Source organism: Parafrankia sp. Ea1.12 (assembly GCF_900465275.1).
GTDB lineage: Bacteria > Actinomycetota > Actinomycetes > Frankiales > Frankiaceae > Parafrankia > Parafrankia soli.
In genome coordinates this window covers 1-57,671 of record NZ_UBIZ01000613.1, presented here as the reverse complement: position 1 = coordinate 57,671, position 57,671 = coordinate 1, and the positions used below count along the sequence as shown (strand labels likewise).

Annotated in this window: 44 protein-coding genes and 1 pseudogene; 22 read left to right on the top strand and 23 right to left on the bottom strand. The window is 71.8% G+C overall.

All coding sequences use genetic code 11. The features are described from left to right. Positions 1-361: 361 nt before the first annotated feature. Positions 362-598: a hypothetical protein gene (locus FMEAI12_RS33195; protein ID WP_112109078.1), complete on the top strand. Its 237-nt coding sequence runs from the start codon at positions 362-364 to the stop codon at positions 596-598. Positions 599-1,039: 441 nt separating this feature from the next. On the opposite strand, the gene FMEAI12_RS33190 is transcribed toward FMEAI12_RS33195, so the two are convergent. Then, complete coding sequence (locus FMEAI12_RS33190) at positions 1,040-1,378, bottom strand: hypothetical protein (RefSeq protein WP_020464221.1); 339 nt, start codon at positions 1,376-1,378, stop codon at positions 1,040-1,042. A 451-nt stretch (positions 1,379-1,829) separates the two neighbouring features. Between FMEAI12_RS33190 and FMEAI12_RS33185 the strand changes: the two genes are divergently transcribed. Beyond that, positions 1,830-3,008: an ABC transporter substrate-binding protein gene (locus FMEAI12_RS33185; protein ID WP_112109077.1), complete on the top strand. Its 1,179-nt coding sequence runs from the start codon at positions 1,830-1,832 to the stop codon at positions 3,006-3,008. A 109-nt stretch (positions 3,009-3,117) separates the two neighbouring features. Here FMEAI12_RS33185 and FMEAI12_RS33180 read toward each other — a convergent pair whose 3' ends face one another. Next, a complete protein-coding gene (locus FMEAI12_RS33180; RefSeq protein WP_112109076.1) occupies positions 3,118-5,091 on the bottom strand; it encodes a long-chain fatty acid--CoA ligase in 1,974 nt (657 codons plus the stop codon). A gap of 891 nt (positions 5,092-5,982) precedes the next feature. Here FMEAI12_RS33180 and FMEAI12_RS33175 point away from each other — a divergent pair. The 3 genes from FMEAI12_RS33175 (at position 5,983) to FMEAI12_RS40370 (ending at position 7,536) form a co-directional block, all read left to right on the top strand. Continuing rightward, the gene (locus FMEAI12_RS33175) at positions 5,983-6,294 is read left to right on the top strand and encodes a nuclear transport factor 2 family protein (protein ID WP_112109075.1); all 312 of its coding nucleotides are present in this window, start codon (positions 5,983-5,985) and stop codon (positions 6,292-6,294) included. 271 nt (positions 6,295-6,565) lie between these two features. Next, positions 6,566-7,126, top strand: coding sequence for a TetR/AcrR family transcriptional regulator (locus FMEAI12_RS33170; RefSeq protein WP_112109074.1), 561 nt, complete (start codon positions 6,566-6,568; stop codon positions 7,124-7,126). Positions 7,127-7,242: 116 nt separating this feature from the next. Further along, positions 7,243-7,536, top strand: coding sequence for a CocE/NonD family hydrolase C-terminal non-catalytic domain-containing protein (locus tag FMEAI12_RS40370; protein ID WP_368672134.1), 294 nt, complete (start codon positions 7,243-7,245; stop codon positions 7,534-7,536). 279 nt (positions 7,537-7,815) lie between these two features. Here FMEAI12_RS40370 and FMEAI12_RS33165 read toward each other — a convergent pair. The 3 genes and pseudogenes from FMEAI12_RS33165 to FMEAI12_RS33155 form a co-directional block, all read right to left on the bottom strand. Further along, positions 7,816-9,060, bottom strand: a pseudogene (locus tag FMEAI12_RS33165) (DHA2 family efflux MFS transporter permease subunit); the annotation flags it as partial. Between the two features lie 174 nt (positions 9,061-9,234). Further along, complete coding sequence (locus FMEAI12_RS33160; RefSeq protein WP_112109073.1) at positions 9,235-10,440, bottom strand: ABC transporter substrate-binding protein; 1,206 nt, start codon at positions 10,438-10,440, stop codon at positions 9,235-9,237. A gap of 423 nt (positions 10,441-10,863) precedes the next feature. After that, positions 10,864-12,282 (bottom strand): carboxylesterase/lipase family protein, encoded by a 1,419-nt coding sequence (locus tag FMEAI12_RS33155; protein WP_112109072.1) that lies wholly within the window; start codon positions 12,280-12,282, stop codon positions 10,864-10,866. Positions 12,283-12,563: 281 nt separating this feature from the next. Between FMEAI12_RS33155 and FMEAI12_RS33150 the strand changes: the two genes are divergently transcribed. The 4 genes from FMEAI12_RS33150 (at position 12,564) to FMEAI12_RS33135 (ending at position 18,929) form a co-directional block, all read left to right on the top strand. Further along, a complete protein-coding gene (locus tag FMEAI12_RS33150; RefSeq protein WP_112109071.1) occupies positions 12,564-14,156 on the top strand; it encodes an MFS transporter in 1,593 nt (530 codons plus the stop codon). 739 nt (positions 14,157-14,895) lie between these two features. After that, positions 14,896-16,344, top strand: a complete 1,449-nt coding sequence (locus FMEAI12_RS33145) for an LCP family protein (protein WP_306769280.1) — start codon at positions 14,896-14,898, stop codon at positions 16,342-16,344. Between the two features lie 297 nt (positions 16,345-16,641). Next, on the top strand, positions 16,642-17,886 hold the full coding sequence (locus FMEAI12_RS33140; RefSeq protein WP_112109070.1) for a CoA transferase: 1,245 nt from the start codon (positions 16,642-16,644) through the stop codon (positions 17,884-17,886). Continuing rightward, positions 17,883-18,929 (top strand): MaoC family dehydratase, encoded by a 1,047-nt coding sequence (locus FMEAI12_RS33135; protein ID WP_112109069.1) that lies wholly within the window; start codon positions 17,883-17,885, stop codon positions 18,927-18,929. The genes FMEAI12_RS33140 and FMEAI12_RS33135 overlap by 4 nt, the downstream gene beginning before the upstream one ends. Positions 18,930-18,955: 26 nt before the next feature. Here the strand turns inward: FMEAI12_RS33135 and FMEAI12_RS33130 are convergent, their stop codons facing one another. Continuing rightward, entirely contained in the window at positions 18,956-20,089 is a 1,134-nt protein-coding gene (locus FMEAI12_RS33130; RefSeq protein WP_112109068.1) for a hypothetical protein, read from the bottom strand. Further along, positions 20,086-20,670 carry a SigE family RNA polymerase sigma factor gene (locus tag FMEAI12_RS33125; protein ID WP_306769279.1) on the bottom strand — a complete coding sequence of 195 codons (585 nt, stop codon included), beginning with the start codon at positions 20,668-20,670 and terminating at the stop codon, positions 20,086-20,088. The genes FMEAI12_RS33130 and FMEAI12_RS33125 overlap by 4 nt, the downstream gene beginning before the upstream one ends. A gap of 236 nt (positions 20,671-20,906) precedes the next feature. Between FMEAI12_RS33125 and FMEAI12_RS33120 the strand changes: the two genes are divergently transcribed. Then, positions 20,907-21,572: a cutinase family protein gene (locus FMEAI12_RS33120; protein WP_112109067.1), complete on the top strand. Its 666-nt coding sequence runs from the start codon at positions 20,907-20,909 to the stop codon at positions 21,570-21,572. 119 nt (positions 21,573-21,691) lie between these two features. Here the strand turns inward: FMEAI12_RS33120 and FMEAI12_RS33115 are convergent, their stop codons facing one another. The 3 genes from FMEAI12_RS33115 to FMEAI12_RS33105 are packed head-to-tail and all read right to left on the bottom strand — an operon-like array spanning position 21,692 to position 24,171. Further along, positions 21,692-22,525: an SDR family NAD(P)-dependent oxidoreductase gene (locus FMEAI12_RS33115; RefSeq protein ID WP_112109066.1), complete on the bottom strand. Its 834-nt coding sequence runs from the start codon at positions 22,523-22,525 to the stop codon at positions 21,692-21,694. 15 nt (positions 22,526-22,540) lie between these two features. After that, positions 22,541-23,731, bottom strand: coding sequence for a thiolase family protein (locus tag FMEAI12_RS33110; protein WP_071059555.1), 1,191 nt, complete (start codon positions 23,729-23,731; stop codon positions 22,541-22,543). Beyond that, positions 23,728-24,171: a Zn-ribbon domain-containing OB-fold protein gene (locus FMEAI12_RS33105; RefSeq protein WP_112109065.1), complete on the bottom strand. Its 444-nt coding sequence runs from the start codon at positions 24,169-24,171 to the stop codon at positions 23,728-23,730. Before FMEAI12_RS33105 ends, FMEAI12_RS33110 begins: the two co-directional genes overlap by 4 nt. Positions 24,172-24,384: 213 nt before the next feature. On the opposite strand from FMEAI12_RS33105, the gene FMEAI12_RS33100 reads away from it, so the two are divergent. The 4 genes from FMEAI12_RS33100 to FMEAI12_RS33090 all read left to right on the top strand — a co-directional run bounded on the left by FMEAI12_RS33100 (position 24,385) and on the right by FMEAI12_RS33090 (position 29,427). After that, a complete protein-coding gene (locus tag FMEAI12_RS33100; protein ID WP_112109064.1) occupies positions 24,385-25,398 on the top strand; it encodes an LLM class flavin-dependent oxidoreductase in 1,014 nt (337 codons plus the stop codon). Beyond that, positions 25,395-27,743, top strand: coding sequence for a CoA transferase (locus FMEAI12_RS33095; protein ID WP_112109063.1), 2,349 nt, complete (start codon positions 25,395-25,397; stop codon positions 27,741-27,743). The genes FMEAI12_RS33100 and FMEAI12_RS33095 overlap by 4 nt, the downstream gene beginning before the upstream one ends. Before the next feature lie 338 nt (positions 27,744-28,081). After that, positions 28,082-28,243, top strand: coding sequence for a hypothetical protein (locus FMEAI12_RS36830; RefSeq protein ID WP_157904194.1), 162 nt, complete (start codon positions 28,082-28,084; stop codon positions 28,241-28,243). Further along, positions 28,228-29,427, top strand: coding sequence for an amidohydrolase family protein (locus tag FMEAI12_RS33090; protein ID WP_112109062.1), 1,200 nt, complete (start codon positions 28,228-28,230; stop codon positions 29,425-29,427). The genes FMEAI12_RS36830 and FMEAI12_RS33090 overlap by 16 nt, the downstream gene beginning before the upstream one ends. 179 nt (positions 29,428-29,606) lie before the next feature. On the opposite strand, the gene FMEAI12_RS33085 is transcribed toward FMEAI12_RS33090, so the two are convergent. The 4 genes from FMEAI12_RS33085 to FMEAI12_RS33070 form a co-directional block, all read right to left on the bottom strand. Then, a complete protein-coding gene (locus FMEAI12_RS33085; RefSeq protein WP_071059551.1) occupies positions 29,607-31,277 on the bottom strand; it encodes an amidohydrolase family protein in 1,671 nt (556 codons plus the stop codon). 628 nt (positions 31,278-31,905) lie between these two features. Continuing rightward, positions 31,906-35,655 carry an indolepyruvate ferredoxin oxidoreductase family protein gene (locus tag FMEAI12_RS33080; RefSeq protein WP_112109061.1) on the bottom strand — a complete coding sequence of 1,250 codons (3,750 nt, stop codon included), beginning with the start codon at positions 35,653-35,655 and terminating at the stop codon, positions 31,906-31,908. Further along, positions 35,652-36,914: an amidohydrolase family protein gene (locus FMEAI12_RS33075; protein WP_112109110.1), complete on the bottom strand. Its 1,263-nt coding sequence runs from the start codon at positions 36,912-36,914 to the stop codon at positions 35,652-35,654. The genes FMEAI12_RS33080 and FMEAI12_RS33075 overlap by 4 nt, the downstream gene beginning before the upstream one ends. A 111-nt stretch (positions 36,915-37,025) precedes the next feature. Next, a complete protein-coding gene (locus FMEAI12_RS33070; RefSeq protein WP_112109060.1) occupies positions 37,026-38,102 on the bottom strand; it encodes a Zn-dependent alcohol dehydrogenase in 1,077 nt (358 codons plus the stop codon). Between the two features lie 236 nt (positions 38,103-38,338). Here FMEAI12_RS33070 and FMEAI12_RS33065 point away from each other — a divergent pair, with 236 nt between their 5' ends. Together FMEAI12_RS33065 and FMEAI12_RS33060 are read left to right on the top strand one after the other, a co-directional pair. After that, complete coding sequence (locus FMEAI12_RS33065; RefSeq protein WP_112109109.1) at positions 38,339-39,154, top strand: SDR family NAD(P)-dependent oxidoreductase; 816 nt, start codon at positions 38,339-38,341, stop codon at positions 39,152-39,154. Between the two features lie 106 nt (positions 39,155-39,260). Then, positions 39,261-39,452 (top strand): ferredoxin, encoded by a 192-nt coding sequence (locus FMEAI12_RS33060; RefSeq protein ID WP_020464245.1) that lies wholly within the window; start codon positions 39,261-39,263, stop codon positions 39,450-39,452. A gap of 90 nt (positions 39,453-39,542) precedes the next feature. Here FMEAI12_RS33060 and FMEAI12_RS33055 read toward each other — a convergent pair whose 3' ends face one another. The 7 genes from FMEAI12_RS33055 to FMEAI12_RS33025 form a co-directional block, all read right to left on the bottom strand. Beyond that, positions 39,543-39,968: a nuclear transport factor 2 family protein gene (locus FMEAI12_RS33055; protein WP_112109108.1), complete on the bottom strand. Its 426-nt coding sequence runs from the start codon at positions 39,966-39,968 to the stop codon at positions 39,543-39,545. Between the two features lie 22 nt (positions 39,969-39,990). Next, positions 39,991-41,187, bottom strand: coding sequence for an SRPBCC family protein (locus FMEAI12_RS33050; RefSeq protein WP_071067145.1), 1,197 nt, complete (start codon positions 41,185-41,187; stop codon positions 39,991-39,993). Between the two features lie 143 nt (positions 41,188-41,330). Then, positions 41,331-42,536 (bottom strand): amidohydrolase family protein, encoded by a 1,206-nt coding sequence (locus tag FMEAI12_RS33045; protein WP_112109059.1) that lies wholly within the window; start codon positions 42,534-42,536, stop codon positions 41,331-41,333. 216 nt (positions 42,537-42,752) lie between these two features. Further along, on the bottom strand, positions 42,753-43,964 hold the full coding sequence (locus tag FMEAI12_RS33040) for an acyl-CoA dehydrogenase family protein (protein ID WP_112109058.1): 1,212 nt from the start codon (positions 43,962-43,964) through the stop codon (positions 42,753-42,755). Then, positions 43,961-45,166 (bottom strand): acyl-CoA dehydrogenase family protein, encoded by a 1,206-nt coding sequence (locus tag FMEAI12_RS33035; protein ID WP_020464250.1) that lies wholly within the window; start codon positions 45,164-45,166, stop codon positions 43,961-43,963. The genes FMEAI12_RS33040 and FMEAI12_RS33035 overlap by 4 nt, the downstream gene beginning before the upstream one ends. Further along, positions 45,163-46,263 (bottom strand): acyl-CoA dehydrogenase family protein, encoded by a 1,101-nt coding sequence (locus FMEAI12_RS33030; RefSeq protein WP_112109057.1) that lies wholly within the window; start codon positions 46,261-46,263, stop codon positions 45,163-45,165. Before FMEAI12_RS33030 ends, FMEAI12_RS33035 begins: the two co-directional genes overlap by 4 nt. Beyond that, a complete protein-coding gene (locus tag FMEAI12_RS33025) occupies positions 46,260-47,408 on the bottom strand; it encodes an acyl-CoA dehydrogenase family protein (protein WP_112109056.1) in 1,149 nt (382 codons plus the stop codon). Before FMEAI12_RS33025 ends, FMEAI12_RS33030 begins: the two co-directional genes overlap by 4 nt. 71 nt (positions 47,409-47,479) lie before the next feature. Between FMEAI12_RS33025 and FMEAI12_RS33020 the strand changes: the two genes are divergently transcribed. Then, positions 47,480-48,295, top strand: a complete 816-nt coding sequence (locus FMEAI12_RS33020; protein ID WP_112109055.1) for a FadR/GntR family transcriptional regulator — start codon at positions 47,480-47,482, stop codon at positions 48,293-48,295. A gap of 46 nt (positions 48,296-48,341) precedes the next feature. On the opposite strand, the gene FMEAI12_RS33015 is transcribed toward FMEAI12_RS33020, so the two are convergent. Together FMEAI12_RS33015 and FMEAI12_RS33010 are read right to left on the bottom strand one after the other, a co-directional pair. After that, positions 48,342-49,124, bottom strand: coding sequence for an SDR family NAD(P)-dependent oxidoreductase (locus tag FMEAI12_RS33015; RefSeq protein WP_112109054.1), 783 nt, complete (start codon positions 49,122-49,124; stop codon positions 48,342-48,344). Further along, positions 49,121-50,824, bottom strand: coding sequence for an amidohydrolase family protein (locus FMEAI12_RS33010; RefSeq protein WP_112109053.1), 1,704 nt, complete (start codon positions 50,822-50,824; stop codon positions 49,121-49,123). The genes FMEAI12_RS33015 and FMEAI12_RS33010 overlap by 4 nt, the downstream gene beginning before the upstream one ends. A 344-nt stretch (positions 50,825-51,168) precedes the next feature. Between FMEAI12_RS33010 and FMEAI12_RS33005 the strand changes: the two genes are divergently transcribed. From FMEAI12_RS33005 to FMEAI12_RS32985, 5 genes are all read left to right on the top strand, one after another. Continuing rightward, a complete protein-coding gene (locus tag FMEAI12_RS33005) occupies positions 51,169-51,843 on the top strand; it encodes a TetR/AcrR family transcriptional regulator (protein ID WP_112109052.1) in 675 nt (224 codons plus the stop codon). Positions 51,844-52,257: 414 nt separating this feature from the next. Continuing rightward, complete coding sequence (locus tag FMEAI12_RS33000; RefSeq protein ID WP_112109051.1) at positions 52,258-53,739, top strand: aldehyde dehydrogenase; 1,482 nt, start codon at positions 52,258-52,260, stop codon at positions 53,737-53,739. Positions 53,740-53,865: 126 nt separating this feature from the next. Further along, on the top strand, positions 53,866-54,198 hold the full coding sequence (locus FMEAI12_RS32995) for a DUF4286 family protein (protein ID WP_071067129.1): 333 nt from the start codon (positions 53,866-53,868) through the stop codon (positions 54,196-54,198). Positions 54,199-54,296: 98 nt separating this feature from the next. Next, on the top strand, positions 54,297-55,805 hold the full coding sequence (locus FMEAI12_RS32990; RefSeq protein WP_112109050.1) for an aldehyde dehydrogenase family protein: 1,509 nt from the start codon (positions 54,297-54,299) through the stop codon (positions 55,803-55,805). 78 nt (positions 55,806-55,883) lie between these two features. Beyond that, on the top strand, positions 55,884-57,107 hold the full coding sequence (locus FMEAI12_RS32985) for a cytochrome P450 (RefSeq protein ID WP_112109049.1): 1,224 nt from the start codon (positions 55,884-55,886) through the stop codon (positions 57,105-57,107). Positions 57,108-57,671: the final 564 nt, after the last annotated feature.

Here is a 57,671-nt window from a genome sequence, read left to right as displayed (position 1 = left end):
CCGCTGCCCGCCTGCGCCCGCCCGCTGCCCGCCGGCTGTCCTGGTCCGCGCCCGTCGGCGGCGCCCGTTCCACCGGAGATCCCGCCGAAATTCACATTCCCGCCATTGGTGACACACGTCACCGATGGCCGGCCCGAATGTGAGCGGCGCAACCCTGCAGTCGCGATCTCGCGACACTTTTCGGCCGCATTGTGTTCCAGGACACGGGCGTCGGTCACATTTTTCACGGTTCCCTGCCGAGTGCGTCCGAGGTCACGTCGATCGGGCCCACAAGAACTCCGTGGTGCATGCACTATTAATTAGGGCGGCTGAGATTCGACCGCCTCATCACCTGCCCCTTCTCTGCACCCGGGAGCCCGCCGTGCTGAACGCCATCCATGCCGCCACTCACTCCAGCGGGTACGAGAAGCCGGCCACCCGTCGCTCGGACAACCCCTGGCACTTCGGTTCCGAGGAGACCTTCCTGTCCCTTGGCGCCACCACCGCGCAGCCGGAGCGGCGGACGGTCCGCACCCGCCTCGACCTGGCCGGCGAGGCTGTCGGGCAGCGGCGTCCCATCCGTCGCCGGGTCCTGCGCTGGGCGCACTCGCACAGCTGATCGAGGCCGTACCCATCGGCACCAGATCACCGCTGTGTGCCCCACGGCCCCCTGGCTGTGGGCATGAGGAGCGGCGGGAGAAACCATCAGCCGGGCATGTCGATAAACGGCCGGCGATGTAAGAAAGCGCTGGAGGAAGTCCTCCACAGAGGACAGCTGTTCATCCGGGAACTCATCGTGCAGCGTCCGAGAGTTCCCGGCGGCGTGACGCACCGGAACAGCGTTACGTAGGCAACCTACGATCGCCGACATCACCGCTCGTGCCTGAACACCTGGCCGGCGAAGAGACCCGGATACCGACGGGCATCAAGCAGAACAACCGGCCGCGGCTACGACGGCAGTGACGAGGCTGCCGCCCGCGATGGCGGCGGACTGATCTTCACGGTGGACAGCGTCAGCTGCGGATCCGTCAGGCCAGGACCGTCACCGCGGGCTGACGCGTCAACCGTGCCGGGCTGGCCGAGCGAGCTCGGGGCGATGCCGGTCGACCCGCTGCCGGCGGCGGGCGAGGAGCACGTCCGCGAGAGCGTCCGCGCGCTCCATGTCGTCGAGGGTCGCCCGTGATCGCCCGTCGACGGTGAGGATGGCGGCGAGCAGTTCGGCGGACAGTCTCGTCCGCGCCGCGACCCGGGCCACGCTCGGCGGCAGGCCGCTCGACGCCCGAGCGGACAGCGGGCGGGAATCATCGGCTACTCGCTGTGACGGAAACTGCTCGCCCGGCGCGACGGAGTCATCCTGGACGGTGCGAGGGCGTGGCCGGACTCCGAGGAGATCGAACATACATTCGATCCTGGCCGCGATAGATCATCCTGTCAAGTGCCGCGGCGCCGATCGGCCCGAATCGGTGCCGGCGCGGACGCTCGCCCCGACGACACGCCCGACACGTCACCCATCACCCACCGTCGGCACCACCTCGATGGCCGCCGACCACGGTTGGCGCAGCGGGCGCGAGGCCGCGGTAGGCCCGCCGCACGGTGGCGCGGCCCGCGTCGGCCGGTTGGCGATGGCACACGCCCGCCACCAGAGAGAACAGGCGGACTCAGGCCGGTTTACGGCGGTCGCTACCATCCTGACCTGTCCAGAGCGATCGCCACTGAAAGCGGGTTCCTGGTGGGCCGGCGGCTCCGCGAGCTGTTCATCCGGTTTACCGCTCACCGGACCCCGCCATCGCTCCCGTTTACCGCTGATAGGGACGTTTGTGTTTCGGGGTAGTTTGACACGAAAGTTAGGGATGGCGGCCACGATCCTTGTGGTCGCCGCGACCAGTTGCTCGGCCGGCGGGGGCGGGTCCAGTGCATCCAGTGCCTGCGGCGCTCCCGGCGTCACGCCTGATCAGGTCGAGATCGGATTCCTCGTCTCCGATTCGGGTGCGGGTAGCGCCGCGTATGCTTCGGCCCGGGCCGGGATCGACGCCAGGATCGGCCTCGCCAATGACGAAGGCGGAATACACGGCCGCCTGATCACCTACGACTGGCGTGACGACCAGAACTCCCCGTCGCAGAACGCTCATGTCACCGATGACCTGCTCCGGAGTAAGCCCGTCTTCGGCCTCGTGGCGGCCACCTCCGCGATCAGTGGTTCGCTGGAAAACCTTTCCCAGCAGGGGATCCCCGTCGTCGGCCTCGGCCGGACGGACTGGGCCAAGTACCAGAACTTCTTCTCCTACCAGTACGAGCCGTCGCGGGAGACCATCGGTCGCTACATCCAGAGCGGCGGCGGCTCGAAGGTCGCCTTCGTGACCTCGGGGGCGACCACCTTCACGTTGGATATCCTCGCGCGCTACAAGGCCTCCTTCGAGGCACTCGGGCTCGCCACTACCGAGCCGATCTCCTACTCGCGCAGCACGGACAGCCCGGCCGCCGTGGCCCAGAAGCTGGCCGCGACAGGGGCCAACGCCCTGGTCGGCTTCACCGCCCCGCAGGATCTCGCCGCCATCATGCAGGCCGTGCGCGCCGCGCAGCTGAGTTTCGCCACGAGCGTCTCGCTCACGGGGTACGACCGGACCATCCTGCCGACTCTGGGCCAGAGCCTGGCGGGAGTCTCGTTCACCGTGTACTTTCGGCCCTTCGAGGCGGGCGGGCCGGCGATCGAACGCTACCGCAGCGCGATGACACGCTTCGCCCCGCAGACCACCATTCCAGAACAGCAGTTCGCGATGTACGCCTATATCTATACCGACCTGTTCCTGCGTGGGCTTGAGCTGGCCGGTGACTGCCCCACCCGCGAGGGCTTCATCAGCGCCCTGCGCGGCGTGACCGACTATGACGCGGGCGGGCTGATCCAGCCGGTCGACATCGGAAATAACGCCAGCCAGCCGCTCGACTGCTACGCGTTCGTCCAGATGAACCCGGCGGGTAACGCGTTCCAGGTCGTCCGAGAGCATCTCTGTGCCGACGGAACAGGCACCTGACAAGGACGGCACCGCTCCGGGCCGGCCCGTGGGCGTGAGCGGGCCGGCCACCAGCAGCGCGGGCCGGCGGTCAGCGGCCGGGTGGGAAAGCCGGTGGGTGCCCCGAGAATCACGAGGAATGGTTCGCGGCCACCGCACGCGGCATGACCTCGACATTGGCGGGCGCCGCGAACATCGCCGCGATCTCGGCCTGGTATTTCGCCGCGATCTGATCGCGGCGGAGTTTCGCGGTGGGCGTGAGCTCGTCGGAGTCGAGCGGCCACTCGTGGCGCAGCACGTGAAACCGCCGGACCTTCTCCTGGCGCACGAGCAGGTCGTTGGCCCGGGCGATCTGCCGCCCGACCTCGGCCAGCACCCGCGGATCGGCCGCGAGCTCGTCGACGTGCGTGAACGGGATCCCGTTCACGCCGGCCCAGACCGCGGCGGCCTGGGGGTCCAGGACGACGAGAGCACCCAGCGCCGGCTGGCCGTCGCCGAGCACGCACACCTGCCCCACCAGCAGCTGCGCCGCGAGCGCGAACTCGACCGCCACAGGTGAGACGTTCTCGCCTCCGGCGGTGATGATGAGCTCCTTCTTACGTCCCCGCAGCCGGACGTAGCCGTCGTCGATGGTGGCCAGGTCACCGGTGCGCACCCAGCCCTCCGCGTCGACGGCGGCGGCGGTCTGCTCGGGGTCGTCCAGGTAACTTCGGAAGGCGCTGCCGGCGCGGAAGTGCAGCTCGCCGTCCGGCGCGACGCGCAGCTCGACGCCGGGCATCGGGCGGCCGACGCTGCCGAGGCGGTAGGCGAACGGGTCGACCGTGAGCATGCCGGTCGACTCGCTCAGCCCGTAGCCCTCGAACATCGGCACGCCGAGGCCGATCCACGCCGCGGTGAGCTGGGGGTTCGCGGGCGCGGCCCCGATCGCCCCGGTCAGCAGGTCGCCGAGCCCGAGGCGGGCGCGCAGCTCCCGGGTGGCGGGCCGCAGCTCCTCCCGTTCCCGGGCGAGCCGGGGTGGCACATCCCCGCCGGTGAGCTCGAGCAGCGCCGCCTCCTCGCCGACCCGCATGGCGCGGGTGAGCCGCGTCGCGCGGGCCGGGTCGTCCATGGCGCCGATCCACTCCCGCAGGGAGATCAGGTATTTCTCCCACAGCCGCGGCGGCGCGAAGAAGAGGTGCGGCGGCCGGTCGATCAGCACCGATTCGACGTCCGCCGGGTTCGGGCAGGTGATGTCCTCCAGGCCCGCGTAGACGTGGAAGTACTGCGCGTAGAACCGGGTCGCGATGTGTGCCACCGGCAGGTAACTGACCCAGCGGGCACCGGTCAGGTCACGGTCGAGCCGGCGCAGATAGCTCTCACACTGCCAGATCACCGCCCTGTGATCCAGCATGACGCCCTTTGGGACGCCGATCGTCCCCGAGGTGTAGATCACGGTGCACGGGTCGTCGGGGCCGGCGGTCGCGGCCCGCGCCTCGAGGTCGACCGGGTCGGCCGCGAGCAGGTCGTCCCAGCGGAGCACACCCGGCGGCACGTCACCGGCGGCCCCGCCGCCGAGGTTCTCGCCGCCGGCGGCCTCACTGCCGGTACCGCCGCCGGTATCGCCGCTGCCGGTGGGAGCCGGGTCGATGACGACGACGTGCCGCAGGTCGGGCAGCTCGGCGCGCACGGCCAGCACCCGGGCAAGCAGCTCGCGTCCCTCGACGACGACGAGGCTGGCCCGGCAGTGCGCGGCGAGGTAACGCACCCGCTCCGCCGGCGACGAATTGTAGATCGAGATCGGGCAGCCGCCGAGCAGGAGCACGGCGGAGTCGATGACGTGGAACTCCGGCCGCGGGTGCGTCATCAGCAGCGCCCGGTCACCGCGGCCGAACCCGAGACGCTCCAGCGCGCCGGCCATCCGCGCGACCTGCGCGCCGTACTGGCGCCACGTCCACGCCTGCCACTCGCCGTCGCGCATCCAGTGGATGCTCACCGCGTCCGGGCGGGAGCGGCACTGGCGGGCCAACAGCGTGGGGACGGTCAGGCCGGCGACCGCGGCCCGGATGTCCGCCGCCTCGTCTGCCGAGCCGACCACCTCGAAGGATGTCGTCGTGTCAGCCGCCATGTGGCACCCGCTCCCCTCGGTATGCACCCTTGCTCATGGCCCCGGTGACATCGTCAGGTCGCCGTTCGGCCGACCATTGTTCGCGCCGCTGCCGGCGACCGCACGTTCGACGAAGAGCCACCCGCCGCCAGCAGTAGCAGGAGTGCCGGGGCCGACCAGAGCCCTGCCCGCTTCAACCCCGTGTTCCTCCTGGACGTCGACGCCCAACCGCCCGAAGGAAAACAGATCTCCCCACCCTTGTCAATGAACGCTCACAAACCTGGAACGCCAATTTGATGCAGTCAGGGTTATTCTGGCGGTACGCCCGGATTACGATGCTTTCTTCCCCTCAATCCGATAGGCTGCGCGGGTCTCCGCCCTGCCGGCCGGCGCCACCGAACAGCATGCCGGTCCCGGCCGGGGCAGCACGACCGGAGGCCGGGCCGCCCCGGCCCTCCGTCCGACGACAGGGCCCTGGACCAGGGCACGAAGCGCCGCCGGCGCCGGCGGACACCCCTTGACGAGCCGCCCGGTCCGGTAGGTGACTTCTTCTCCCCGCCGCCGCGCACACCGATACCGAAACCGATTCCCGGCGGTCACCGCGGCGGGGAACGTCAGCGCGACAGCCATCGTCGGACGCATTTCGCAACCGCACTGTTCGGCTGCATTTCGCGACCGCATGACGGAATTTCTCGACCGCCTTGAACGGCAGGTCTCACCGATTCATCGGCAGCCATCCGGAAACGTGTCCCTCCCGCTTCTCGACCGTTCCTCCCCTCGCAAGGATGTCAGCGTGACATCATCCACGGATCATTCGGACGCAGACCCGCTCCGGCCCGTCGAGAGCTTCTTCCGGGCCATCAGCACAAAGGACGTCGACGGGCTCAGGGCCTGCCTCGACCCGCCTTCGAGATGATCGTCCCGCAACAGCCGGCCCGTGGCTTCCGGGGGCGTGACCAGGAGATCGCCACCCTGAACACCCTGTTCGAGACGCACCCCGGCTCCGCCGTCGAGATCCATCGGACGGCGGTCAACGGGAACGCGGTGTGGACCGAGACGACCGCGACCGCGGCCGCCACGGGGATGGAGATGGCGGCGGTCGTCATCTGGACCGTCGACCCGGCCGGCACCACGATCTCCAGCGGCCGCTACTACTCGGAGGCCGTCCGGCGGGAGGGCCCGGGGATCACCGGGTTCATCCGCGGTCTCGGCCGGCCCTCGTAGGTGCCCCGGCGGCAGCGCGGCACGCAATTCCCGAGGTCGGACAATCCCGACACGCTTAACCTGATGGAAACCCTGCGCGCGGCTGAATCGGGGCATCTGAAACACCGGTCCGGGGCAGCGGCGGCGCCCCGGACACCATCGCGGAACTCCTGGCAGAATTTGCTGGAACCGTTCGCGCACGCGGACTGGAACCGGCGCCACGCGAGTGGCGCCACACGGCGGATCGCCGGGCCGGCGAACCGCCGGTCCGCGCGGCGGGAGGAGGTGGGCGGTGACCGGGGCCGAGCGGGCCGACGCCGCCCGTAATCGCGCGGCGATCCTGGCCGCGGCGGCGGACCTGTTCGACCGCGAGGGGGCCGAGGAGGTGTCGATGAACGACATCGCCGAGGCCGCCGGGGTCGGCAAGGGCACCGTCTTCCGAAGGTTCGGCGACCGCACCACCCTGGTCGAGGCCGTCCTGCAGCCCCGGGCGAACACGCTGAGCCAGCGCGTCGAGCACGGGCCGGCGCCGCTCGGCCCCGGTGGCAGCCCGACCGAGGCGCTGAGCGCCTACCTCGACGCCCTGCTCGACTTCGTGGTGGCCAACCGGACCCTCATCCGGGCACTCGAGCACCGTGGGCCGAACGCCTACTACTCGAACTCGTCCAGCCGGTACTGGATCGCCGAGCTCGCCCGGCGCCTCGCGGCCGTGCGGCCCGGGGAGGACACCGACTATCTGGCGCACGTCCTGTTCACCGCGCTGCGTGCCGACGTCGTCGACTACCTCGTCGCGGCCCGCCAGATGCCCCTCGATCGCGTCCGCGCCGGTCTCCACAACCTGGCCGGAGTGTGACGGGCTCGCGCCGGGCCTGCTGCTCGCCTGGTTCGACCGCTGGGTGATGGATCTGCCGGACACTCCCGTGCCGGACCGCCCGACGTTCGTGAGCTTCGAGGGTCCCGAAGGCACCGGTGCCGGCTGGCGTGAGGTCTCGAACTACGACCCGGCCGCCCACGGCCGCACCGGGACGCTGCTCCTGGGCAAGGACGGCGTCCTCACCGACGCCGGTGACCGCCGGGGAGCCCACCGCCTTCGAGATCGGCATCCGGCCGGTCCACCACCGCTTCGCCGTCGGCCACCGCATCGGTGTCCGGGTCTCCGGCGGCGCCGCCGACGTCCTCACTCCCAACGCGAGCCCGGTCGACGTGACCGTCAGCACCGGCCCTGGAACCTCCACCCTGGTCATCCCTACCGTGCCCGAGTAGGACGGTCTCCGCGGCGGGCGCGCCGGCCGCGGTCGCGGGCGCGGGCGCGCCAGCCGCCGTGACGGGCGTGGTGGCCCCACCCGCGGCGGTGGCCGGCACCGCCGCGGGTGGGCGCATGGTGGGGGCGGCGTCGGCGTCCCGAACGCGCAGCGCGGCGAGGAGCCCGAGGGCGGCCAGTGCCGCGGCGACGGCGAACGCCCACCGGAAGGAGCCGGTGTCGCCGACGACCGACCCGCCGCCGGGCCCCGTGGCGGCGGGTCGCGCCAGGCTGAGCGCGGTGGAGACCAGCGCGACCCCGAGCGCGGAGGCGAGCTGGCGCTGCGCGTTGAACAGCGCGGAGGCATGGCCCGTCCGCTGCGGGGAGATGGTGGCGAAGGCCGCGGTCTGGGCCGGCATCATCACGAAGCCGATACCGAAGCCGACCCCGAACAGCAGCGCGCGCAGCGGCCAGAGGGATCCGGCCGAGTCGAGAAAGCCGAGGGCGAGCATCGAGGCGGCCGCGAAGACCAGGCCGCCGGCCATCAGCCGGCGCGGCCCGATCCTCGGGTAGAGGCGCCCGGCGATCTGGGTGGCGGTCAGCACACCCAGGGCCTCGGGGAAGACGACGAGCCCGGACGTCGTCGCGCTGGCGCCCCGCACCGTCTGCATGAGCAGCGGGACGAGGAACAGCACGCCCATGAACGCCATGAACGCGATCGACAGGGTCAGGCTGACGGTGCGGAACAGGTCGTTGCCGAGTAGCCGCAGGGCCAGCAGCGGCTGGGTGCGGCGCAGCTCCCACCACACGGTGGCCCCGGTCGCCAGGAGCCCGACCCCGGCGGCCGTGAGGGTCCCGGCCGAGCGCCAGCCGTGGTTCGGCCCGACGGACAGCGCGTAGAGGACGAGGGCGAAGCCACTCGCCGAGAGCACGAAGCCCAGCGCGTCGAAGCGGCCGGCACCCGGCACCCGGGAGCCGGTCAGGAACGCCAGGCCGAAGCCGAACGCGGCGATCCCGATCGGCACGTTGACCAGGAACACCCAGTGCCAGGACGCCTGGTCGGTCAGCACCCCGCCGAGGATCGGGCCGGCGGCCGGCGCGACGACGGTGGGCACGATGAGAATCCGGGCCGCCCGGGCCCGTTCCGCCGGTGGGTAGACCCGGTAGAGCATCGCCATGCCCACCGGGGTGAGCAGGCCACCGCCGACGCCCTGCAGCACCCGGAAGACCACCAGCGCGGTGAGGCTGCCGGCAAGCCCGCACAGGGCGGAGGCCGCCGTGAACACGCCCAGCGCGGCGAGGAACACCGGCCGGCTGCCGAACCTGTCCGCGAGCCAGCCCGACGCGGGGATGGAGACGGCCAGGCTGACCAGGTAGGCGATCACGACCTCGTCGATCGACCCGGAGCTCACGCCCAGGTCGGCGGCGATGGAGGGAAGTGCCACGTTGACGATCGTGGTGTCCATGATCGTGATGAACATCGTCGCGACGAAGAGGGTGGCGACGACGACGCGTTGGCTCGGGCGGCGGTCGAGGGGGACGTCCATGCCGACTCCTTCTGTCCCGCCGCGGCCGAGGTGGGACAGGGCTCCGGCGTCGGACGTCACGGGCCGGCATCATCCGGCCCTCATAGTGAGGCAACCTCACTATGAGGGCGTATGGGAGAGTCGTCAACCGAGGCGGCGGGTGGGGCCGCTCACCACCACCCGCCGCCTGAGGGCTCAGTTCCCCTGGCCGTTGGCGCAGAGTCGCTCGCGCACCACCTGGAACGCGTCACCGGCCGGATTGACCTGGACGAACGCGGCGCACTGAAGCGGGGTGGTCGCGTTGGTGCGCAGGTCGGTCGCCTCGATGAGCCCGCCGGCGTCGTAGTCGGTCACGTTCCGCAGCGCGCTGATGAAGCCCTCGCGGGTCGGGCAGTCGCCGGCCAGCTCAAGTCCGCGCAGGAACATGTCCGCGTAGATGTATCCGTACATGGCGAACTTCTCTTCGGGCTGGACGGCCTGCGGCGCGAAACGGGTCATCGCGTCGCGGTAGCGGTCGATGGCCGGCCCGCCCGCCTCGAACGGGTGGAAATAGACCGGGAAGGAGACCCCGCGCAGCGCCGGCCCCGTCGAGGCGAGCACGCCGCGGTCGTACCCGCTGGTCGAGACGGTCGAAGTGAGAGCCAGGTTCGCCTGGCGGGTGGCCTGCACGATGGCGGCCAGGTCGTCCACGGTGGTGAAGCCCATGAGCGCGTTCGCGCCGCTGCCGGCGATCTGCTGGGCCACCCGCGCCGGGCTGTCGACGCTGGCCGCGAAGGGAATCAGCGGGGCCACCTGCAGACCGACGGCCTCGAACGCGCTGCGGTACCGCCCGGCGACCTCCTCGGTGAACGCCGACCCCCCGGTGCTCACCATGGCGACCTTCGTTCCGCCGTTGGCCTGGAAGTACCGGCCGATCGTCTCCGGCGCCGCGTCGTACAGGTGCGCGAAGACATTCGGGTACTTGGCGTAGGAGGGCTGGGTGAGACCGACGTACGGAACTCCCTCTTTTTCGAGGCTGTCGAGGGAGCCACCGATCGAGGAGGTCACTCCCACCAGGCCGAAGGTGGAGCTGCTGAGATCCTGGGTCACCCGCACGTTCGTGGCCGGGGAGGCTCCGTCGTCCCGCCAGTCGTAGGTGACGCGGCGGCCGTTGACCCCGCCCGCCTCGTTGGCCAGCCCGATCCTGGCATCAACCCCCAGGCGGGCCGACGAGAGCGCCTCGCTGCCCGTGCCCGTGTCGGAGAAGATGAAGCCGAACTTGACCTGGTCGGCCGTGACTCCGGGACTGTCGCAGGGGCCGTTTGCCCCGGCTCCTGCTCCCGATGTCGAGCACCCTGTCAGGGCACCCACGACGATCGCGGCTACCAGGGATAACGGTCCGACCACTCCAGCCTTACGCATACAGATTCCCCCTATGAGCGCGCGGACGAACGCACGCGGCGATGTCGTGGCCGCGGCAGGCCTTCCCTCACTGGGCCGCCCACGGCACCCAACCCTCGTGCCTAAGCATTTCATTAGCGAAGTTTGAGGATCGTAGCCGCTACTCCCAGGACGCCAAATATGGGCCCTGACCTGCACAGACATCGTCACGCAAAGCACAGTTCGCAGCCCTGGGCCAGCGTCGACGCGATGTGCACACAAGGTGCTTCCGGCCGTGTCGAACCATCCCCAATCAGTCCGAAACGGTCGGAAACAATCACGATCACAAGGCGTCGATCTCGCGCCTGGTAACGGGACGACTACCGGTCACCTGACACCGCCGTCCGTCTGGCCTGCCCCGGGTCTCGTGACGCGACTCGGGCCGACCGCGGTTCAGGGAACCTGTCAGCGGCCGGAGCCCGCCGTCGCGGCCTGCTCCCAGATCTGGCGGGACACCGCCTGCGGATCGGCCGCGAGGCGGGACGGCACGTCCCAGATGCGGGTGATCGCCTTGCCCGCCCGGTAGACCGGCCATCCGGGGTCGCCGGTCGCGGCGAACGAGATCCAGGCCGAGCGCATCTGCTCCGACAGGTCGACGACCCCGGCCGGGACGGGATTGCCGAGCAGCATCGACGACATCGTCCCGACGAAGTTGCCGAACGTGAGTGGGGTGTCGATGCCGTGGCAGGCGCCGAGCGCGCCCGCGAAGGCGGGGCTCTGCCAGGCGAACTCGTAGCAGTAGGCGCGGCCGGGATGGTTGCCGACGCACCACAGCGAGGGCATCCGGAAGGCGCCGTCGGAGAGGATCATCGCGTTCAGGTCGGCATCGGACAGATCCGGGTGGGCCGCCCGGTAGGCACCGGCCGCCGAGGGCGGCAGGCCGACCGTCACCGCGGTCGCCGTCGGATCGGCGTCCGCCACGCCCGCCGCGATGGCGAACAGCCGGTACTCGTCACGGGTGGAGCCGGCCACGAGATCGACCTCGCCGCGCAGCCGCCGCCACGGCAGACCGGGGACGAGCTCCCCACCCAGGATCGGCCCGTACGGCGTGATCTGGCCTTCCTCATGCTGAACCGCGTGGATGGCCTCGGGGCGCACGGCTGCCAGGTCGCTGGCGGTGGCGCGCACCCCGAGGGCCGCGGCGATGCGCTCGGAGGTCGCCCGGGCGTGCTCCGGGGTGAGGAAGCCACCGGCGACGCTCTGGGCGATCGCGCGGTTGAACAGCCCCCGCCCCTCGTCCGCCGCCACCAGCACGGCCACCGAGGTACCACCCGCGGACTGGCCCATGATCGTCACATTGCCGGGGTCGCCGCCGAACTGCGCGATGTTGTCCCGCACCCAGTGCAGCGCGGCCAGCTGGTCGAGCAGGCCGCGGTTGAGTGGCGCGTCGGGCAGCCAGCCGAACCCCTCGAAGCCGACCCGGTAGTTCACGGTCACCACGACCGCTCCCCCGCGGGCGAGCGTCGCGCCGTCGTACTCGGGCTGGCTGGCGGAGCCGATCAGGAACGCGCCGCCGTAGAACCACACCAGCACCGGAAGACCACGCCCGGTGGGATCGGGCGTCCACACGTTCACGCTCAGGCAGTCGGTGCCGTCACCGGGATGCCACAGCGACTCCAACCCTCCCATCCACGAGGTCTGCGGCGGGCTGGGGCTGAACCTGGTGGCGTCCAGGGTGCCCGTCCACCGCTCGGGTAAGCGGGGGGCGGCGAAGCGGGCGGGGCCGTCCAGCGGGGCGGCGTAGGGGATCCCGCTGAATACCGCGATGCCGTCGAGATAGTCGCCCCGGACGTGACCGGCCGCCAGGTGCCTTACAAGGTTCATGTGAAGCCCCCCAGGACGTAGCAGGTGCTCCCGGGAGGTGGCTGTTCCACCCGGGACATCGGAAGTCTCGCGCGTGACCTGCACCTTTGCGCCCATTGCCCTGGTGTCAGCGCAATCGGCCAGTACCAAATATGGGCAAACAGCATGAAAAGCTCAGCCGACAGCGGAGATAACAACCCCTCCGCGCGAGGTGTGACCAAGAACCCACCGGTCGTACACGGACATCGCGTCGATGTGCGTGATACACATAGTTGTACTGTACAGCTAATCTTGGGGTGCACATGGACGCCAGCGAAGTCTCGAACGGAGCGAGTCCGGGCCCCGGCCCGGGCCCCGGCCCGGACTCCGGAGCCGGGACGGACGCTCCGTCACGAGCCAGCGCCATCGTCGCCGTCCTGGCCGCGGTCGGCGTCCTGGTCTCGCTCATGCAGACGCTGATGGTGCCGCTGATCCCGGTACTGCCGAAGCTCCTGCACTCCAACGCGAGCGACGCGTCCTGGGCCATCACGGCGACCCTGCTCACCGGAGCCGTCGCGAACCCGGTCTTCGGCCGGCTCGGCGACCTGTTCGGCAAGCGGCGGATGCTCCTGCTCTCCGGCTACATCCTCGTGGCGGGCTCGCTGGTCTGTGCCCTGACCGACTCCCTGGTGCCGATCGTGGCGGGCCGGGCCCTGCAGGGCCTCGGTCTGGCGATCATCCCGCTGGGCATCAGCATCATGCGTGACCTTCTCCCACCGAAGCGGCTGATCCCGGCCATGGCCCTGATGAGCTCGTCGCTCGGCATCGGCGGCGCGCTGGGACTGCCGATCGCGGCGATCGTCGCGCAGAACCTCGACTGGCATGTGCTGTTCTGGGGTTCGGCCATCGCCACCCTGATCCTCATGGCGCTGGTCACGGTCGTGGTCCCCGAGTCCCCCGTCCGGGGTTCCGGCAGCTTCGACCTGCCCGGAGCGGTGGCCCTCTCCGCGGGCCTCGTCGCGCTGCTGCTCGCCGTGTCGAAGGGGAGCACCTGGGGCTGGTCCAGCGCCACCACCCTGGGGCTGTTCGGAGCCGCGGTCGCCGTCCTGCTGGCCTGGGGCCGGTGGGAGACGCGCACGAAGGCCCCGCTGGTCGACCTGCGCACCTCGGCCCGGCGCCCGGTGCTCCTGACGAACCTGTCCTCCACCGTGCTGGGCTTCGCGATGTACGCGATGTCGCTGATCTGCCCGCAGATCATGCAGCTACCCAGGGCCACCGGGCACGGCCTCGGCCAGTCACTGCTCGCCACCGGCCTGTGGATGGCGCCGGCGGGGCTGATGATGATGGTCGTCTCGCCCTTCGCCGGACGCCTGATCACCGCCCGCGGGCCGAAGGCCGCCCTCCTCTCCGGCACAGCTGTGATGACCGTCGGATACGTCGCCGCGCTCGGGCTGATGGGCAGCCCCGTGGGCGTCCTGGTCATCGCCTGTTCGATCAGCGGCGGCGTGGGGCTCGCCTACGCGGCGATGCCAACCCTGATCATGGCCTCGGTGCCCGCTTCCGAGGGCGCCGCCGCCAACGGCCTCAACACCCTGATGCGCTCCATCGGGACGTCGACGGCCAGTGCCGTGATCGGCGTCGTGCTGGCGAACATGACCATCTCCTTCGGGACGACGCAGGTCCCGTCACTGACCGGCCTGCGCGTCGGCTTCCTGATCGGCGCCGGCGCCGCACTGGTGGCCTTCCTGGTAGCCCTCGCCATCCCGGCCCGCAAGTCGGCCGCACCCACCTCCGTCGTTCCCGACCAGCGCAGCCCGCACGACCGGCCGACCGGGGCCGCTGGGGCCGCCGCCGGTTCCGTGGCGGAGGGCACCGCGGGCGCCGCAGCGACGGACGCGGTCGAGGCAAGGGCCTGAGCGACCGCCCCGGCCCATACCCGGCGGAGCCCCGCGCTGACGGGGCCCCGCAGCCGGCACGAGCACGGCGAAGCCCCAAGCCCCGGGATGCGGGACCTGGGCATCTCGGGTCCCACTGCCCGGAGACGTGTGGCTGCCAACCCGCCGTGGAAAGCTCCACGGGCTCCGGCCTGGGCCGCCAACGTTGGCCAGAAGGCCGAACCTTTCCCTGGCTGCACCAGTCTCGCCAGCTCCGCACCCAGTGGGAACGCCGGGTCGACATCCACCGGGCGTTTCTCGGCCCCGCCTGCCCGATCATCTGCCTGCGCAAACTCCAAGCATCATTCGGAACGGGTTTAAGACCGTGTCTGCGGGCGCGGACCGCGTCGTTCACCACGACCTCCTGGATCCGGCATGACTCCACCGACGACCGCTGGCGGCTTCCTCGGGTCTGGTACCGCTGCCGTGTCAAACCCGTTCCCGCTCGGATCACCCACTGACCGTCCGCGAAATCGGCACCGGTGATCCTTGACAACCATCCTGCGCCAGACAATCGCCAGGACATCTGGGGTGACCCGATCACCGCCCTGCCTCGACCCGACCCACCTCGCTTATCATCATCAATCGGGTACATCGGGCGGATGTTTGAGGGGTGGCCGTGCCAGGAGATTCGCCGCTTCCCTCCCAGCTAAGCCTGCGTGGTGACGGTGGGTTTGACCGATCCCGGCGCGGGCGTTTCCGTGGTGGGCGGTTCGGCGCCGTGCTCACGGCCGCGCTTTCCGCCGCAGTGCTGCTGTTCAGTGTGGGTGGCTGGTCGCTGTACGCCTACGCCAACGGCAACGTCACGCACGTCGACCTTGACCTGGGTGACGATCGTCCGGCCGCGGACCATGATGTCGAGAACTATCTGCTCGTCGGCACGGACAGCCGCGCGGGCACCGGCGACGAGTACGGCGGCTCCTCGCTCGTCGCCGGCCAGCGCTCTGACACCACGATGCTGATCCACGTGGCCGAGGACGGGGCCACCACGATGGTCTCGTTCCCGCGCGACACCCTCGTCGTCATTCCCGAGTACACCGACGCGGCCGGCAAGGTGCACAAGAAGCATCGGGGCAGGTTCAACTCGGCGATCACCGACGGCGGCCCGTCGCTGCTGGTGAAGATGATCGAGAGCCTGACCGGGATGCGGGTCGACCACTACGTGTCGGTCGACCTCGCGGGCTTCAAACAGATCACCGACGCGATCGGCGGCGTCGACGTCTGCGTGCTGCCCTCGGACTTCAAGGACCACTTCCAGGACGACAACAAGCGGTGGCGGGTGAGCACCAACACCAACGACACGATGAGCGGCTGGTCCGGCGGCCCGGGTACTCTGCACGTCAACGGCGAGCAGGCACTCGCGTTCGTCCGGCAGCGGCATGGCTTCATGCAGGGCGACATCGCCCGGATCAACCGCCAGCAGCAGTTCCTCGGCGCCGTGCTCCGCAAGGCCACCAGCGGCGACGTCCTGACAAACCCACTCAAGTCGTCGGCGCTGCTCCGGGCCGCGACCGGCGCGGTCACCCTCGGTAACACCACACTCGACGAGCTCATGGCCCTCGGACTGTCGATGAAGGGCATGGCGGCCGGCACGATGCACGTCGAGACCCTGCCGACCCGCGCGCCCGGCCTCGCCGACGGCGGAAACCCGAACAACGGAACGCTGCCCGGCTTCGGCGCGGTGCAGCTCTACGACCCGGTCGACCTCGCGAAAATCGTCATGCCGCTGGGCGGCCAGGTCGACGGCGTCACCCTCGAGGACACGACCGCCTCGGCCACGCCCGGCCCGGTGACCGTCCCGCCCGCGCAGGTCGCTGTCGCCGTCTACAACGGCTCCGGCACGTCCGGCCTGGCGGCGAAGGTGACCACGGCGCTGGTGCGGGAGGGGTTCCAGGCAACCAGCGCCGGCAACGCCGACCCCCGCGCGGCGTCACAGGTGCGCTACGGCCCCGGCCAGGAGCAGGCCGCGTGGACGGTGCAGGCGGCGGTACCCGGCTCGATCGCCCGCGCCGACTCGACCATCACCGGGATCCACCTCATCCTCGGCAGCGGGTACACCGGCGTCGTCGCCCCGGCGATGGCGGGTGCCACACCCGCCGCCGGCACGACGCCCGCAGCCCCGGCGGCCGCCGCACCGCAGGGGCCGCCGCCACCGCCCTGCACGCTGTGAAAACCACCCGATCTGAGGCGGGACCTTCCCGAGCGGTCCGGGAGACGTCTGGCCGGCGCCACCAACATCGCCGGACGAGTGGTGAGGTGCGTTCCGCTGACCAGGACATCCAAGGGTGCTTATGCTCTGAGCTGAATATTGATTAACGACTATGTATGGCGGTGGCTGCATGGACGCGGAGTCTGGCCCGGGCAGGGCATGGGCACGCTTCGGTGGCGGGCGCTGTCTCGCCCCGACACTCGGGCGGTGCACCCCGGTGTTCGGACGGCTCACCCCGGCCCTTACACGGGCGGCGTCATGACCCGGCGGCCGCTTGCGGGACTGCAGGTCGTGGAATGTGCGAGCTTCGTCGCCGGGCCCACCGGCGGGATGACGCTCGCGCAGCTCGGGGCCGACGTGATCCGGGTCGACCCGATCGGCGGCGGCAGCGACTACCAGCGCTGGCCGGTGGCACCCACCGGCGAGAGCTACTACTGGACGTCCCTCAACAAGGGGAAGCGGTCCGTCGCGGTCGACCTGCGTTCCGGCGCGGGCAAGGAGCTGGTCACAGCTTTGATCACCGCGCCGGGGCCGGATCGCGGTGTCCTCGTCGACAACGTCGTCGGGCGGCGCTGGATGTCCTACGACGCCCTGACCGCCCGCCGGCCGGACCTGATCCACGTTCGCGTCCAGGGCTATCCGGACGGGCGGCCCGCCGTCGACTACACGGTCAACGCCGAGGTCGGCCTGCCGGGAATCACCGGGCGGGAGGAGGGCGGCGCTCCGGTCAACCACGTGCTGCCGGCCTGGGATTTCATCACCGGGCTGACCGTGTCGACGGCGGTTCTCGCCGCGTTGCGCGACCGCGACCGCACCGGGGCCGGCGCGTTCGTCGAGCTGGCGCTGGCAGACGTCGCGCTCAGCGGTGTGGCGAATCTCGGCTGGCTGTCGGAGGCCGCGGCCCGCGGGACCGAGCGGCCCAGGCATGGCAACCACGTCTACGGCAGTTTCGGCGTCGATTTCACCTGCAGCGACGGCAACCGGGTGATGGTGGTGGCGCTCACCGAGGGCCAGTGGGCGGCGCTGTGCTCGGTGACCAAGACCGGCGAGGTGTTCGCCGCCCTCGAAACGGCGCTGGACGCCGACCTGGCCCACGAGGCCGACCGGTACCGGCTACGCGAGACCATCGCCGCGGTGCTGCGTCCCTGGTTCGCCGCCCGCGACTACCAGCAGGTCAGCAACGAGCTCGACGCCGCCCGCGTGCTGTGGGGCCGGTACCGGGGCATGTCCGACGTCGTCGCAGCGCACGCCGCGGACCCGATCCCGCTGCTCGCGGAGGTCCGGTTGCCGGCTCACGAGCCGTCCTCGGGAACCGTCACGGCGATCACGGCGCGCTCGCCGATGCGCTGGGACGGCGAGTACGGCGCGCCCGGTGAGGCACCGCGCCTCGGCCAGGACACCGCGCCCGTCCTGGGCGAGATACTCGGCCTGACGGATGCCGAGATCGGCCGGCTGATCGACACCGGCGTGATCGCGAGTGAGACGACGGGACGGGCGGGATGACGATCGGATCGGTCGCCGAGGGGCCCTACTTCGACGAGCTGGCCGTCGGGCAGCGGTTCCGCTCCGCGCCGGGGGTCACGCTGACCGCCGGCCTCACGGACGTCCACCGCTCGATCGTCGGCGGCCGGCTCGCCCTGGCCCTCGACACCGCACTGTGCGCCGAGGTGACCGGCGCCGCGGCGCTCGCCCCGCCGAACGTCGTCTGGGACGTCGCCATCGGGCAGTCCACGGTGGTCACCCATCACGTGAAGGCCAACCTGTTCTACCGCGGGCTGGTCTTCCGCCGGGCGCCCGAGATCGGCGACACGCTGCGGACGTCCACCGAGGTCGTCGCACTGCGGCAGAACAGCGTCCGGCCCGGGCGCCGGCCGACCGGGCTGGCGGTGCTGCGCATCACCACCGTCGACCAGCTCGACCGGCCCGTCCTGGACTTCTGGCGGTGCGCGATGCTCCCGCTGCGCGACCCCGACCGGACCACCGGGCACCGCGACGACATCGAGGCCATCGGGACCGTCGAGACGGCCGGGACGGCGGAGCTCGGGGCCGTCGTCGAGGGCTGGGACCTCGAGCGTTTCGCGGCCGCGACCGAGGGCGCGGGCTTCGCCGATCTCAAGGTCGGGCAGAGCTGGCGGGTCGGCGGCGGCGACGTCGTGTCCAGCGCGCCCGAGCTGGCCCGGCTCACTCTGAACATCGCCCAGGTGCACCACGACACCCGGGCCGGCGGCGGGCGGCGGCTGGTCTACGGCGGTCACACCATCGGCCTCGCGTTCGCCCAGGTCACGCGGGCACTGCCGCGGCTGGTCACCGTCACCGGCTGGCACGGCTGCGACCACGTCGGGCCGGTGTACGAGGGCGACACCCTGCGCAGCGACATCACGGTGGAGGACCTCACCCCGCTCGCCGCGGGCGGCGGCCTGGTCAGCCTGCGCTCGCGGGTACGCGCCGACGGCGGCCCCGGCGACGGCGGCCCCGGCGACGGCGAGCCCGGCCAGGAACCCGACCGGGACGTCCTCGACTGGCGCTTCGTCGCGGTCCTGCCCTGATCGACGCGCCGGCCGCTCCGGCGCGGTCATGAGGGCCCGCCCGCCGGGGTGGCAGGTGTCTCGATCGGGCAGTCATCAAGGATGGTCATGCAGTAGCTGGCGCGGCTGACCTTCCAGCCGCCCGCCGTGTGGATGACCTTGCCGCTCGTGGAGTACGAGCGGGGCTCGTCCCACTGCCCGGTGAACGGCCTCAGGATGGTTGGGTCGGTGAAGTTCAGCGTGAACGAGGCCACGGCGTGCTCCGGGTCCCGCAGCACCACGTCCTGCACGGTCACCCGCAGGGTGTGTGCCAACCCGGGATGGTTTGCGAGGAAGCGACTCCTGGTCTCGGCGAGGCCCGGCCCGTTCTCGATCGCCGCGAGCGCCCGGTCCGCAGGCCCGTCCATGGCGTACGCCCGTGTGACGGCCTCGCGGACGGCCTGCTCGGTCTTCGGGTCGAGCGTTGGCCGGGCTCCGACTACCAGCCCTTCAGCGACCCGGCGCAGTTCGTCTTCGGTGAGAGGAGTGCCGGCGGCTACCTCGATGAGCAGCCCGTCCTGCTCGGCCCAGACGAGGGCGAACTCCCGCTTGGGGTCCATGCGGGTGAACACGGCCGGCCGGCCCCGGACCGTCGTGCGGGCGAAGGTCCGCTCTGGCTGCACGCGCATGCTCGACTCGACGGCGTCGAGGGTCGGTACCGGCCCCCAGCTGACCGTGACCATGACGAACGCCATCTGCTTACCCATCATCGCGTTGAAGGACGACCAGTAGGTGGCGATGTCCGGGGTGGGCTCGCCGGTGCCGGCACCGCTCGTGTCCTCCTCGAAGGTCATCTCGGCGGGTATCCAGGTGATGCCGACGCCCCCCACGTCCCGACCAGGCCCCAGCCCGGAACCCGGACCGGCGGTCGGGGCGGACGTCGGCCCAGCGGCCGGACTGGCGGTCGGTGACGGGCGGGCCGGCCTGACCTCGACGGTGTCGGAGTCCGACCGGGCCAGGCCCAGACCCGTGGGGATGGCGACCACGAGCACCGCCACCGCCGCGGCGAGCGCGACCCGCCGCCTGCGCCGACGCAGGCGGAACCGCTCGCGCACCAGGCGGGTGGTGTCCGGGCGGGCCGTGACTTCGGCCGTCACGGCCCGCATGGCCGCTCGTAGATCCCGTTCGACGTCGATGGTCACGGAGTCCTCCTTTCCGCCGGCAGGACGTCGTCGAGGTGCGCGCTGGCCCGCAGTCGGGCGAGTCCGCGCGAGGCCTGGCTCTTGACCGAGCCGACGCTGCAGCCGAGCGCGGCCGCGACCTCCGCCTCGGGCAGGTCGTCGAGGTAGCGCAGCACGAGCACCGCGCGTTGTCGGACGGGCAGGGTCATCAGGGCACGGATGAGCTCGTCGCGCACCGACAACCGGTCGGCGTGGTCCGGCAGGCCGATCTCGGTGTCCGCACCCAGCGGCACCTCGTGGATCCGGAACCGGCGCCACCGGCTCGCCGCCGCGTTGACCAGCGCCCGCCGCACATAGGCCTCCGGGTGCCCGGCGGACACCCGCGGCCAGTGCCGGTAGGTGCGCTCCAGAGCCCCCTGGACCAGGTCCTCGGCCGTCCCCCGGTCGCCGACCAGCAACACCGCGCAGCGCACCAGCCGGTCGCCCGTGCGCGCGACGAACTCCTCGAACGCCCGCTCCTCGCGTTCCAGCACCCGATACGTCCCTTCCGTGGTCCTGCCCTCCTGAACGCCGCCGCGCGCCGCCAGGTTGAGTGCGGCCACGAAAAGGCTTGCGGGACAGGGAACACGGCACGGACACGGAGCGCCGGCCCCACGGGCGACGACGGTGTCCCTGCGTGGCGCTCCGGTGGCACTTTCGGGTGAACCCGATCAGGTACTCGTTACCCACGGGCAGACCGGACGATAGCGTCCAAAACGCACCAAAGCTTGACAAGGGGAGGGGGTGGGACAACAGACCAGCCGCACTGCGCTGGTCGATTACGCGAGGAGATTCGCGCATGAGATTTGTCGGCTCCTGGAAACGTCGCGCCCTGGCGCTCGCCGTCGCCGCGACGGCCTGCACCCTCGGCGGTGGCATCGTCGCCGGACCCGCGCAGGCGGCCACCTGTTCCGACGTGGAGGTCGTTTTCGCCCGGGGCAGCGGTGAGCTGCCCGGCCTGGGCATCACCGGCGGCCCGTTCGTCAACGCCGTGAAACAGAACCTGCCCGGTAAGACGGTCGCCTCGTACGCCGTGAACTACGCCGCGGACTACGCACAGACGTCGGCCGGCCCTGGGGCCACCGACATGACCCGGCACGTGAAGGCGACCGCGGCCGCCTGCCCGAACACGAAGTTCGTGCTGGGCGGGTACTCGCAGGGTGCCAGCGTCACGGACATCTCGATCGGGATTCCGACGTTCCTCGACCTGGGCGAGACCATTCCGAAGGAACTCGCCCCGCGGGTCGCGGCGGTGGTCGTGTTCGGCAACCCACTGGCACTGACCGCCGGTAAGATCACCACGGCGAGTCCGCTCTACGGCCCGAAGGCCAAGGAGTACTGCAATCTCGGCGACCCTGTCTGCGCCTCGGGGTTCAACTTCTTCGCGCACATCATGTACGGGTTCGACGGAAGCGCCGCCGACGGCGGGAAGTTCGCCGCGTCGAAGGTCCTCGCGCTGAAGTAGTCCGCACGCTGAAGTACTCGGCGCGCTGCGGCAATGGTGAAGGCGGCCCGCCGGGGCGGAACAGTGTCGTCCGTCCCGGCGAGCCGCCCGGCGCGGTCAGCCCAGCGGTGCGGCGGCTATTACTCCGGGATGGCGCGCAGGTACTGCGCCATCGACAGCGGCGTGATGCTGAGGACTCCGGAGTCCACCGGCATGGTGATGCCGGTGATCCAGCGTGCCTCGTCGGAGGCGAGGAAGGCCACGGCCCAGCCGACGTCCCAGCCGGTGCCCGGGGTGCCGAGCAGGCCGGCCTCGTTGCGCAGTTGCGTGCGGAAGTCGGCCCGCGGGTCCTGCCCGGAGACGGAGTTCACCATCGGGGTGGTGATGTGCCCCGGCGCGATCGCGTTGACCCGGATGCCCTGCCGCCCGTGCGAGTAGGCCATGTCGACGGTCATCGCGAGCATCGCGCCCTTGGCCGCCGAGTAGGCGATCGTGCCGTCGCCCCGCAGCGCGGAGATCGACGAGATGTTGACGATCGAGCCGGAGCCCTGGGCGGCCATCACCGGCACGGCGTACTTGGACGCCAGGAAGACCGTGCGCAGGTTGACGTTGAGGGCGCGGTCCCAGGCCTCCTCCGAGAGGTCCACGACGGTGCCCAGGGAGGCCAGCCCGATGTTGTTCACGAGGATGTCGACCGTGCCGAAGTTCTCGACGGCCGCCGCGACCATCGCCTCGCACTGGTCCGCCTGCGTGACGTCGGCGGCGAAAACCTTCGCCTTGCCGCCCTCTTCCTCAATCATCTTTAAGGTCAGCTCGGCGCGCTCGGGGTACAGGTCGACGAGCAGGACGCTCGCGCCCTCCCGGGCGAGCACCACGGCGCTGGCCTTCCCGGTGCCTATCCCGTCACCCGGCGTGGAGCCGGCTCCGGTGACGATGGCGACCTTTCCCTCGACCCGTCCAGAACTTCGTGCCATCCGACGTCTCCTCTCTCAGCCACGCCAGCGCGTCAGAAGGGCCGCGCCCGCCTCGTATCCGCCGACGTTGGTCACCGCGGCGACTTCCGCGCCGACCACCTGCCGTGCCCCGGCCTCGCCGCGGAGCTGACGGATCGCCTCGGCGGTGTGACCGAAGGAGGCGTGCAGACGCCCGCCGGAGAGCTGCCCGCCCCAGGTGTTGAGCGGCAGGTCGCCGCCGAGCGCGATCCGCTTGCCGCCCTCGACGAAGGCGCCCGCCTCGCCGGTACCGCAGAATCCCATCGCCTCGAGCCACCAGACGGCCTCGATGGTGAAGCCGTCGTAGAGCTGGGCGACGTCGACGTCGGCGGGCCGCAGACCGGTCCGGTTCCACAGGGCCGCCGCGGTGGCGTGGCCGACCCGGCCCATGTCCTCCCACTGCTCCCACGAGGGGCGTCCGTCCACGACCCCGGCCATCGCCTCGATGGCGACCGGTGCCCGCAGGTCGGGGGCCGTCTCCGCCGCCGAGACGACGATCGCGGTGGCCCCGTCGACGGGAACGTCGCAGTCGTACAGGCAGATCGGCGTGGAGATCATGCGCGACGCCAGGTAGTCGTCGACGGTCAGCGGGTCGCGGTAGACCGCGTCCGGGTTGAGGGCGGCGTGCGCGCGCTGGGTCACCGGGATCCAGGCGAGCTGCTCGCGGGTGACGCCGTACTCGTGCATGTACCGGGTGGCGTAGGGGGCCACCTGGCACACCGGGGAGAGCGCGCCGATCGGCAGCAGCCAGGCCAGCGGCCCCTCGGCCGCCGGGTGGATCGACCCGTAGGCGGGGCGGCCGCCGGCGTTGCGCGCGGCGCTGCCCTCCTTCACCGTCCGCCAGATGACGACGTGGCGGGCCTGGCCGGTCGCGATCGCCTGCGCCGGGCCGTAGAAGGGCAGACTCATGCCCTCGACCTGGCCCTGCCGCCAGGTGGTGGTGAGGCGCAGGGCGTCCTGGATCTCGTACAGGTTGCCGTTGGCGTAGCCGGGCAGGTTGGCCTTGCCGCCGCCGGGGAACATGGCCAGGCCGTCGATGTCGTCGACCTGCAGGCCGGCGTCCTCGATCGCGGCGTGAACGGCGTCGAGGGTCAGCTGGAACCCGGAGCGGTCGATGCGCCGCCCGACGGCCGACTGGCCGACGCCGGAGAGCACGACCCGCTTCTCGAAGTGCTCGGTGCCCGTCACGCGGTCGCCCCGGCGCCGCTCTCGGAGGCGCGGTCGACGGCGACGAAGCTCGGGACGGCGAAGTCGCCGGGCCCCGGCTCGAAGCCGACCTCGACCGCCATCCCGATCTCCACGGCCTCCGGGGGGCAGCCGCGCAGCCGGCCGGCCACCCGCACGCCCGGATGGCCCGGGAACTCGACGAGGACGATCGCGTAGGGCACTTCGAGACCGGGCATCCAGCGCTGGTGGTTGACCGTGAAGCTGTACACCCGGCCGCGCTCGGTGATCTCCACGAACTCGACCGGACGGCTCCGGCACACCCGGCAGGCCCCGTACGGCGGGAAGGAGTCGGACCCGCAGGCCGGGCAGTGCTCGACGAGCAACCGGCCTTCACGAGCCGCCGTCCAGAACGGCTCGGTCTCCTCGGTCACGGCCGGGGGTATACCCACGATCGCGGTCAAGCCTCTCCCCCTTGCTTCCCTGCTCAGCCCTTGCTTCCCTGCTCAGCCCTTGCTTCCCTGCTCAGCTTCCCTTCACAGGGAAGAGGAGTGTACGCTCACTCCGCTATTCTGCCACGCAAGCCCGGACACGCGCGCGGACAGCCGCCGAGTCTGCTCCCCGACCCGGACGGCCTGGTCACGCCGTCCGGCCGGTCGTCCGTTAAGGAGCCCTGGTTGCCAGGCAATCGCATCGTCTTCGGAGCAGCGGCCCTCCCCGAGCCGGACCGGGCGTGGCTCGCCGCCGCGGAGCGCCTCCCGATCGAGTCCGTCTGGCAGGGCGGCCACATCCTCCCCCGGACGGGCACCGGAGAGGTGATCACCCGGCTGGCGCTGATGACCGCGTGGACGGAGCGCGTCCGCGTCGGCACCTCGATCCTGCTCGCCCCGCTCTACCCCCCGGTGATCATCGCCAAACAGCTCGCCGACCTGGACGTCCACAGCGGCGGCCGGATCTCGGTCGGGGTCGGCGTCGGCGGCGAGTTCCCCCAGGAGTTCGACGCCGTCGGCGTGCCCGTCGCCGAGCGCGGGGCGCGCACCGACGAGACCCTGGACATCCTCCGGGCGCTGTGGTCCGGCGAGCCGGTGACCCACCACGGGAAGTTCTTCCACCTCGACGAGGCGAAGCTCGTCCCGGTCGAGCTGCGCGGCGCGGACCGGCCGGGCGGGCGCCCCGGCGGCCCGCCGCTGTTGATCTCCGGCCGCAAGGGGCCCGCCATGCGCCGCGCCGCCCGCGTCGGCGACGGCTGGATGCCCTACCTGATGTCACCGGACGCCTATGCCCGCACGGTCGGCACCGTCCGCGAGCACGCCGCCGCGGCCGGCCGCGACCTGGAGAAGTCCGGCTTCGAGTGGATGATGTACGTCTACTGCTCGATCCGCCCCGACGGCGACCGCGCCCGCGACGACGTCGCGTCGTTCCTCGGCGGCGCCTACGGGAACAAGCCCGGCGGCATGCTCGAGCGGGTCGCCCCGGCCGGCACGCCCGAGGAGGTCGCCGCCCGCTTCCAGCAGTACGTGGACGCGGGGGTGCGCCACTTCATCATCTCCCCGGCGGCGCACGAGGACACCCTCGAGGTGATCACTCTCGCGGCCAGGGAGGTACTGCCCCGCCTCACGCTGCCGGCGGACGGGCTGTCAGTGGACGGCCTGTCAGTGGACGGGCTGCCGGCGGACGAGGTCTCGCCGTGAGCACCGCCCCCGCCGGACGTCCCTGCGAGGGCCTGTCGGTCGTCGAGGTCGCGGTCGGCACCAGCGACCTCGGCCTGGGCCTGGCGGGCGGCGTGCCCGGCATGATCTTCGCCGACCTGGGCGCGCGGGTCGTCCGGGCGGTCGGGACGTCGACGCCGGCGATCGACGAGCACGTGGCCTGGGGCGAGGTCTGGCACCGCGACAAGCAGCTCGTCGTCACCGACGACGCGGCCGAGGTGCGCGCGCTGCTCCGGGGCGCGGACGTCGCGTTCGTCTACGGACCCGAGGCGCTCGTCGAGCGGCGCGGCCTGGGCCACCTCGACCTCCAGGCGGCCAACCCGGGCCTGGTGTACGCCCGCTGCCGGCCCAGCCGGACGTCCAAGGGCCTCGGGGAGGACTTCGGGCTGCTGGTGGAGGCCCGGGCCGGGTTCTGCACCCAACTCGCCGGGCACCGGCCGGGCCCGATCTTCGTCGACGCGCAGGCGTCGGGCAGCGGCACGGCCTTCCTGCTCACGACGTCCGCGCTCGCGTTGTTGCGCCGCCGGGTCGGGACGGGCACCGGCGGCTGGGCCGAGACGTCGCTCTACGACGGGCTGCTCTCCACCCTCGGGTGCATGATCGGGCGCTCCGAGCGCGCCGCGACGGAGATCGAGTCCTACTGGGAGAAGGGATCGACCTTCCCGAACTTCCTGTACCGCTGCGCCGACGGCGAGCTGCTGCAGGTCTGGTTCGGTGGGAAGGGGATGTACTCCCGTCTCATCGACGTTCTCGGCGACACCCCCAGCGACGAGGGCTACTACGCCGACCAGATGACCGGGGCTCTCAACGAGCGTGCCCGCCGCTGGCGCTCGCCGTTCGCGCTGCGGCCGCGCGAGGACTGGCTGAACCGGCTGCGCGAGGCGGGCATCGCCTGCGAGCCGGTGCTGCGCCCCGGCGACGCGCTGGCCGACCCGCACCTGGCCGAGGTCGGCCTGGCGGTGACCCGCTCGGAGTCCGGCCGGCGGGACGTCGTCGTCGGCTCGCCGATCTCCGTCCGTCCCGTCCGCCCCGCGCCCGCGGACGGCGCCCCCGCCGCGAGCGCGGCCGGGACGTCCGGCCGTCTCCTGCGGGGGGTTCGCGTCCTGGACTTCTCGGCGTTCGTGGCCGGTCCGCTGGGCGCCCAGATCCTCGCCGACCTGGGCGCGGAGGTCGTCAAGGTCGAGCCGCCCGAGGGCGAGGCCATGCGGGCCGCCGCCTACGCGGTGGCGGCCTGCCAGCGCGGCAAGCGCAGCCTGGCGATGGACCTGGGCGCCCCAGAAGCCCGGCCCGTCGTGGAACGGCTGATCCGGTGGGCCGACGTCGTCGTGCACAACTTCCGGGTCGGGGTGGCCGAACGGCTCCGGATCGACGCGGAGACCGTCGCCCGGCTCAACCCACGCGCCGTGTACTGCCACGCCAGCGCCTTCGGCCCGACGGGACCGCGGGCGAAGTACCCCGGCAACGACGCCCTGATGCAGGCGCTGACCGGCCTGGAGCAGGCTGTAGGCGGCACCGGCAACGATCCGGTCGCCCCCACCTGGATTCCGCTGGACGTCAGCGGCGGCTGGGTGGCCGCGACCGGCATACTGGCCGGCCTGTACGCCCGGGAGTCGACCGGGTGCGGGCAGCGGGTGGCGACGAGCCTGCTGGGCGCGGGGATGCTCCTGCAGAGCGGGGTGTTCCAGCGCGACGGCGAGCGCGTCCCGACCCCCTCGCTCGACTCGACCCAGACCGGGTACGGCCCGGGCTACCGCATCTACGCCGGCGGCGACGACCGCTGGTTCGCGCTCGTCCTGCCCGACCGCGCCGCGTGGGCCCGCCTGCGCGAGCTGACGGCACCCGCCGCGACGCCCGTCACCGGCGACGCGGCCGCCGGCGACGACGGCACCGCGGCCGGCGGCCTGCCGGAGTCCTACGTGCCACTGCGTGGGGGCTCGGACGACGCGAGCGCCCGCCGGGCCGAGTCCGTCCTGGAGGCCGTGTTCGCCGCCGCGCCGGCGGCCGAGTGGGTGGCCCGTCTGCGCGCCGCCGGCCTGCTCGCCGACCTCATCGAACCGCTCGACCGGGACGGCTTCCGCCGCGCGGTGCTGGACGACCCGGTCAACCGCCAGCTCGGCCGGGTCGCCTCGTACGAGGTCGCCGACTGGGGCTGGTTCGAGCAGATCGGGGCCCTGCCGCGGTACGGCCCGACCGGCGTCGACGCGGACCCGGTCACGCCGATGCTGCCGGGCGTCGGTGAGCACAGCGTCGCCGTGCTCACCGACCTCGGCTTCCCCCCGGCGGAGATCGACGCCCTCCTGGCCGCCAAAGCCGTCCGCCAGACCTGACGGATCCCGGAAGCACCGCGGAATCCCCTCGGACGCCGGCCGTCCTGGCCGGCGTCCGCATTCATCACCCGCCTTTCGGGGCGGCACCGCCGTAGATCCCGGAGAACTGCCTGGGCGGCGTTCCGCGCGTTACCGGTGAGAACGAGATCGCCCGCCTTCGGGAAGGCGGGCATTCAGCCTGCCACCGCAAACGCCCCTGCGCCCGATAGGGAAAAAGTGTATGCTCACTTACCAGGACTGAGGCCGTGCGAACCGGCCCGCGATCTGCGCGGCAGGCCGCCGAGCGACACGAAACCGCGACAGGCGACAGAACCGCGACAGGCGGAGGAGGCAGCCAGGTGACCACGACGATCCGTCTCGTGGCCTGCCCGGCGCCCGGAGACGACCCGCACCTCGTGGCCAGCCAGCGCACCGCGCGCAAGTCCCGGCACTTCGACCGGCGCAGCGAGTATTCACTGAATCGTTTTCCCGGAGGTGGCACGCGGTGGACTACCAGCTGATCGATGCCGATGGCCACTACTACGAGCCCGACGACTGCTTCTCCCGGCATATCGAGGCCGGTTTCAAGGAGCGCACCGTACGGGTCGAGCGCGGGGCCGACGGCCTGGGCCGGGTCTATCTGGGCGACCGCCGCACCTTCATGAGCGTGATGCCCGGGGACTACGCGTCCGCCCCCGGCGCGCTGCAGGGCCTGTTCGTCGGCGAGGTGGCGGACGGCTTCACCCACCGCGAGGTCCTGAACGCGAAGGACCACCCCGCGTTCATCGAGCGGCCCGCGCGGCTGGACCTGATGGACGACCAGGATGTCGAGGCGACCATCATGCTGCCCACCCTCGGCGTGGCCGTCGAGCAGGACATGGCGGACGACGTCGAACTGACCTACGCCAGCCTGCGCGCGTTCAACCGGTGGCTCGAGGAGGACTGGGGCTACGCCGAGCAGGACCGGATCTTCGCCGTTCCGATGCTCTCCCTGCTCGACATCGACCACGCCGTGGCCGAGCTGAAGCGGGTGCTGGACGCCGACGCGCGCCTGGTGCACCTGCGCCCCGGGCCGATCGGCGGCCGCTCCCCCGCGCACCCCGACTTCGACCGGTTCTGGGCGATGGCGGCCGAGGCCGGGGTCGGGGTCGTGTTCCACGTCTCCAACAGCGGTTACAACGCGGCGTACGGCCGGCTCTGGTCCGAGGACGCGGGCAACCCGTCACACCTGCAGTCGCCGCTGCAGTGGGCGCTGTGCAACACCGAGCGGCCGATCGTCGACACGCTCAGCGCGCTCACCCTGCACAACCTCTTCGGCCGACACCCCAACATCAAGATCATCTCGATCGAGAACGGCAGCAACTGGGTGCGACCGCTGCTGAAGACGGTCGACAAGGCCGCCGCCCTCGGCCGGCGCGGCCCGATGATCGGCGGCACGCTCTCGGCGAAGCCCAGCGAGATGCTCGCCGAGCACCTGTGGGTCTGCCCGTTCCCCGAGGACGACGTGCACGACCTCATCAGCGTGCTCGGCCCGGACCAGGTCCTCTTCGGTTCGGACTACCCGCACCCCGAGGGGCTCCGCCAGCCCATGGACTACGTCGAGCGCCTCGACGACTGCGACCCGGTCACGCGGCGCAAGGTGCTGCGCAGCAACACCGCCGACCTGCTCCGGATCCCCGACAAGGAGACCGCCAGGTCCGCGTAGGACAGTCCGCGTAGGGACAGTCACCGTAGGACACCAACCCCGCCCCCCGGGCCGGTCCGGCTCGGCGCCGGGTCGGGCCCGGCCAGGCCCTGAGCGGCAGAGACAGAGAGCCCGCGGACGCGGAAGCGCCCGGGTGGCCACCGCGAAATGGCTACCCGGGCGCGGGGTTGGTCCGGTGGTCAGGACTGCGGGGTGCCCTCCCCGGTGCCCCGGGCGCGCAGCAGACGGCCGGGCGTGGCGCCGGGGATGTCCTTACCGTACGAACGGGTGGCTACGCCGTTGACCCACACGTGCTCGATGCCGGTGCTGCGCACCACCAGGCGGTCGGCGCCGCCGGGCTGGTCGTACACCCGCTCGACCGGGGTCGTGCCCACCGTGGCCGGGTCGAAGGCGACGAGGTCGGCGTGGAAGCCCTCCTTGACCAGCCCACGGCCGTCCACCCGGAAGGCCTGGTGGGGATGACCGGTGAGGCGCCAGACCGCGTCCTCCAGCGCGATCGCGCCGCGCTCGCGCACCCAGTGACCGAGCAGGTGGGTGGAGTAGCAGGCGTCGCAGAGCTGGTTGGCGTGGGCGCCGGCGTCGGAGAGCCCGAGCAGGGTGCGCTTGTCCGCCAGCAGCTGGGCGATCTCGGCGTCACCGTCGTTCTCCAGCACCACCCGGAAGCGGGTGGGGACGCTGTCCGAGAGCGCGAGGTCGAGCATGACGTCGAAGGGGGTGGTGCCCCGCTGCTGCGCCAGCCGGTCCAGCGGGATGCCCACGACGTCGTGGTGGGCGCCGGTCTCCTCGACATCGATCTTGGACCAGCGGTGGCTCCACGCGCTCAGCGTCGCGGGGCGGGCCCGCTCCCGCCAGGAGGCGTCGCGGTAGAGGTCGGCACGCTCCTCGCGGGGCCGCGCCAGCGCCTCCTTCCACTCGTCGATCTCGGCGAGCGGCACCGGGTCGTCCATCGTGATCTGCATGACGATGGGGCGGCAGGCGATCTGCGGGTAGACCTCGCCGGGCAGCGCCCCGCCCCGCTCGACGGTGCGCATCGCCGCGCCTGGCTTGTCCGCGCGGGCGACCAGCGCCGTCCACGTCACCGGGACGCCGAAGCGGGTGGCCAGCTCGGAGAACTGGTCGACGAACAGGCCCGGGCCGATGGAGACCTGGACGACGCCGCGCCCGAGCTCGCTGAGCACCGAGACCATCGAGTAGACCTCGTCGACCTCGGCGAAGCGGCTCGGCACCGGACGGCCGTAGGCGCCCTGGTGGGCGGGCTGGCGCGAGGTGGAGAACCCGATGGCGCCGGCCTCGAGGGCCTCGCGCACGATCTCGCGCATCCGCTCGAGCTCGGCCGGTGTCGCCGGCCGCTCCTCACCGCCGACCACGAACGCGCGCAGCGGCGAGTGGCCGATGAAGGCGCCGACGTTGAGACGCTTGGGCCGCTGGTCGAGGGCGGAGAGGTACTCCGGGAAGGTCTCGAAGGACCAGGAGATGCCGGCGTCAAGTGCGCTGAGGGACATCCCCTCGACGTTCTCCAGGAGGCGCATGATGATGTCGCGGTGCTCGGGCCTGGTCGGCGCCACCCCGAAGCCGCAGTTGCCCATGATCACGCTGGTCACGCCGTGCCAGCTCGACGGCGTGAGGTCGCCGTCCCAGAGAATCTGGGCGTCGTAGTGGGTGTGCACGTCGATGAAGCCGGGGGCGAGGGTGAGCCCCTCGAGGTCGACGACCTCGCAGTCGGGCGTCGGGGTGAGCTCGCCGGGGGCGCCGACGGCGACCACGCGGCCACCGCTGACGGCGACCTCCGCGGCGCGGGCCGGGGCACCCGTCCCGTCGATCAACGAGGCGTGGCGCAGCAGCAGATCCATCGAAACTCCGATCGGTCGCCCGCGGCAACGATAGTTCCCAGAAGATAGCAAATACTCGCTCACTTATCGAGTTCGCGAGGCACTGCTCACGAGGCACTGCTCACGAGGCACTGCTCACGAGACGCCCGCTCACGAGACGCCCGCGGACGGGCCCCACGACCTACGACTTACAGCTCGTTTCGCAAAGATCGGCCAGGAGTGGGAGTCGTGTCGGGACCCGGGTCGGGGTGGCCGGCTGGCGCCCCCCGCGGAACAGGACCCAGACCGAGGCCCGGTACCTCCTCCCCGAGCCGGTTATGCACCCTGAGTCTCCGCCATCGGGTGATGTGCGGCGGGTGAGAGAGTCCTGGCTGCCCCTCACCCGCCACGGTTCCGCGCCGCCGTGCATAGCGGCCGGCCCGGTACGCATACCCGTCGGGCCCGGACCGTGCCGGGGACCCGATGATCCCCGCGCATCCCGCACCCAGCACCCCGCACCCCGCGCACCCGGACACGGCCGCCACGGACCACGGCCGATCATGATTTCCCTGGGGGCGCTCGAACCGGACACGACACCCCGTGGTCGATCAATCTTTGCGAAACGGGCTGTTATGCACCCCGGTTCCCCACGACGCGAGGGAACATCAGGTCAGGGTGCCGTGCCGCCACCGGTACCAGCGGCGGGCGGGACCAGCTCACGCCGCAGCTGAGCGACCTCGGCACGCCAGCGCCGCACCGCGGCTTCCTTGATCTCCGCATAGCCCTTGACCACCTGGACGGACTCGGCGGCCTGGACCAGCGTCTCGTAGGAGACGCCGGACCCGGCCGGCACCGGCCGCACAAGCTCGGTGATCAGCGCCTCGTACTCGGCGATCACCGCGCGCTCGGTGCGGCGGTCGGGGTCGTAGCCGAAGACGTCGAAGGGCGTCCCGCGCAGCCGCTTCATCGCCCGCAGGCCGTGGAAGGCGACGGCGTAGGGCCGGCCCATCGGGAGCTTCCTCGACACGCCCAGCCGGCGCAGCGCGGGTGGATGGAGGTGGTAGGTCACCTTGTACGGGCCGTCGATGCCGAGGCCACGCGCGACCTCGTCGTAGTCCGTCTTCAGGTGCAGCCGGGCGACCTCGTACTCGTCCTTGTAGGTCAGGATCTTGTGCCAGGAGTCGGTGACCGCCCGGGTGAACTCCCATCCGCTGGCCTCGTCGTCCCGCGCGGACGCCTGCTCGACCAGGCCGAGGAAGCGCCGCGCCAGCGAGTCGCCCGAGTAGTCGATCACCTGGGCGGCCCGGCGGACCAGCAGGTCACGCAGCGCCGGGGGCAGCGGGCGCTCGGCGACGAGCGCCGCCGCGCGGGTCAGCGCCGCCGGTGACGGGTCGGTGAGGCCGGGCCGCCGACCCGGCTCCGGACCGGCGCCGGAGGCCTCCGCGCCCGCCGACCCGGTGGCCACCGACCCGGCGCCCGCGGGCCCGGCGCCCGCGGGCCCGGCGAGGCTGGCCTCGACGGCCGCCGGGTCGTGCGCGGCCCAGCGGCCCCATTCGAAGGCCTCCCGGTTCTTCGCCGCGGCCCTGCCCTGCCGGCGCATCGCGTGCTCGACGTCGTCCAGCGTGAACGGCAGCCCGCCGAGCTGGAAGGCGGCGCCGAGCAGGACGACGTTGCCGAGGAGCTGGTCGGCGAACACCTGCTCGGCGATCTGCCGCCCGGCGATGAAGGCGACCCGCTCGGGGCCGACCCGGTCGGTGATCGCCCTGCGCAGATCCTCGTCGGCGGGCGCGGTCGCGCCGCCCTGGAGCATCGACGTGGTCGGGATCAGCTCGGTCTCGACGACCGCCACGGTGTGGCCGGGGCGGACCCGTTCCAGCTGGGGCCCGCCGGCGGCCTGCAGGATGTCGCCGGAGAGGTAGAGGTCGGCCCCGCCGGGGCCGACCGTCGCCGAGCCGATCTCGGCCCTGGTCGCCGCCAGGTGCAGGTGGGAGACCACGGCCCCGGCCTTCTGCGACAGGCCGGTCTGGTCCACGCCGCCGACGACGAGCCCGGCCGACTCGGCCGCGGCCGCGAGGATCCGGCTGGCGGTGATGATGCCCGTCCCGCCGATGCCGGTGACGTAGATGCCGTACTGGCCGTCGACACCCGGGTTGGCGGGCGCCGGCAGGGTGCCGGCGGGCAGGGCCGGCCGCACCGACTCGCCCGTCCCGGCGGACGCACCCGCGGCCTGCTCGGCACTCGCCCTGCGGGCCCGGCGCTTCGCCGGGGACCTCGTCCACGGCCAGGTCCGCGACCGGGGCTGCACGGTGACGAAGGACGGGCAGTCGCCGTCCAGGCAGGTGTAGTCGCGGTTGCAGGAAAGGTCGTCGATGCGCCGCTTCACACCGAGCTCGGTCTCCACCGGGAGCACCGACAGGCAGTTGCTCTTGGTGCCGCAGTCGCCGCACCCCTCGCAGACGGCCTCGTTGATGACGACCCGCCGGGGCGGCTCGGGCAGCAGCCCGCGCTTGCGCAGCCGCCGCGACTCCGCCGCGCAGCGCTGGTCGTAGATGATCACGCTGACGCCGGCCACGCCCCGCAGTTCCTCCTGCACCTCCGGGAGGTGGTCCCGCCCGAGCACCCTGACGCCCGGTGCCCAGCGGGCGCGACGGCCGTAGCGCTTCGGGTCCTCGGCGCACACCACGATGCGGCGCACGCCCTCGGCCTCCAGCGCCCGGGTCATCGCCGGGACGTCCATCAGGCCGACGACGTCCTGACCGCCCGTCATGGCGACCGCGGTGTTGTACAGGATCTTGAACGTGACGGCGACGCCGGCGGCGACGCTCGCCCGGATCGCCAGGATGCCGGAGTGGCTCAGCGTGCCGTCGCCGAGGTTCTGGATGAGGTGCGGCTCGTCGACAAACGGCGCCAGCCCGATCCAGGGCACGCCCTCGGCGCCCATCGGGGTGGGCGGCAGGCTGGTCATGCCCTGGTGCCGGGTCTCGAAGTACATGATCCCGTGACACCCGACGCCGCCGCCGACGAGGGCACCGTCCGGGAAGACCGTCGAGCGGTTGTGCGGGCAGCCGCTGCAGAAGCCCGGCGGCCGGGACGGCAGCGCGAGCAGCGGCAGCGACATCCGCCGCGGCTCGTCGCGCCGGCCGGCGGCGAGTGCCGGGCGGACCCGGGTCAGCGCCTTGCCGACCGCGGCCGGGTCCAGCTCGCCGACCGTCGACAGCAGCGCGCGCCCGTCCAGGTCCTTCTTGCCCGCGACGGGGACCATGATCCCCGCCTGGTGCAGGATCGACCGCAGCTGCGTCTCGATGAACGGCCGCTTCTCCTCGACGACGAGGATCTCCTCGACCGACCGGGCGAACTCGACGACGGTGCTCTCGACCACCGGGTACGTCATCGCGAGCTTGAGCACGCGGACGCCGGCGGCGGCGAGATCGGCGGGGCGGACACCGAGATCGGAGAACGCCTGGACCACGTCGAAGTAGGTCTTGCCGGCGCACACGATGCCCAGCGGCGCGCCCGCCTGGGCGCCGACCACCCGGTCGAGGCCGTTGTGCCGGACGTAGGCCTGCGCGGCGCGCAGCCGGTGGTCGACGACGAGCGCCTCCTGGCCGGGCACCGCGTGCGGGCCGACCTTGGCCTGCGGCCGGTGCCGCCACGGCAGGCCCTCGACCAGGATGTCCTCCGGTTCCTCCGGAGTGTGCCGGTCGAGATCGAGGTCGACGCTGCCGATGCCGTCCGCCACCGCGGTGACGATCTTCATCCCGACCCAGGATCCGCAGTACCGGGACAGCCGGTAGGCGTGCACGCCCAGGTCGAGGACCTCCTGCTGGTCACCGGGGAACAGCACCGGGATACAGGCGTCCTCGAACGTGTACTGGCTGTCGCAGGGCAGGGTGGACGACTTGGCGGTCGGGTCGTCGCCGCAGAACATGACGACGCCGCCGTTCGGGCCGGCGCCCATGGCGTTGGCGTGCCTGAGGACGTCCCCGCACCGGTCGAGCCCCGGGGTCTTGCCGTACCAGGCGCCGACGACGCCGTCGACGCCGGCGTAGCCGCTGACCGCGCCCATCTGGCTGCCCCACACGACGGCGGCGCCGAGCTCCTCGTTCAGCCCCGGCCGGTGCAGGATGCGGTGCTCGGCCAGCTTGTCGCCGAGCTTGTCCAGGGTCAGGTCGAACGTGCCCAGGGGCGAACCCGGGTAGCCCGACACCATCGTCCCGGTGGTCAGGCCGTCCTTGGCATCCAGCCGCTCACGCACGACGAGCAGGCGCGCCAGGGTCTCGACTCCGGAGAGCAGCGCCGCAGCGGCCGGGGCGGGCACCGGGGCCTCGACCGCGGGCGGATCAGCGACGGGCGGGCCGTCCAGCGGGGGCGCCTCGATCACGTCGCCGGACGCCGCCCGCTCGCCGGTGGCCCCGATCATGGGAACATCCGCGGGTTGACGTAGGCGAACCGCCCGCCCTTGAGGACCGTGCGGCGGCGGTCGGGATCCTGCAGCACGGTGATGTCGGCGAGCGGGTCGCCATCGACGATCAGCAGGTCGGCGAGGTAGCCCGCGCGGACCTGGCCGACGTCCAGGCCCACCAGCGGGCCCATGTTCCGGGTCGCGGTGTTGATCGCCTCCTGCGGTGACATGCCGACCAGCTCCACGTAACGCTGCAGCTCGGCCGCGTAGGTGCCGTGTTTTGTCCACTGGTGGCCGAAGTCGCCGCCGGCCAGGATGCGGATGCCCGCCTCCCGCAGCTGGCGGATGCCCTCGACCTGGGCGTGGAACTCCTTCTCGTAGCCCGAGCGCTCGATCTTCTCCGGGGTGACGCCCCAGGGCTCGGCGTGGCCGCTGACCATCGCGTACAGGTAGTGCAGGCCGGGGCACACCCAGACGTCGTCCCGGCGCGCCTCGAGCTCGTGCACCGCCTTGTCGTCAAGGAAGCAGGCGTGGTGGATGGCCCGGACCCCGTTGCGCGCCGCCATCGCGACGCTGTCCGACCCGCGGGCGTGAACCGTGATGAACGCCCCGTACCGGTCGGCCTCGTCTACGGCCGCGGACAGCATCTCGTCGTTCATGTAGAGGTCGTCGGAGGGGTACTCGGGGACGATGCCGTCCCCGGAGACGAACAGTTTCAGCGCCCGGACGCCGGTGTCGCACTGGCGGGCGACGACCTCGCGGATGTCCCGGGCGTCGGAGACGACCGAGGTCATCCCGGTGTCCGCGCTGATCGCGCCCCGCTCGGTGATCATCGTGCCGCTCGGGATGACCCGCGGGCCGGGGATGAGGCCCCGCTCGATCGCGTCCCTGGTGCGCACGTCGTCGAACGGCTGGGAGACCCCTGCCCCGACGACGAGCGTGTAGCCGCTCTCCAGGAACGTCCGGGCCACGGCGGCGACGTCGAGCGCGTGCGGCGCGGCCGGCGCGTTGGCGACGGAGACGTGGTCGAAGACGAAGTCGAGCGGCCAGCTCATGTGCACGTGCGCGTCTCCCAGGCCGGGTAAGACGGCCGCCCCGTGCAGGTCGACGACGCGGGCCGCACCGGAGTCGATCTCGATGCGCCCCGCCGCCACCCGCGCGATCCGGTCGCCCTCGATCAGGAGGTCGCCGTCGGCGATGACGTCCGACCCGGAGTCGGTGCCGGGAGCGGAGCAGGTGATTATCTTCGCGTTCCTGATCAGAGTGCGCTCGGTCATGTTCGCGTTCCCTCCCGACACGTCGGCGGTGAGTCCGCCGACCCCGGCGGCGAACCCCGTTCCGAGGGTCACCCGCGGTCGCCCCTCTGCGCCACCTTCAGACGACCGCCGCTAAATGATCACGGTCCGGGTGCCCTCGGCACGGTCGAGCAGCGCGATGCCCTCGTTGATGTCGTCCAGCCGGATCCGGTTGGACACCATGCCGCCGAGGTCGAGCCGGCCGGTCTCGGCCAGCCGGATGAACCTCGGCATGTCGCGCAGGATCTGGGCGCCGCCCACCACGGACCCGGCGAGACGCTTGCCGGAGAAGATCGCAGAGATGGCCGGCAGGGTCAGGGTCGCGCTCGTGGACGGCATGCCGACCAGCGTGACCGCCCCCTGCTTACGTGCCATGTCGAAGGCCTGCACCATCAGGTTGGGCAGACCGACGACCTCGAAGCTGAAGTCCACCCCGCGCCCCTCGGTCAGCGCGCGCACCTGCTCGACCGGGTCGGCCTCCGCCGGGTCGACCACGTGGGTCGCGCCGACTCGCAGGCTGGCCTCACGGCGGGCGGGCACGAGGTCGATGCCGATGATGGTGGCCGCGCCGGAGATGCGCGCGCCCTGGATCACCGACTGCCCGACCCCGCCACAGCCGATCACCGCGACGGACGAGCCGGGGGTCACGCCGGCGGTGATGAGCGCCGCGCCGAGCCCGGTGGTCACCCCGCAGCCGAGCAGCGCCAGCTCCTCGTCGGCCAGGTCGGTGTTGGTCGGCACGACCGAGGCCTCGTCGACCACCATCGCCTCGGCGAACGTGCCGCAGCCGCACACGGCGGCCGCCGTGCGGCCGTCGGCCAGCTTGAACCGCGGCGCCGCCTTGACCGGCCCGCCGAGCTCGCAGTGGTTGGACATGCCGTTGACGCACCACCAGCAGGTGCCGCAGGCCGGCGACACGGCGGCGAGCACCCGCTGGCCCACCTTCACCCGGCGGACCTCGGAGCCCACCTCCTCGACCACACCGCACGCCTCGTGACCGGGAACGATCGGAAGCGGCAGGGGCGAGTGCCCGTTGATGACGTGGAGGTCGGTGTGGCAGATACCGCTCGCGGCGATGCGCACGAGCACATCCCGCGGGCCCACGGCGGGCTGGTCGAGATCCTCGACGACCAGCGGCTTCTCGGCCTCGTACGCGACAGCGACCCGCACTGGCGATCCTCCCATCAGCACCGCCGGCCCAGGGACCGTGAGGGGGCCGCGCGCAACGCCGAGGGTATTTCAGTAACCGCTCACTCCACAAGAGGTCCACCAGCAGCTCTGTTCTGCATTGCGATCAGCCCCGCACGAGGCAGGTAAGTATGTGAGCACCCTGTTATCATGGCGCCCTACGGATCCGTCCCATGGCGTGCCGGGCCCGGCGCGACGACGTCGATCGTGAGGTTTTCGTGGGATCGTTGGATGGCCGCGTAGCAATCGTCACCGGCGCCAGTCGCGGTATCGGGTCGCGCATTGCCGCGCGCCTGGCCGCGGAAGGAGCGGCGGTCGCTCTGGTCGCGCGCACGGTCGACGCCGGTACTTCCCGGCTGCCAGGCTCGATCACCGAAGTGATCGAGAACATCAAGGCCGGCGGCGGTCACGCCGTCGCCATTCCCGCCGATCTCACCGCGCCCGACGATGTCGAGACGATCATCGAACGTGCGGAGGCAGCCGTCGGCCCGGCGGACATTCTGGTCAACAACGCCGGAGTCAATTTCTACGGACCTGCGCTCGACATCCCGCCGCGCCGTTACGGGCTGATGTTCCAGATGATGGTCCACACCCCGTTCCGGCTCTGCCAGCTCGTGGTTCCCGGGATGGTCAGCCGCGGGCAGGGCTGGATCGTGAACATCACGTCCAAGCAGGCCCGGCACCCGATCGGCCCGCCCTACCCGGAGTGGGCCAGCGACGGGTGCGTCCCCTACGGCATGTGCAAGGCCGCGCTGGACCGCCTGACCACCGGCCTGGCCGCGGAGCTCGAGGGCACCGGGGTGGCGGTGAACGCGCTCGGGACGTCCGGGCTGGTCATGACGCCCGGTGTCGCCGCCGTCTCGCCGCACACTCCGGACAACGCCCCGGTGGAACCGGACGAGGCCATGGCCGACGCGGCCCTGCTGCTGTGCAGCGGGAACCCCGCGGAGCTGACCGGGCGGATCACCTACAGCATGGAATACCTTGGCAGGCCGTTCCCGGACGGGCCGTGGGCCCTGTCCGCCACGTTCTGACCAGCGACCACAACCTGATCAGAGAACACCACTGATCAGAGACCACCACGCTTTCCGACCGGCCCGGCGGCAGGGCTGCCGCCGGGCCACGAGTGAAGGAGGACCCGTGCGTATCGAGGTCGACCCGGACCGGTGCGAGGGGCACGCTCGCTGCTGGGACATCAGCCCCAGCGTCTTCGAGCTGGACGAGCAGGGCCACGGGACGGTCATCCTGCCGGAGGTCCCGGCGGAGCTGGCCGAGCAGGCGGCGGACGCCGCCCGCAACTGCCCGGAGCGTGCGATCACCGTCAGCGACTGAGGTCGCCAGACCGGAGATGCCCGCCGGCACGTGATGTGCCGGCGGGCTTCTTCGGGTCTGCGCGGACCGCGGTCCCGGCCGGTGTCCGCCTCAGCTGGCGTCGAGCGTCCCCATCAGCAGATGGGTGTCCTGCTGGAAGACACGGATCTCGCGGACCAGTCCGCCCGTCACCGTGAACAGCTCGACCACGTCCACCGTCGCCGAACGGCCGGTGGACTTCGCCGTCCAGGTCTGGGTGGTCTGCTGGACGACCAGCTCACCGCACCCGACGATCCTGGGTGGGCTGATGACGCGGCTCCAGTACCTGCCGAACTCGGCGCCCATCCGCTGCGCGCCGGCGTGGCCCTCGTACCAGCCGCCGTGCGGCAGGGACGCCGGCTGCTGCATCCGGATCTCCGGGTCGAACAGCGCGAACGCGCCGTCCATGTCCGCGGAGAGGAACCGCCGCGCCAGCTCCTCGACGAGCGCGGCGGAGTCCCTGGGGGCGAACTCCGACTCGGTCGCCTTCTCCTCAATCGCCTTGTCCTCGGCGCCCACGTCACTTCCCAGCCGGGGCGGACTCGCCGGCCTGCGCGGCCCTGCGCTCCCGGTACGCCTGGATCGTCTCGGTGAAACCGTGGTGCAGGTGCTGCGGAGCCGGCTCGTTACGCCCGAACACCACCGTGTCGACGATCCCGGCCCGGATGCCGGGCTCCGTGCGGCCGGCGACCCAGAAGTCCTCGCCGTCCACCACCGTCTCGCAGATCCACGGCGCCATGTCGACGGCCTTGGCCCGCTCCTCGGGGGACAGCCCGGGACGCAGGTAGACCGAGTGCAGGACCCGCGACGTGCTGCTGTCGACGGGCAGGATCTGCCACAGCTCGACGTGCCGGCTGTCGAAAGTCAGGCAGGTGTTGGGGAACAGCGAGTACTGCGGGCTGAAGTGCTGTGTGACGTCGCCCCACTCGCTCTCCGGGGTGTCCCGCAGCGCGTCGATGGAACGCAGCGCCGAGGCGTTGCGCAGGTGCCGCCCGAGCGGGTCGAAGGTCAGCACCCCTCCGTAGGCGTAGGTGCGCAGCGTCTTCCGGTGCAGATAGTTGAAGTGGTAGTTCTCCCGGAAGGTGTCGAGGGTGACCTTCCAGTTCGCGGCGACCTCGTGCGGGTGCGGCTCGCTGTGCTGCTCCCAGTCGGCGAAGTCCAGCATCTCGAGCTCGCCCGCGAGCTCCGGGCCGAGGTAGTCGTCGATGTCGAGCGGCTGGCCGGGGCGCAGCCGCCCGACGATGAGCCCGTAGCCCTCGGCGACCGGGAGCTCCACAAGGCCCTTGTCCTCCAGGCACATCCCCTCGAAGTACTCCGACGAGGGCACCCCGACCAGCCTGCCCTCGTTGTCGTAGCTCCAGGAGTGGAACGGACAGCTGAACCGCGCGGCCTTGCCCGCGCCGTCGACGAGCCGCACGCCGCGGTGGCGGCAGACGTTCGTCAGTGCCCGGACCTGGCCCCTGGCGTCCCTGGTCAGCAGGATCGGCGTCCCGAGGATGTCGACCGTCCGGTAGGAGTCCGGCCCGACGAGAGCGCCCGAAAGGCCCAGCACGAGCGGCTGGTCGAGGAAGAGCGCCTCGACCTCCTCGCGGTAGTGCTCGGCCGAGTAGATGTCCGTGGACACCTCGAGGACCGACTCGGCCTGGTCGGTGGTCCGGTTCTCGACGTGCTCGATCAGCCGGCGCACCAGCTCGTGGTCAAAAGCCTCTCTGTCCACGGTCACTCCCATCGTTCTGAAAGATTCTCCGCGGGTGCTGAATCCCGTGACCGGAACGAGGCCGCGGTCGTGATGATTCCAGCCGGTGCCGCCAGCCGGTACCGGCCAGCCGGCGACTCCCGTCCGGGAGACGCCGACCGAGCTCACAGCGTGATGGTCGCCGGGTCAGCAGGCGTGAAGTTGTAGACGCGGGCCGCGTTCCCGATCGTGATCTTGTGCTGGACCTCGTCGGAAAGGTGCCCGAGCCAGCCGCCGGCCAGCTTCACGGTGTCCGGCCAGGTGGAGTCCGAGTGCGGGTAGTCGCACTCGAGCATCACATTGTCCTCACCGATGATGTCGAGCAGGCGGACGCCGGCCTGGTCCTCGATGAAGGTGCCGAAAACGTGGTCGGCGAAGAGCTGGCGAATGTTGGTGTCGAGGTTGAACTTCGCCTCGCCCTTGGCCTCGCCGCGCTCGTGGGAGGCGTTCATGTCGATATCGAACCGCGACGCCCAGAACCGCTGCTTGTCGATGACCTGCTCAGCCCGCTCCAGGAAGTACGGAATCCAGCCGATCGAGCCCTCGGAAAGAGCGATCTTGAGGTTCGGGAACCGGTCGAAAATGCCACTGAACAGCCAGTCCAGCAACGTGCCGGCCTGGTTCGCCGCCGCCGAGTAGGCCATGAAGGCCAGCGTCGGCATGTCCGGCGAGGTGCGGATCAGGTTGGACGACGACCCGACGTGCATCGAGATCACGTAGCCGGTCTCGTCGCAGGCCTCGAACATCGGCTCCCAGAAGTCGGTGTGGATCGACGGGAGACCGAGCTTGGTCGGGTTCTCCGAGAAGGCGATCGAGCGGCCGCCGCGGGCCGCCGTCCGCCGGATCTCGGCCGCCGCGGCCACCGGGTCCCACAGCGGAATGATCATCATGGGGATGAAGCGGCCGGGGTAGGCCGCGCCGAACTCCTCCAGGATGAAGTCGTTCCACGCCTGGACGCAGAGCAGCCCGAGCTCCTTGTCCTTGGCCTCGTGGAAGACCTGGCCGCAGTACCGCGGGAACGACGGGAACAGGATCGACGACAGCACGTTGCCCTGGTTCATGTCGGCCACCCGGGCCGCGGGCTCGTAGCAGCCGGGGCGCATGTCCTCGTACGAGATCGGCTCCGGCGAGAACTCCTCGCGGGTCTTGCCCGCCACGGCGTTCAGGCCGGTGGTGACGATCTGGCGGTCCTCGTAGACCCAGAACTCCGACTTACCGTCCCGCACGATGCGGGGCCCGGTGTCGCGCCAGCGCTGTGGCAGGCGCTCCTGCCACAGCCGCGCCGGCTCGATGAGGTGGTCGTCGACCGAAATGAACCAGCTGAACGACACAAGTCCTCCCTGACTTCGGCGCAAGAAAGCGAACGCTCACGTATATGGTAGCTCAGCGCGCAGCCGGAGCACCAGTGAAGCCGCCGGGCTGGTCGACGAACGGTCCGCTACCTGCGCCAACGCCGCGGGCGGGCCCGGCGGCGAGCCCGGCCGGCGCGGGGACCAGCCCGCCGGCCGGGCCGCCAGGCCCGCCAGTCCGCCTACTCGGTGGGCGGTCTACTCGGTGAGCGGGTCGTCCGCCGGCTCGGCGAACCGCGCGGCGAGACGGGCACGGTGCGCGGCGGGCGCGCCGAACAGCGCCCGGCCCAGCAGCGCCCGCTTGAGGTAGACGTGGACGCCGCCCTCCCAGGTGTACCCGATGCCGCCGTGAAGCTGCATGGCCCGGCCGGCGACGTCGACGGCCGCGACACAGACGTAGGACTTCGCCCGCGACACGGCCACCCCGGCCTGCGGGTCGTCGGACGCCACCGCGGCCACCCCCGCCGCCAGCAGCTCCCGGCCCACCGAGATCCGCACGAACATGTCGGCGCAGGCGTGCTTCACCGCCTGGAACGACCCGATCGGACGTCCGAACTGCCGCCGGGTGCCGGCGTAGTCGACGGTGGCCTCGAGCATCGCCTCGGCCAGGCCGAGGCAGTCGCAGGCCACGGCCAGCGCCGCGCGGTCCAGCAGGCGACGGACGGACTCCTGCGGGTCCGTTCCGAACTGCCACACCGACCCGGCGTCGACCACCGCGCCGTCCACGGTGACGGTGCCCAGGCTGCGGGTCTCGTCGACGACCGGCTGCCCGGTGACGGTGACCCCGGGGTCGTCCGGGCGGACCCGCACCACCACGGGCACGCCCGTCGGGTCGAGGGCCACCAGGAGCAGCTGGTCGGCCTCGGCCGCGTCGAGCACGAAGCCGGCGGTGCCGTCGACCCGCGCCCCCCCGCCGACACCGGGCGCGTCGCCGGGCGTCGCCGGGCGGACGTGGAACGGGATGGTGACGTCGTCACCGGCCGGCAGCGCGACGGCGAGGCGCTGCTCGCCGGCGGCCACCGCGGCCAGCAGTTCGTCCCGGCCGGCGCCGGGCTCGAGCAGGCGCAGCGCGCCGACCCCGAGCACGGCCGAGCCGAGGTAGCCGCTGCTGGCGGCGGCCCGGCCGATCTCGTGCAGCACGACCGCGACCTCGGCGAAGGTCGCGCCGGCGCCGTCGAGCTCCTCGGGCACCTCCAGCCCCAGCCAGCCCGAGCCGGCCAGCAGCGACCAGTCGACCGGGACGGGCGCCTCGTCGTCGCCGGTGCGGCCGGTGGTCTTGCGGAGCATGTCGCGCGCCACGTCACGCAGCTCGCGGTGCAGCTCGCGCAGGTCGTCCACATCCTGCGGCGTGCTCGCGCCCACGGCGCCCACGGCGCCCGCCGGGCCCGCGGTGCCCGGACCGGCGCTCATGCCGGCACCACCGGCTCACGGGGCAGGCCGAGCCCGCGCTCACCGATGATCGTGCGCTGGATCTCGCTCGTGCCGCCGGGGATCGTCCACTCCCAGGAACCGATGAAGTCCAGCACCCAGGCCCCCGACTCCCAGCCGCTGGACGCCGGCTTGCGCAGCTCGGTGTGCGCCGGCAGCCCGGCGACCTCGACCGCGAAGTCCATCGTCCGCTGGAGCAGCTCGCTGTAGTAGAGCTTGACGACCGAGGCGTCCGCCGGGCCGGCGGTGCCGGCCTCGTGCCGCTCGACCAGCCCCAGACACAGCGCCCGCAGGCCGGCGATCTCGGTCTCCAGCTCGGCGAGGCGGTCCTGCACCCGGGGATCGTCGACGAGCCGCCCCCCGCCGGGTGCCGGCCCCCGGCACGCCTCGACCAGCCAGCGGAACCCGGCGTTGCCCAGCCGTTCGGCCAGTTCGAGCATCGTCATCCCCCGCTCGGCGCTGAGCGTCGCCTGGGCCACCTGCCAGCCCTGGTTCACCGGGCCGACCAGGTTCTCGGCCGGGATCACCACCCCGTTGAGGAAGATCTCGCAGAAGTGCGACTCGCCGGCCGCGTTGCGCACCGGACGGACGTCCAGCCCGGGTGAGCGCATGTCCATCAGGAAGTAGGAGATCCCGCGCCGTTTGGGCGCGGCGGGATCGGTGCGGGCCAGCAGCAGGCACCAGTCGGCGTGCGCGGCGCCGCTGGCCCACAGCTTCTGCCCGTCGACGACGAAGCCGTCACCCTCGCGACGCGCGGTGGTGCGCAGGCCGGCCAGGTCGGATCCGGCCTCGGGCTCGGAGAAGCCCTGCACCCAGATCTCGCCGTCGAGGATCGCGGGCAGGTGCCGCGCCCGCTGCTCGTCGGTGCCCGCGGCGAGCAGCGTCGAGGCGGCATGGTGGATGGAGACGAAGCCGAGCACCAGTCGCGGCGCGTCGTGGGCCGCGAGCTCCTGGTACAGCACCACCTGCTGGGCGGCCGGCATGCCGCCGCCCCACTCGGCGGGCCAGTGCGGGACGGCGTAGCCGCCCGTACGCAGCTCCTGGAACCAGGCCTGCTGGAAGGCCACGAACTCGGCGTCGCCGGCGACCGTCTGCGCGCGCCGCCAGTCGGCCGGCACGTGCTCCCGGCACCAGCGGCGGACCTCGGCGCGGAACTCCGCCAGGTCCTCGGTGGACGTGTTCATCGCGGCTGCCCCTCCTCACCGAAACCCGCGGCGGAACCCGCGCCGGCACGGGCGGCGGCTCCCGCGGGCCCGGCGAACGGGCCGGACAGGCCCGCCCGGCCGATCCGGCGGGTCAGGTGGTCGCGGGTGGCCGACAGGCTGAGCGGATGGCGGCGCACGGGCTGGCTGTAGCGGGAGATCCAGGACAGCGTGGTCTCGTCGCAGAAGCCCATCGCGCCGTGCAGCTGATGGGTCACCCGGAACACCAGGTCGGCCGCCTCCAGGGCGGCGTGCCGCAGCGCGAGCGCGTCCTCGACGGCGTCACCGTGGCCGGCCTGGACGCTCCACAGCGCGAACTTGGCCAGCTCCTCGACCCCGACCCGCTCGACCTCGGCGTCGGTCAGCTGGAACTGCACGCCCTGGAACCGGGCCAGCGGCTGGCCGAACTGCTGGCGGGCGAGGACGTGCGCCCGGGTCAGGTCGAGCGCCCGGTCGAGCATGCCGAGCAGCGTCCAGCACGGCAGCACCAGCGCGAGCGCGGCGTCCGCGCGGCCGTCGGCGGTGCCATCCTCCGTGCCGGTCCCGGTCCCGGTGGACGTCGCGACCGGCTCGGGGTCGAGCTCGGCGACGAACGCGCCGTAGCGGGGCCCCTCCGCCGGCGGGCGGGCGGTGGCCACGCCGCGGCGACCGTCCAGGGTGACCGTCGACCAGCGCTGGCCGAGCCCGGCGACCGCGGCCGCCGGGGTCGGGCCGGTGCCGACGCCGGCTCCGGTCCCGGCGGCGAGGACCAGGCCGGCCGTGGAGCCGTCCGCCGGCCGGCACAGCCGCTCGGCCAGCGGGTAGGGCAGCACCCACCAGCCGGCGGCCCGGCACAGCGCGGCCGCGGCCTCCAGTTCGTCGCCGCCGGCGCGCGGGTCGAGCTCCCAGGCGCCGATCTCGTCCAGCAGCGGCTCGATCAGGCCGGCCCGCTTCTCCGGCTCCCGCTCGGCGGCCTGGACGAGCTCGTCGCCGCCGGCCGCCTCGAAGGCGCGCAGGGCCGTCCGGCCGTACTCGGCGGCCTCGTCGCTCAGCTCGGTGTTCATGTCCGTGCTCGTGGCCGCGCCCAGGACGGCGGTCATGACGCCGCCAGCAGGGCGCGCGCCATCAGGATCCGCTGCATCTCCACGCTGCCCGAGGCCACGGTGGCCGACACCGAGTAGCGCCGGTGGTCGGCGACCGCGCGGCGGAACCGGCGGCCCGCCTCGTCGGGCAGGGACGCCTCGGCGACGATGTCCATGAGCACCTCCGCGCTCTCCTGGTCCAGCCGGGTCACCGCGATCCGGTAGGCGGCCGAGTCGTCGGGCCTGATCCGGCCGCTGGCCTGCAGTGCCACGACGCGGTAGGCGAGCAGCCGGGCCCGGCGGGCGTGCACGAGCATCCGGGCCCAGCGGCCGCGCAGCTCCTCGGGGAGCTTCTCCCACTGGTCACCGAGGGCGGTGGGAGCCTCGTGCAGCAGCCGCTCGACCCGGGCGTAGCGGGCGATACCCACCCGTTCGAAGGCCAGCACCTCCTGGACGAGCGACCAGCCCTCGTCCACGGTGCCGAGGACGTCCGCCTCGGTCACCCGCAGCTCGTCGAAGAACACCTCGTTGAGGTGATGTGGACCGATCATGCTGGCGATGGGACGGACCTCGATCGCGGGGTCGGACATCGGCACCAGGAAGACCGTGAGGCCCTGCTGCCGGCGGGCGCCCTTGGACGTCCGGGCCAGCAGGAAGCACCACTGCGCCATCGTGGCGTAGGAGGTCCAGACCTTCTGGCCGGTGACCCGCCAGCCGTCGCCGTCGCGGCGGGCGGTGGTGCGCAGGGAGGCGAGGTCGGAGCCCGCCTCGGGCTCGCTGAAGCCCTGGCACCAGATGACCTCGCCGCGGGAGATCGGAGGCAGGTGGCGGGCCTGCTGCTCGGCCGTGCCGTGCCGCATGATCGTCGGGCCGACCCAGTTGACGCCCATGTACTGCGCGCCGCGCGGCTCGTGCAGGGCCCACATCTCCTCGCGGACGGCCATCTGCTCCCACGGCGACGACTCGCGCCCGCCGAACTCGCGGGGCCAGGCCATGCACAGCAGGCCGCGCTCCGCGAGGGTCCGGCAGAACGCCTGGGCGACCTCGAGGTCAGCGGGGTCGGCGGTGAAGGCACCGAGGAAGTCGGGTGGCACGTGCTCACGGACCAGCTGACGAAGCTCCCGGCGCAGGGTCGCCACGCCCTCGCCCATCTCGTACTCCATGGACCGGAAAAGTAGTCCGAATCGCGTCAACCTTCAATACTTATAAGGATAACGAGCGGTATGCTCGCGGGGTGTCGATCAGCCGCCGCGGGCGCGTCTCGCAGGTTCGGATCGCCGAGACCGTCGCCGCGGCCCTGCGTGCGCGCATCCTCGCCGGCGACGGGACGGACGGATACCAGCTCCCGACCCAGGACCAGCTCGTCCAGGAGTTCGGGGTGAGCTATCCGTCCGTGCGGGAGGCCATCCGGATCCTGGAGACCGAGGGCCTGGTCACCGTGCGGCGCGGCAAGGTCGGCGGCGCCGAGGTGCACCGCCCCGACGAGGCGTCCGCCGCCTACCATCTCGGGCTCGCGCTGCAGGCCGGCCGGGTCACGCTGGGCGACCTGGCCACCGGGCTGCAGACCTTCGAGCCGCTGTGCGCCGCACAGTGCGCGGCGGCGCCGGACCGGCACGAGCGGATCGTCCCCGTGCTGCGGGCGAACGTCGAGGCCACGGCCGGGTTCGTGGGCACCGGCAGCGCGTTCACGCACGCCGCCCGCGAGTTCCACGAACTCGTCGTCGCGCTCACCCCGAACGCCACGATCCGCCACATCGTGAGCAGCCTGGTGGCGCTGTGGTCCGCCCAGGAACAGGCCTGGGCGGAGTCGGCCGCCAGCAGGGGCGCGTACCCCGCCGAAGTCGAGGCCGAGCAGGTCGTCCGCACGCACCGGCGGATCCTCACCGAGATCACGGCCGGCCGCGCGCCGGCGGCCGAGCGCATCACCCGCGCCCACCTCACCGCCTCACAGGCCTACCTCCTCGACCGGTTCGACGACAGCGTGGTCACCGTCACCGACGCGAGGTCCCGGCAGACGTACGCCGTCCCGAACCCCATCTGGCGCGTCTAGCCCGGGCGGTACGGCGCGCCCGGGCCAGCACGTCGAGCGTGGGCGGTCAGCGGGCCGTCCAGCCGCCGTCCACCGCGATGGTCTGGCCGGTCACGTACCGGCCCGCGTCGCTGACCAGCCACAGGACCGCGCCTAGGAAGTCCTCCACCCGGCCGTCGCCGGGCAGTGGGGTGTTCCGCCGCAGCCAGTTCTGGCCACTCTCGGTGTCGTAGAGGCTGTCGGTGATCTCGCTGCGGAAGAAGCCCGGGGCGATGGTGTTGACCCGGATCTCGTGCCGCGCCCACTGGACGGCCAGCTCGGAGGTGAGCCCGGACAGCCCCGCCTTGCTGGCCGCGTACGACGCCTGCGGGATGCCGGGGACACCGACGATGCCGCTGATCGACGAGATGTTGACCACCGCGCCCCGCCCGGCCGCCTTCATGTGCGGGAACACCGCCTGGCTGAGCCGGAGCGGAGCCACCAGGTTCAGCGCCAGGGTCCGGTTGATGGCGTCGAGCGGCTCGCTCTCGGCGCGTTCCTCGGTGAGGCGGGCACCGGCGGCGTTCACCAGGATCTCCGGCCCGCCGAGCTCGGCGGCGACCTGCGGCACCACGGCGTCGACCTGCTCCGGGTCGAGCAGGTCGGCGCCGACGGCCAGGCCGCCCAGCTCCTCCGCGAGCGCGAGGAGCCGGTCGCGGCGGCGCGCCACCACGGCCACCCGGGCACCGGCGGCGGCCAGCGCCCGCGCGATGCCCGCACCGAGGCCGGACGACGCCCCGGTCACCACCGCGACCCGGTCCTTGAGGGCGAACAAGTCGAACAACCCGAACTGATCGGGAACCGCTGTCATGCGGTCACGATCCGTCCCGGACGCTCCTCGGTCAACTCATCGCCCTCGATCAGGACACGGCCGTTGACGAGGGTGTAGTCGTAGCCCCGCGCCCGCTGGACGAACCGGTTCGCGCCGTGCGGGAAGTCCGCGAGCATTTCGGGGGTGTCCAGGTCGAGGCGATCCAGATCGATCACGTTGACGTCGGCGAAGGCGCCGGGCGTGAGGACGCCCCGGTCGGCGAGGCCGAACAGCTCGGCCCCCTCGGCGCTCAGCTTGCGCACCGCCGTGCCGACGTCCAGCAGGCCCTTGTCGCGCACCCAGTGCCGCAGCAGGAAGGTGGGCTGGCCCGCGTCCATGGTGAGGGCCACGTGCGCGCCGGCGTCCCCGACCCCGACGACGACGTCCGGGTTGGTGATCATCGCGGCGACGGCGTCGAGGTCCTGGTTGAGCACCGGGTAGTAGAGCAGCCCGCGGCCGTCGGTCTCCAGGGTGCAGGCGAGGAACGCCGCCGCCGGGCTGACCCCGCGGCGAGCCGCCTCGGCCGCCAGGCTGTTACCCGGGTCGACGTCGTACCGCGCCGGGCCGGGCGGGAGCAGGTACAGCTTCGACGGGTCCTTCGGCGCCAGCGGGCCCGACAGCTCGACCGGGTTCTCCGCCTCCTCGACCAGCGCGCGGCGCACCTCGGCGTCGCGGAGCGCCGCCAGCCGCTCCGCCCACGGCTGCTCCATGAACTTCGCCCAGCCCGGCAGCGCGTCGTACGGCGTGCGGCCGACGAGCCCGTAGAGGATGCCGCTGCCCCGGGCCGCGGTCTGCGGACGCAGGTCGGCGCCGCGGCCGCGGGCGGCGGCCACCTCGTCCATCACCCAGGACCACAGGCCGGGCCGGCGGTCGCTCTGCATGATCGCGAAGGTGAGCGGGCGCCCCGAGGCGCGGCTCACCTCCTCCATCCAGGCCAGCTCGGCGACGGAGTTCTGCCGCTCCGGTCCGTCCCGCTCGCCGATGCGGGGGACGACCTCGATCGTGCCGCGCCCGCGCGAGGCGAGGGCCCCGGCGATCGCGGCGAGCTCCGCCTGCAGGGCGTAGGTGCCCGGGACGGCGCGGCCGTCCGGCACGGTGTGCATGAAGCTGCGGGACGTCGAGAAGCCGAGGGCGCCGCCGTCGATCGCCTCGCCGACGACCGCCGCCATCTTCGCGATGTCCTCGTCGGTGGCGGGGGCCTCGTCCAGGCCACGTGGGCCCATGACGTAGTAGCGCAGCGCGCAGTGGCCGATCATGCCGCCGACGTTGACGCCGAGCTGCCGGCGGCCGAGCGCCTTCAGGTAGTCGCCGTAGCTCTCCCAGCTCCAGTCGATCCCGTCCATGATCGTGTCGGCCGGGATGTCCTCGACGGACTCCATCATCTCGGCGAGGTAGCGCTGCTCGCCGGGCCGCACGGGCGCGAACGTGACGCCGCAGTTGCCCAGGACGATGCTGGTCACGCCGTGCCACGAGGACGGGCTGGCCACCGGGTCCCAGAAGAGCTGCGCGTCGAGGTGGGTGTGGATGTCGACGAATCCCGGGGTCACCAGGCGCCCGCGGGCGTCGATCCGGCGGCGGCCGGGTTCGCTCACCTCACCGACCGCGGTGATCCGCTCCCCGTCGATCGCCACGTCCGCGCGACGGGGCGGCGAACCCGTCCCGTCGACCACCTCGCCGCCATAGATCACGATGTCGTGCATGGCATCCGTTCCTCCGGTCCGCCGGACGGGCGGTCGACTGATGAGTAAGCCCTCATTCATCAAAAATGCTAGGGAGGCTGGCCGTGTCCCGTCAAGCGGCACGGACGCCGCTCGTGGATCGCCGGAGCCGGGCACCCGCCGCCTACGACCCGCAGCCCGCATGATCTACGATCGCCGAGCTGCGCCCGCCAGGCGGTGACACGGACAACAATGTCACGGACGACAGTGACGCACATGACACCGAAATCGCGAGGGTGCGGCGTTTCTCGGAGCCGGTGATTCCCCCAGCTGAAGTAGTGTACGTTCATTCACTAGCTGTGGTACTAGGCGTGCCGGGAGGAACCATGGCCGAGCAGGTAGCCCACTCCCCCGACGCCACCGGGTCACAACGGCCTCGGCGGCTCACCGCCGAGGCCCGCAAGCGCTCGATCCTCAAGGCCGCCCGCCAGGCCTTCATCGAGACGGGCGACATGAACGGCACGACCATCAAGGCGATCGCCGAGCGTGGCGGAATCAGCGAAGGCGTGATCTACCGCCATTTCGAGAGCAAGGACCAGCTCTTCTACGAGGCCGTGGTCGAGCCGCTGCGCGAGGCCGTGGACGAGCTCGTCGCCGCGACCGAGGTCGTCGATCTCGAGGAGCCGCTGACCCCCGAGCGGCAGCTGCAGACGATGAACGGCCTCTACCGCCAGCTCATCTCCACCCTGGAGGAAGTCCTCCCGCTGCTGGGCCTGGTGCTCTTCGGCGATCCGAAGGTCGGCCGGCGGTTCTACCGCAAGCACTTCGCGGTCGCGATGGACCGGCTCGCCGATGCCTGGCGCGACGTCGAGGACCGCTACGGATTCGAGTTCGAGTCGCCCGACCTCTCCGCCCGCGCGGTGATGGGCATCGCCCTCGTCCTGGCCATGGAGAGCCGCCACAACGACCTGTTCAACCGCGATCGGGCGGTCGCCCTGATCAGCGAGAGCACGATCAAGGGCTTCTTCCCCGTCATCGAGCCCTCCCGCCGCCGGCGCTGACCCCACCCGGCCGGTCGCCCCACCCTGCCGGTCGCCCCACCTCCCAGCTGACGCCTGCGCCCGCTGCGGTGTCAGCGCCGAAGTGAGCTGTGTGTGTGCGATCAAGAGGATGGCTGAGCCAACTCGCTTCACTCGCCGGCCCCCGAGCGCCGGCCCCCCGAGCGCCGGCGGACGGTCGGATGCCGGCCGGCCGCGCCAGCCCGGAATACCTGTGAGGGCACGGCCACCCCGGCTCGTCGAATCGCTCTGGCCAGCACCTGGCCCGACGATCTGGCACGTTGGTAGCAAGTAAGCACTCACATGGTTGATAAGGTCGACGACCAGTGCGGACCACACCAACGAAGATCAATTCAAGCTAGCGAGCACTCGCTCATGGTGTTAGGCTCCGCCGAGAGTCACTCCCAGGGAGGCACTGTGCGTGACCGGCTGATGTACAGGGATGCGTTCTATATCAACGGCACCTGGGCCGCGCCGGCCGGCTCCGGGACTCTGAACGTGGTGTCGCCCTCGACCGAAGAGATCGTGGGCGCGTTACCCGAAGCCACCCGCGAGGACATGGACAGGGCGGTCCGCGCCGCGCGCGACGCCTTCGAGAACGGCCCCTGGCCACGGATGTCCGCGGCCGAGCGAGCCGACATCCTCGCCCGGGCCGCCGAGGCCCTGCGCAAGCACGAAACCGAGATCGCCCAGGTCACCACCGACGAGATGGGCTGCGCGACCAGCCAGGCCAAGGCCGCCCAGACCGGCCTGGTCGCCCCCGTCTTCGAGTACTACAGCGAGCTGGCCCGCAGCTACGAGTTCGAGCGGACCGTGCTGGCCGGTGACCGCGGCGCCCTGGTGACGCAGGAACCGGTCGGCGTGGTCGCCGCGATCGTTCCCTGGAACGCGCCGGTCACGCTGGCCGCGTGGAAGGCCGCTCCGGCGCTGGCCGCCGGCTGCACGGTCGTCCTCAAGCCGGCGCCCGAGGCCCCGCTGAGCAACTTCATCCTCGCCGACGCGATGGACGAGGCGGGTGTGCCGCCCGGCGTGGTCAACGTCGTCCCCGGCGGCCGCGAGGTCGGCGAGTACCTGGTCACCCACCCGGACGTCGCCAAGGTCGCGTTCACCGGGTCGACGGCTGCCGGCCAGCGGATCATGAGTCTGTGCGGCGAGGCCGTCCGGCGGGTCTCCCTCGAGCTGGGCGGCAAGTCGGCCTCGATCCTGGTCGACGACGCCGACTTCGACACCGTCGTCCCGACTGTCGTGCGCGGCGGCATGCACCTCTCCGGCCAGGTCTGCGGTGCGCACACCCGCGTCCTGGTGCCGCGGTCGCGCTACGAGAAGGTGCTCGAGATCGCCGCCGCGGCCGCCGCGGGCGTCTCGGTCGGCGACCCGCACGACCCCTCCGTCTTCGTCGGCCCCCTGGTCGCCGAGCGGCAGCGGACGCGGGTCGAGGGCTACATCGAGGGCGCGGTGCGCGACGGCGCCCGCGTGGTCGCCGGCGGCGTCCGCCCGGAGCACCTGCCGCGGGGCTGGTACGTCGCCCCGACCATCATCGGCGACGTCGACAACAACATGCGGATCGCCCGGGAGGAGATCTTCGGGCCGGTCCTCTGCTTCCTCCCCTACGACGACCTCGACGACGCCGTCCGCATCGCGAACGACTCCCAGTACGGGCTGTCCGGCGGTGTGTGGTCGGCCGACCCGGCACGCGGCGTGGAGGTCGCCCGGCGCATCCGCACCGGCAGCGTGGCCGTCAACGGCGCCTATCCGCCGTTCCCGCTGGTGCCCTTCGGTGGGTTCAAGCAGTCCGGTCTCGGCCGTGAGCTCGGCCCCGAGGGCCTGGCCGGCTTCCTGGAGACCCGCAGCATCGGGCTTCCCGCCGCGCTCGTGACGGCGTCCCAGCCGACCCCGTGACACCGGGTGCGGGAAACGTCTCCTGACGGGGACAGCGCGGCTTAGCATCCACCTCGTCCGGGATACCGACGCCTTCCGCCGCGGAGAACCGTCCCGGGCAGCCGCCAACGACACCGGGAGGATCGCGTGCCGAAGGGCATTCTGGTCGTGCAGACCCGTCCCGTCTCCGCCGAGCGCGAGGACGAGTACAACAAGTGGTATTCCGAGGAGCACGTGCCCGACATCCTCAAGATCCCCGGTTTTGTGGGCGCGCGCCGTTACCGGGTTCGCGACACCGCCGACGTGACGGCCGATCCGGGGACGCTCGAGTACATAACCATTTACGAGATCGAGGCTGACGACCTCGCCACACCGCTGCAGGACCTGCGCGCCTCGTCGAACGCCGGCCGCGTCCGGCGCAGCAGCTCGCTGCAGACCGACCCGCCGCCGATCCGGACCTTCTACGAGCTCATCGACTAGCACGGCGGGACGGCCCTGGTGCCGGGCACCAGGGCCGGGCACCTACCCGAGGCCACCGAACCAACCCCGCCACTGACCCGCCACAAAGAGGAGAACCGGTGTCGACACTCACGCCCCCCGACGCGGTGGCGCTCCCGTTCCTCGGCGGCGGGCCACGGCGGTTGCTGATCGGCGGAGAATGGAGCGAGGCGGCCTCCGGCCGGACCTTTCCCAGCATCAACCCGTCCACCGGCGAGACGCTGACCGAACTGGCCGAGGGCGGCACCGAGGACGTCAACCGGGCCGTCGCCGCGGCGCGCGCGGCCTTCGAGGGCCCGTGGCGGCGCATGCTCCCCAGTGAGCGGCAGGACCTGATCTGGGCGTTCGCGGACGCGGTCACGGCCCACCAGGAGGAGCTGAAGCTGCTCGAGGCGCTCGACATGGGCGCGCCGATCGGGCGCCGCCGCCCCGGGACGAAGCCGGGCTCGTCCTGGGAGGCCGGCGTCCTGCGCTACTTCGCCGGCTGGGTTACCAAGATCCACGGGGAGACCATCCCCAACTCGATCCCGCGCCAGGTCCTCAGCTACACGCTCAAGGAGCCGATCGGGGTGGTAGCCGCGATCGTGCCCTGGAACCGGCCGGTCAGCAACGCCATCTGGAAGATCGCGCCCGTGCTGGCGGCGGGATGCACGATGGTGCTCAAGCCCGCCGAGGAGGCCAGCCTCGCCGCGCTGCGGCTCGGTGAGCTGCTCACCGAGGTCGGGATCCCGCCCGGCGTGGTGAACATCGTGACCGGCCCCGGGGAGACGGCCGGCGCGGCCCTGTCTGCGCATCCGGACGTCGACAAGGTGGCCTTCACCGGGTCCACGACGACCGGGCAGCACATCGTGCGGGCGGCGGCCGGCAACCTGAAGCGGGTCTCCCTGGAGCTGGGCGGCAAGTCGCCCGATGTGGTCTTCGCCGACGCGGACCTGGATCGGGCCGTGCCCGGCGCGGCGATGGCAGTGTTCACGAACTCCGGCCAGATCTGCTGCGCGGGAACCCGCATCTTCGTAGAGCGGTCGATCCACGACGAGTTCGTCGAGCGGATCGCCACGTTCGCCGCGAACCTGCAGGTCGGCAACAGCCTCGACCCGAAGACCAGGATCGGGCCGCTGGTCTCGGCCGAGCAGCTCGAGCGCGTCGTCGGCTACCTCGACCTCTCCAGGGAGGAGGGCGCGCGGGCCGCCGCCGGCGGTGCCCGCATCGAGACCGACGACCTGGCCCGGGGCTACTTCGTCGCGCCGACCGTCCTCACCGACGTGCACGACGAGATGCGGGTGGTGCGAGAGGAGATCTTCGGCCCGGTCGCCTGCGTGCTGCCCTTCGACTCGATCGAAGAGGTGACGGCCCGCTCCAACGACACCGAGTTCGGCCTGGCCGGCGGGGTGTGGACACGGGACATCGGCAAGGCCCACCGGATGGCGCGCGACCTGCGGGCCGGAACGGTGTGGGTGAACAACTTCAACCTCATGGACCCGGCCGTTCCCTTCGGTGGATACAAGGCCAGCGGCTGGGGCCGGGAGATGGGGCACCAGGCGCTCGACGAGTACCTCAACGTCAAGTCGGTCTGGATCGACACAGCCTGATCCGGGCGGCCGGGTGCGGGCGCCCTGGCGGAAACGAACACAACTACCCGTGAACGTCTCGGAGAAAGTGAGGACCAGATGCCCACGCCTGCCGCCGCCCCGATGCCCGACGAATGGTGCCTGAAGGACTTCGACCACCTCTCGCATGACCTGGCGGCCGTCTTTCCCGAGACGATGGACCGGATGCGGACCTTATGCCCGGTCACGCACACCGGGCAGCACGGCGGCTTCTGGGTGGTGACGAAGTACGGGGACGTCCTCAACGTCGCCCAGGACTGGGAGTCGTTCAGCTCCGCCTACGGGCTGGCGATCCCGCCGAGCACGACGCACGTCCGCAACATCCCGGTGGAGGTCGACCCGCCGGAGCAGCGCGTCTACAAGAAGCTGGTGAACTCGCACTTCACGCCGAAAGCGATCGCGGGCTGGGAGGCCCCGGCACGCGCGCTCGTCACCGACCTCATCGACGAGTTCATCGAGCGCGGCGAGTGCGAGTTCATGGACGACTTCGCCCGCCCGTTCCCGAGCCTGTCGTTCTTCAAGTTCGCGTTGGACGCCCCCACCGAGGACCTCGACAAGGTCTCCTTCCTCGCCTCCAAGGCCTCCATTCCGAACGACCCGATCGGTAAGGAGTGCTGGGCCGGTCTCTCCGAGTGGATCAACGGTTTCGTCGAGCAGCGGCGGCAGCGCCCGCCCCGCGGTGACGTCGTCGACGCCCTCCTCAAGGCGGAGTTCGAGGGCCGCCCGCTGACCCAGAAGGAGATCGTCGGCATCGTCCAGCTCCTCATCCTGGGTGGGCTCGAGACGACGGCCGGGGCGCTCGGTCTGATGCTGCTGCGTTTCAGCCGGCAGCCGGAGATCCCCGCCTACCTGCGCTCGCATCCTGAGCGGATTCCCGCCGGGGTGGAGGAGCTGCTGCGGCTCGACGGGCCGTTCATCGCGATCGCCCGGACCGCCACCCGGGACATCGAGCTCGACGGCAAGCAGATCAGCAAGGGCGACCGGGTCCTCATCTACTGGGCCTCCGCCAACCACGACGACGCCGAGTTCCCGAACCCGAAGACCTTCGACATCGACCGCTCGCCGAACCGCCATCTCGCGTTCGGCGCCGGGCCGCACCGCTGCCTCGGCTCGAACGTCGCCCGGCTGAACATGCGGATCGCCCTCGAGGAGCTGCTTCGGCGGATGCACGACATCCGCCTCCGCGAGGATGCCGACATCCACTTCCACTCGACCCTCACCCGGGCGCCCCTGCACGTCCCCATCACCTTCACCCCCGGCCCCCGTTCCGCGCCGGTCGGCTGACCCGGGCACCGGAGCCGCCGGCCGGTTGATCAGGGACGCGCGCTCCGCACGGTCTCCCGGACGGGTTCGCTGCCGGGGCCTGTCCGCACACCATCGCCACGAACACCAGTGCGATCCGGCTCTGCGAGTCGCTCGGGTTCACCCGCCGGGCCCGCCCAGTTGGCCGCCTGGTTGGGTCGAGCAGGGATACCGGCGCGAGCGCGCCATGTCCGGACCACCCCGGCACAGCCCCGCCAGACCGCCCCACCACACCGCGAAGATCAGAAACAGACCACACGCGGTACACGCCGCCAAGATCCACAGCGAGCACTCAAGAGCGCACCGCACTCGATGCTGGAATTCCGGGGCCTGGGTTTGGGTGTGGTGGGGGTCGGAATGGTGGCTGTGTGTCGTGGGGTATTTTCCGCCCCGAGGCGGTGTTGCCTGATGGTTCATCACCACCCCCTCCCGCCGTGCCAGCCTTGTGTTGCGGTTCGACGTATGAATGTGGGTGGGTGACGCGCGTCGCCCCGAACGGGCCCGTCCAGACGAACGTTCCTTCCTGTGGTTGTGTCAGCCGCCAAC

Excerpts from the sequence above, each read along its gene's own strand:
- FMEAI12_RS33190 (WP_020464221.1), bottom strand. The coding sequence starts at position 1,378 with ATGTTCGATCTCCTCGGAGTCCGGCCACGCCCTCGCACCGTCCAGGAT.
- FMEAI12_RS33185 (WP_112109077.1), top strand. The coding sequence starts at position 1,830 with ATGGCGGCCACGATCCTTGTGGTCGCCGCGACCAGTTGCTCGGCCGGC.
- FMEAI12_RS33180 (WP_112109076.1), bottom strand. The coding sequence starts at position 5,091 with ATGGCGGCTGACACGACGACATCCTTCGAGGTGGTCGGCTCGGCAGAC.
- FMEAI12_RS33175 (WP_112109075.1), top strand. The coding sequence starts at position 5,983 with ATGATCGTCCCGCAACAGCCGGCCCGTGGCTTCCGGGGGCGTGACCAG.
- FMEAI12_RS33160 (WP_112109073.1), bottom strand. The coding sequence starts at position 10,440 with ATGCGTAAGGCTGGAGTGGTCGGACCGTTATCCCTGGTAGCCGCGATC.
- FMEAI12_RS33155 (WP_112109072.1), bottom strand. The coding sequence starts at position 12,282 with ATGAACCTTGTAAGGCACCTGGCGGCCGGTCACGTCCGGGGCGACTAT.
- FMEAI12_RS33150 (WP_112109071.1), top strand. The coding sequence starts at position 12,564 with ATGGACGCCAGCGAAGTCTCGAACGGAGCGAGTCCGGGCCCCGGCCCG.
- FMEAI12_RS33140 (WP_112109070.1), top strand. The coding sequence starts at position 16,642 with ATGACCCGGCGGCCGCTTGCGGGACTGCAGGTCGTGGAATGTGCGAGC.
- FMEAI12_RS33135 (WP_112109069.1), top strand. The coding sequence starts at position 17,883 with ATGACGATCGGATCGGTCGCCGAGGGGCCCTACTTCGACGAGCTGGCC.
- FMEAI12_RS33120 (WP_112109067.1), top strand. The coding sequence starts at position 20,907 with ATGAGATTTGTCGGCTCCTGGAAACGTCGCGCCCTGGCGCTCGCCGTC.
- FMEAI12_RS33115 (WP_112109066.1), bottom strand. The coding sequence starts at position 22,525 with ATGGCACGAAGTTCTGGACGGGTCGAGGGAAAGGTCGCCATCGTCACC.
- FMEAI12_RS33085 (WP_071059551.1), bottom strand. The coding sequence starts at position 31,277 with ATGGATCTGCTGCTGCGCCACGCCTCGTTGATCGACGGGACGGGTGCC.
- FMEAI12_RS33080 (WP_112109061.1), bottom strand. The coding sequence starts at position 35,655 with ATGATCGGGGCCACCGGCGAGCGGGCGGCGTCCGGCGACGTGATCGAG.
- FMEAI12_RS33075 (WP_112109110.1), bottom strand. The coding sequence starts at position 36,914 with ATGACCGAGCGCACTCTGATCAGGAACGCGAAGATAATCACCTGCTCC.
- FMEAI12_RS33040 (WP_112109058.1), bottom strand. The coding sequence starts at position 43,964 with ATGAGCGCCGGTCCGGGCACCGCGGGCCCGGCGGGCGCCGTGGGCGCC.
- FMEAI12_RS33035 (WP_020464250.1), bottom strand. The coding sequence starts at position 45,166 with ATGAACACGTCCACCGAGGACCTGGCGGAGTTCCGCGCCGAGGTCCGC.
- FMEAI12_RS33030 (WP_112109057.1), bottom strand. The coding sequence starts at position 46,263 with ATGACCGCCGTCCTGGGCGCGGCCACGAGCACGGACATGAACACCGAG.
- FMEAI12_RS33025 (WP_112109056.1), bottom strand. The coding sequence starts at position 47,408 with ATGGAGTACGAGATGGGCGAGGGCGTGGCGACCCTGCGCCGGGAGCTT.
- FMEAI12_RS33015 (WP_112109054.1), bottom strand. The coding sequence starts at position 49,124 with ATGACAGCGGTTCCCGATCAGTTCGGGTTGTTCGACTTGTTCGCCCTC.
- FMEAI12_RS33010 (WP_112109053.1), bottom strand. The coding sequence starts at position 50,824 with ATGCACGACATCGTGATCTATGGCGGCGAGGTGGTCGACGGGACGGGT.
- FMEAI12_RS33005 (WP_112109052.1), top strand. The coding sequence starts at position 51,169 with ATGGCCGAGCAGGTAGCCCACTCCCCCGACGCCACCGGGTCACAACGG.
- FMEAI12_RS32985 (WP_112109049.1), top strand. The coding sequence starts at position 55,884 with ATGCCCACGCCTGCCGCCGCCCCGATGCCCGACGAATGGTGCCTGAAG.